This window comes from Streptomyces yerevanensis (genome assembly GCF_000716805.1).
Classification (GTDB): domain Bacteria; phylum Actinomycetota; class Actinomycetes; order Streptomycetales; family Streptomycetaceae; genus Streptomyces; species Streptomyces flaveus.
This window is the reverse complement of record NZ_JNWJ01000036.1, coordinates 55222-112892: the sequence shown is the minus strand read 5'-3', so window position 1 is coordinate 112892 and position 57671 is coordinate 55222. Positions and strand designations below refer to the sequence as shown.

The following is a 57671-nucleotide window of genomic DNA, read 5'->3' as shown; positions in this document are numbered from 1 at the left end:
GCGGTACTCGCCCAGGGGGCCTCCGATGGTGGCCTTCTTCAGGAAGAGCAGGCAGGCCGTGTCCGGTGGCTGACTCTGCCCGGCGGCCGGCGGCAGTACGTGCAGGACGGGGTCGGGCATGGTCTTGCGCAGCTTCTCCGTGCGCTCGGCGCACTGGGTCTGCTCGGACGAGGCACCGGACGCTGGCCCAGTGCCGGAAGCGACGGTCGTGATCACCTGGCCCTCGGGGTCGTCATCTTCGCAGTTGACAAGCTTCAGCTCGGGCTGCCCCTTGTACTCGCCCTCCTTCCAGTCGGCGTCCACGCACTGCCCGGGCATCAGCCCGTCCTTCAGGCCCACTTGGGTTCCGTACGGGAAGGGACTGCGGGTGGTGGTCGGCGTCGGGGTCGGGGACACACTCACCTTCGGCTGTTGCCTGGCCTCCGGGCGCTGTCGCTGTCCGTCGTCGCTGTACACCGCGGCACCCACGCCGAAGCCGCCGGCCGCCACGAGCACGCCGACGAGTGCCAGCAGAGCGGGTAGGCGCCATCCCCGGATACGGGGTGGCATCTCCGGTCCGGTGCGGGTGGGGGTGATGTCCCGGTCACCGTCCCCGGCCGCGTCTCCATCGTCGGACCGGAGAGCTTCCTCAGGAACGGCGGCTTCGGACGCGGCGGCCTCCTCGGGGGTGGCCGCCTTCTCCGGGGTGGCGGCAGGCACCGGCACGGACGTGCCGTCACCGGCCGCTGCGGCCTCCGTCAGAAGCTCCGCCGCCTCCGCTGCCTGGGTACGGTCCAGCGGGTTCTTCGCCAGCAGCCCCATGATCACCCGGCTGAGCCGCTCGCCCGCCCGCTGCGGCGGGGAGGGTTCGGTCTCCAGCAACGCCATCAGGGCGGCCTCGGGAGCGTCCCGGTCGAAGGGTCCCGCGCCCTCGACGGCGAAGTAGAGGGTGACTCCGAGGGAGAAGAGGTCGGAGGCAGGGGTCGCCTCGCCTCCGTGCACCCGCTCCGGCGCCATGTAGCCCGGGGTGCCGATCACCACACCGCTGCGGGTCAGCCGGGTCTCGCGCGGCCGGAGCGAGATGCCGTAGTCCGTGAGCAGGACACGGCGGTCGGCGAGGCCGGCGTGGTCGGGCGCGAGCAGGATGTTGGAGGGCTTCACATCCCGGTGGATGATGCCGAGGCGGTGCCCGGCGGCGAGTCCGTCGAGGGCCGCCGCCCCGATCCGGGCCACCTCGTCGGCGGGCAGCGGGCCGCGCTCCCGTACGACGGCACTCAGGTCCATGGTGCCCGGCAGGTACTCCATCACGATCCACGGCAGGCCCTCGTGCTCGACCACGTCGTACACCGTGATCACATTCGGGTGTTCGCGCAGCTGGGCCGCCTTCAGCGCCTCCTTGCGCCCGCGGGAGGCACGGTCGCCGGAGGCCTCGTCCGGCAGTACCGGGACCTCGATCTCCTTGACCGCCACCTGGGCCCGAAGCTCCTGGTCCTCGGCGCGCCAGACGCTCCCCATCCCTCCGGAACCCAGCCGTTGCCGCAGCCGGTAGCGCCCGGCTATGACCCGTTCCTGCTCCCCTGCCACGTACCGCTCCCCTCACAGCGCGTGTGATCAGCCGACGTCCACACGACGTGCTCAACCGACCGCCAGGGGGTCATGGTTACGCGAGACTTCCGGGACCCCTCCCGATCACGCCCGTCCCAGCCGTTCTCAGGCCAGGGCCTCGGCGCGCGGGGACTGACCCTGGTACGCCGCCCTCAGCACCTCCAGAGCCCCACCCATCGTGACTGTGCGCGGATTGGGGTACGCCTCGGCCGCGGTCTGTCCGGACGCCACCGTCAAATCGTCGTCGGTCAGGCCGAGTTCGGCAAGGGAGCGAGGTGCGCCCAGGCGTCCGGCCAGCTCCCACAGGGCGTGCGGGGCGTTGTCCGTGTCGAGGGCACGGTTGAGGGCGGTGATCGCCTCGGGGACGGCGGGTGCGTTGTAGGCGAGGGCGTGCGGGAGCACGACCGTGTGTGTCTCGGCGTGCGGCAGACCGAAAGCGCCGCCCAGCACATGGCACAGCTTGTGGTGCAGGCCCATGGTGGTCGCGCCGAGGCAGGAGCCGCAGAGCCAGGCCCCGTAGAGGGCGCGGCTCCGTGGCCCGATCGCTTCCGGATCGGCCGCCACCCGTGGGAGCGCGGACGTCATCGCGCGGACGCCCTCCTCGGCCATCAGCGTGACGAGGGGCGAGGTGTCGGGGGCGTACAGCGCCTCGGCCGCGTGGGCGACGGCGTTGAAGCCGCTGGTCACGGAGAGGGCCGGGGGCAGGCTCAGGGTGAGCTCGGGGTCGTAGACGACGCTGCGGGGCAGGACGGCCCGGTTGCGTCCGGTGCGCTTGACGCCGTGCTCGGTGACGCCCCAGACGGACGTCATCTCGGAGCCGGCGTAGGTGGTGGGCACGGCGATCAGCGGCAGGCCCATGCGCAGGGCAATCGCCTTGCCGAGGCCGATCGCGCTGCCGCCGCCGACCGCGACACAGCCGTCGGCGCCCGCCGCGTGCGCCACCTCGACGGTCCGGTCGGCGATCTCGACGGGGACGTGCATACGAGCCTCGGAGTGCAGCCCCGCGCACAGGGAGCCCAGCGAGTTCGCGACCGCACGTGCGGCGTGTGCGCCCTGCCTGCCGCACACCACCAGCAGCCGCCGCAGACCGAGCCGTCCGGCCTCGTCGGCCGGTGCGGTCGTCGCGGCGCCGGGCCGGAACACGACCCGTATCGGCCGGCTCTCGAAGGAGAAGTCCGGGACGTTCATGGCGTTCGTGCTGTTCATGGCGTTCATGGCGTTCATGGCTTCGTGGCGTTCATGAGGGGCGCTCCGGGGTGAGCGGCGTGTGTACGAGGAAGCTGCTCCTTTCTGCGAATACCGCGTGTGAGCGCGGATAATCGCTGTCGGCCGCGAAGATGTGCGAGGTGAGGGGCGGGTATCGGCTCTGCGCCCGTCCACTGGGGTGACAAGCGGTTACCCCACCGCTAGCCTCCGGTTTGGGAACCGGTTGCTACGAGTGTTGCCGCAGTTCCCGAGGGACTGAGCTGAGCGGTCGAAGGGGCGGGGATGACGAGAAAGAGCAACGGGGACATCGGGAACCGGAGCACGATCCGGGACGTGGCGGCCCGGGCGGGGGTGTCCGCCTCGACGGTGTCGCGCGTCCTGGCCGGCGACTACCCGGTGAGCACGGCGACGCGTACGCGCGTGATGCGGGCGGTCCGTGAGCTGGACTACGTCGCCGACGCCCGGGCCAAGGCGATCGCGGGCGTCGGCACACCGACCCTCGCCTTCGTGCTGGACGACATCACCGGCCCGTCGTTCGCGCACATGGCGCACGGCGTGGAGCGCGAGGCGACCCGGCTGGGTCACCTGTGTCTGGTGTGCAGCACGGACGGCGACACCGAGCAGGAGCTGGAGTTCATCGAGACGATGCGGGCCCAGCGTGCCGCCGCCGTGATCCTGGTCGGCGGCACCGCGGACACCGCCGAGTACCGCGGGCGCATGTCCCGTATCGCCGACTCCCTGGCGTCGGCGGGCTCACGGCTCGTCCTGTGCGGACGGCCGCCGCTGGATCCGGGCACCCCCGTGACGGTGATCGAGTACGACAACGAGAGCGGGGCGTACGCGCTGTGCGCCCACCTCCTCACCCAGGGGCACCGGCGTGTCCTGTTCCTCGGGGGCAAGCCGGAGAACACCACGGCCCAGGGCCGCGAGCGCGGCTATCTGGCCGCCCATCGCGCCCGCGGCATCGAACCGGACCCCGAGCTGCGCCTCGCCGGTGACTTCACCCGCGACTCGGGCCACCGCCGCATCCGCCAGGCTCTCGCCCAGGGACTGGAGTTCACGGCGGTGATGGCCTCCACCGACATGGTCGCGGCGGGCGCGCTCACCGCCCTGCACGAGGCGGGCCTGAGCGTCCCGGACGACGTGTCCCTCGTCGGCTACGACGACATCGCCTTCGCCCGCGACCTGCACCCCCCGCTGACCACGGTCCACGTCCCCTACGAGGAACTCGGCCGCCTCGCCGTCCGTACGGCTCTCGGCAGGACACCGGACGCCCCGAACGAGCACCTCCTGCTGGGAACGCACGTGGTGGTGCGGGATTCGGTGGCGGCGGTGCCTGGGCAATTAGTCCCGGACGCAAGCGCCAGGGTTTCCTCACAAGCTCCTACTGGAGGGTTGACGTGACAACGAACAACACCGGTCCGATCCGCTTCACCGACCGTACGCACACGACATTGCACCCGGCGACCGCGGCCCGGATCACCGGCGGTTTCTGGGCGGCCAGACGGGCGACCAACGCCGAAGTGAGCATCCCGCAGGGCCCGTCGAAGCTGGAGGAGGCGGGCAACCTCGCCAACCTGCGGGCGGCGGCCGACGGCAAGGGCACCTTCACCGGTGACTTCCAGTTCCAGGACTCGGATGTGCACAAGTGGCTGGAGGCGGCGTCCTGGCAGCTGGCCGACAGTCCGGATGACGCCCAACTGGCCTCGCACATAGGCGAGTTGACGGCCCTCCTGGCTGCCGCCCAGGACGCGGACGGCTATCTGCAGACGTACTACCAGGTCGCCCACCCCGAGCTGCGCTGGCAGGAGCTGGGCTGGGGCCACGAGTTGTACTGCGCGGGCCATCTCATCCAGGCGGCGGTGGCCCACCACCGGGCGACCGGCCGGCGTGAACTTCTCGATGTGGCCGAGCGGTTCGCGGCCCACATCGACGCGACGTTCGGCAAGGAGAAGGCGATCGACGGGGTGTGCGGGCACCCCGAGATCGAGACGGCGCTGGTCGAGCTGTACCGCGAGACCGGTGAGCACCGCTGGCTGGACCTCGCCGGCTACTTCGTGGACCGGCGCGGCTACGGCGTGCTGAACGCGGGCGCCGACCGCGGCGACGACCGCGACATGGGCCGGCCCTACTGGCAGGACCACGTTCCGGTACGCGAGGCGGACACGGTCGAGGGCCATGCCGTACGGCAGCTGTATCTCCTCGCGGGCGCCACCGACCTGGCGGCGGAGACCGGCGACACGGAGCTGCGGGCCGCGCTGGAGCGCCTGTGGGACGCCATGGTGGCGACGAAGACGTATGTGACCGGCGGGGTCGGCTCACGCTATGAGGGCGAGGCCTTCGGCGACCCCTTCGAGCTGCCGCCGGACCGGGCGTACGCCGAGACCTGTGCGGCGATCTCGTCCGTCCAGTGGTCGTGGCGGATGGCCCTGCTGACGGGCGAGGCGAAGTACTCCGACCTCGTCGAGCGCACGCTCTTCAACGGCTTCCTCTCCGGCGTCGGCCTCGACGGCGACAGCTGGCTGTACGTCAACCCGCTCCAGGTCCGCGAGGAGCACGCCGACCGCAGCGGCGACCAGACGGCCCGCCGCACCCCCTGGTTCCACTGCGCCTGCTGCCCGCCGAACGTGATGCGGCTGCTCGCCTCACTCCCCCACTACGTGGCGAGCGGCGACGCGGAGGGCATGCAGCTGCACCAGTACGCGACGGGGGTGTACGCCGCCGGGGAGGGCGTCGTCCGCGTGGAGACCGCATACCCCTGGGACGGCCGGATCACCGTGACCGTCGAGGAGGCTCCGGCGGACCGTGACTGGTCTCTGTCGCTGCGGATCCCCTCCTGGTGCACGGAGTTCAAGGCCTCGGCACCCGATGGGAGCGCTCCGACCGAGACGGGCGACGGCTGGCTGCGCACGCACCGCCGCTGGTCCGAGGGCGACACGCTCACCCTCGACCTCGATCTGACGGCGCGGCTGACCCGGCCCGACCCGCGCGTCGACGCGGTCCGCGGCTGCGTGGCCGTGGAGCGGGGCCCGCTGGTGCACTGTCTGGAGGGCGTCGACCAGCAGCCCGGAGTCCGGCTCGACGATGTGACACTGCCGTACGGCTCCGCGCTGGCGGTCGCTCAGGAACCGGAACTCCTTGGCGGGGTCGCCGTCGTCACGGCCGACGGGCGCCGCCGGAGCGACGGAGGCGGCGTACGGCTGACAGCGGTGCCGTACTACGCCTGGGCGAACCGGGAAGAGGGCGCAATGCGGGTGTGGATTCCCGAGGAGTGAGCTCTCTCGCCGACTCGGCGTCCCACAGGGCGAGTTCGCGGTCGCGCGGACCGTGCACCACCGGCGGCCCGTCCGCGCCGAAGACGCGCACCGGGTGCGAGGCGTCCCAGGCGAGCCAGCCCGGGTCGCCCTCGGCGGCGAACCGCACCCACGCGGAGTGCATCGCGTCGGCCAGGTCCTGCGGGGCTCCCTCGCCCGCGAGCTTGGCCGACTCCGGGACGTCCCCGGTGTCGAAGACGAAGCCGAGCTCCAGGGCGTGGCAGGCGCCGAGATCGGGGAGGTTCGAGGGCCAGGCGAACTCGTACACGTACGAGGAGCTGGGCCGGGCGTCGGCCAGCCGGTGCAGCGGGATGCGCAGCAGGTGGTCGGTGACCATCTGGCCGAGGAGCTCGGCGGGGCGGGCGTCCGGGTGCAGGGCGCGATAGCCGCGCGGGACCTCGGGGCCGCAGTGGCAGCGGGCCATGGCGCCGGCCAGGGCGACCGGGCCGAGCCGGTCGACACGCTCCATGAGACCGCCCGGCACCAGCCACAGCCGGTACTCGTCCTGGGTCCAGCCCATGAGCAGCTCGACGCCCGGCGCGGCACCGCCTTCGACCAGGGCTTCCATCGGATCCCGCGGGACGAGGTCGTCGTCGACGACGATGCCGAAGGAGGGCCCGCCGAGGACCGGAGTGCTCAGCCGCCCCACCTCGGCCTGGGTGCGCAGCAGCAGCTCGCGGTCGACGCCGGCGAAGGCCTCGGCCGTCGCCGGGATCTTCAGCCGGGCCGCCATCCGGCGCACCATCCGCCGTACCTTGTCGCGGTCGAAGGCCTCGGGCGGCGCGCTCTGCAGGACGGCCCGTCGGAAGAGGCCCTGCGTCTGCGGGGCGGCGAGCAGGGCTCCGGCGCTGATCGCCCCGGCCGACTGGCCGAAGACGGTCACCCGGTCCGGGTCACCGCCGAACTCGGCGATCGCCTCGCGCACCCACTCCAGGGCGGCCAGCTGATCGCGCAGGCCCGGGTTGGGCGGGGCGTCCGGGAAGAGGCCGTAGCCCTCCACGCCCAGCCGGTAGTTGATCGAGACCATGACGACGCCGTCGCGGGCGAAGGCGCGTCCGTCGTAGACGGGCACGGCCGAGGAGCCGCGGGTCAGGGCGCCGCCGTGGATCCACACCAGCACCGGCAGCCGGGCCCCTCGGCCCGGCTCCGGCGTCCACACATTGAGGTTGAGGCAGTCGTCGCCCGGCACGACCGGGTCGGACAGCAGCCGGGCGAAGGCCTCCGAGTACGGCGGCTTCGGCGGTGTCGGCCCGAACGCGCCCGCGTCACGCACGCCCTCCCAGGGCGTGGGCGGCACGGGCGGCCGGAACCGGCGGGCCCCGAAGGGCGGCGCGGCGTACGGGATACCCCGGAAGACGGCGATCCCGTCCTCGTACCTGCCGCGCACGGCCCCGTACGGGGTCCTCACCGTTGGCTGTGTCCGGTCTGCCGTCATCCGAGCACCAGCTCCTCGCACGCTCGTGAACCGTCGTTCACTTCAGAGCACCACACCTCCTCCGGATATTCCGGCGTGCGTCGCTGGTGGGCGGCTATTTGGCGTACATCAGGGTGCCGAAGCCGAGCTGGTCGTAGCCGCCGCTGTTGGAGCCGTAGTCACCGCCCCCGCCCTCGGGCCGCACGCTCTCGGCCATGCGCGTGATGTACGGAACGGACAGGCCCCGTCGCCGTGCGTAGTGGTAATGGAGGATGTCCCAGACGGGCCTGGCCTGGCCGCGGCTCGCGGAGGAGATCACGGTGTGGGACTGCTGGGCGCAGTTCTGGCCTGTGCCCCAGGTGTAGGTCGTGAAGGGGACGTTCTCGCCGAGGTTGTACTTCGCGACGTACTGGGCGGCCTTCATGAACCTGTTGTTGTCGTAGCCGTACAGGTCCTCGCCCTGGTTCCAGGCCATCTCGCAGAAGGCGCCCATCTGGCCCATGCCCATCATGGTGTGGCCCTGGTCGCGGCCCGACTCCTGCCACTGGGCGAGGTTGTCCGGGTGCAGGAACGGCACGGCGTTGCGGATGGAGCCGTTGCCTGCGCCGTTCTTGAAGTAGTTCACGGCCTGGTCGTACTTGGCGCCGTCGTCGCACAGGATCCCGATCGCGAGGATCGAGTTCATGTTGCACAGGTCCCAGTTCGCCCAGTAGTTGGTGATGCAGGCGTCGTTGTGGTTGTTCAGGAACTGGTTGTTGAGCGGGTAGAAGACGTCGAGCATCATCGTCTTGAACCGCTCGAGGTCGAACCCGCTGTAGCCGCGCATGAGTTCGGCGGCGTTCGCGAACTGGTAGCCGTAGATCCCGGCGGCCAGGAAGCGGTCCGCGTTGCCCGTGACGGTGGTGAGGGTGGACGACCAGGCGTTGAGGATCCTGACGGCCGCGTCGGCGTTCGCCCTGGTCCCGCCGACGTGCCAGCGCAGGGCGTTCTGGTAGGCGGCGTGGATGTCGTTGTACAGGATCCCGTAGTTCTGGCCGTCGCCGCCACGGATGATCGTGGCCTGCGGGTTGGGCTGCCAGGTGCTCGCGGAGTGGCCGTTGCCGGTCAGGCGCTGCCAGCCGGACAGCCACGGCTGGGCGCCGTCGTTCACCCGTACTTTGGCGCGGTTGAGTTCACCGTAGGCGTGCAGCATGCCCGGGTGGGTGAAGGTCGCCGGCGCCGCCTCGGCCGTGCCCGTGAGGGCGGTGGCCGAGGCGGCGACGGCGAGGGCGGCGGTGAGACCGCCGGCGGTCTTCAGAAGACCGCGGCGGCTCAACTCCGGCTGGTGGGGGTGCTGGTGGGGGGAAGTGCGGCTCATGTGGTGCATCTCCAATCCCGTGGGGGATCTACATGGGGGTGATGCTCACCTCGCTGAATCGCGCGGTGCTGTGGGCCAGGGGGTTGCGGGAGCAGACCACGAGGCCCACGTAGTAGGGGGCGTCACCGAAGCCGGGGATCTCGCCTGTGGCGAGAGTCGTCCAGGTGGCGCCGTCATCGGTGGAGACGGCCGCGGTGAAGGCGGTCCCAGCGCGCTTCAGCCGCAGCAGACAAGGGGCGGTGACCGTGCCGTTGCCCGTGAACGCCGACCGTCCGGCCACGGTCGTACGGAGCATCAGCTGGGCGGCGGTCCCGCCCGTGACGATCGCTCCGGCCGCCTGGTCGAACGGTGACAGCGACTTGGCCATCAGCAGCCCGACCCGGTTGCCGCTCGCGCCTTCGTGGGAGACGAGCCGGGCGGTGATCTCGCTGTCGCCGGTGATCGAGCGACGTACGAACTGCCCTGTCATTCCTTGGTTGTTGACGGTCAGGTCGGTCCCGGCACCGCGGACGACGAGGGTCCCGTCCTCGTACGCCGTGCTGCCGGGGGTTCGCACAGCCACCACGCCGAACGTCCCGAACTCCCGGTCGTCGAGGACCACGTCACCGAGGTCGCCGTACGTCCAGGGGGCGGGCGGCGGCGTGCCGACCGTGAGCTTGATCGAGCCGGTTGCGTCACCTGCGGCGTTGCCCGCGGTGGTGGTGACGGTGAACTCGCCGGTCTCGGTGGGTGTTCCGGAGACCCAGCCCGTGCGCTTGTCCAGGCGCAGTCCGTCGGGCAGGCCGGCCGCGGTGAACCGTACGGGCTCGTGCGAGGCCCGCAGCAGGTGCCGGAAGGCGACGCCCTTGTTCGCGAACACGGTGGTCGCGGAGGTGAGTTGCGGCGCCGTGGGGTTCGGCATCTTGGCGGTGGCGGGTTCGGACAGCGGGCCGCGTCCGCCGCGGTTGGTCTTGGCGACGGCGTAGTGGTACGTCGTGCCGGGCCGCCCGGTGGCGTCCGCGTACCGGATGCGGGTGCCGAACCCGACCGGGCCGACGTCGGTCCCGACGGTCACATAGGGGCCGTCCGCGTCGGTCGCCCGCAGCACCTTGTACCGGGCGGAGAGGTCGGGATCGGTCCAGGCCAGCTCGACCGCGTCGGCGCCCGCGGTCGCCCGCAGGTCGCCGGCGGTGCGGGCGGGGCGCGGCACGGTCCAGACCTCACCGTACGTGGAGGTCACGCTGACGTTGTCGAAGGCGCCGGTGCCGGTCTCGGCGTACTCCTCGTCGACGCCGAGGCAGGAGGTGAGGACGAGGCCCGCGTACGCCGTCTGCCCCAACTCGACGTCGGTGGAGCCGACTTCGGTCCAGCTTTTGCCGTCCGGGGAGATGGCCCCGGTGCAGCGGCGGCCCTTGCGGGTGACGCGCACCCAGTACGGCATGCGCATCCGGTAGCCGTCGCCCGCGCCCTCCACGTACGGAGCTTCGATGGGTGTCGCCGACTCCGGAAGCTTCCCGAGGTCGGAGATCGGGAACGACGCCTTGCTGGTGATCGCCTGCTGCTGGGTGGGCGGCACGGGAGTGCTGCCGGTCGCGGAGACGGACGCCCCGGCCTTCGGGCGTACGGTCCACACGCCGCTCCAGGTGTGCAGCGGAAGCCCCTGGATGAGCATCGAGGCGTGCGGGGCGTCACCCTCCGAGGGAGAGCTGCGCAGGGTGACGCCGATCTTGGAGTACTGCGAGCTGAGCGGCCACACGATCCGCGCGGTGATGGTGCCGTCGCCGCGCAGCGGCAGGTGTGCGAACCGGTACGTGTCGGCGGTGCCGCTCGCCTCCAGGACGAACCGCTCGCCGTCGAAGACCGCGGAGCCGGCGCGCTTCACATTTCCGATGTCCTGAGTCGACCAGGGCTCGGGAAGGCCGACGGTGGCCGATGCCCAGCCGGAACTGCCGCTCTCTCCTTGGGAGTTGACGGCGGTGATCTTGTAGTAGTACGTCCGTCCCGCGCGGGCGTCGCTGTCGGTGTACGCCGGCTTGTCGAGTCCGGAGGCAATCTGCTCGTACGGGCCCTCGGGGCGGGTGGTCCGCTGGACCGTGTACTCGCTCGCCCAGGCGGACGGCAGCCAGCCGACGGTGACGGCCTTGTCCTCCCCCACCGCCGTGACGCCGGCCGGAGCCGTGGGCGCGGTCGGTGCGGGTGCCTTGGCGCCGGCGTAGGCGAAGGTGCCGAAGCTCGGCAGGTCGTCGTTGCTGCCCTCGACGACGCGGGCGCCGCCCGTGCCGCGGAAGACGGCGGCCTTGGTGTACGGGGTGTCGAGACCGCGGACGCCGGCGTAGTGGGCGTAGTACATCTCGTAGATCGGGGGGATGTTGCCGCGGACGCGGTCCGAGACGGTCGTCTTGATGTACTTGCCGGTGCGGTCGAGGTCGGGGGTGAAGGGGACGTCGTTGCCCAGGTTGTAGCGGGCGGCGTACTCGGCGTTGGCGAGGATGCGGTTCTCGTCGAAGCCCCACAGGTCGACGCCCTGGTTCCAGGCGACCTGCGCGGCATCGCCCATCAGGCCGACGGCGAGCTGCTCGTGGCCCTGGTCGCGGCCGGACTCCTGGCCCTGGCCACCGGCGTTGACGATGCGGCCCCGGACGCTGCCGTTGCCCGCGCCCGCCACGGCGAAGCGGAGCGCGTCCTCGAAGAGGGTGGGCTCCTCGCAGAACACGCCGATGGCGAGGATGGTCTGAATGGACGTCAGGTCCCAGTTGCCGTTGGCGTAGAGCATGTATCCGGACACCGCCGGATACCAGACGTCTCGGAAGGACTGCTCGCAGCGGGCGATGTCCTCCTCCGCCCATCCGTCGTAGCCGCTGTGCCGCAGCAGCTCGGCCGCGTTGACGAACTTGAACGCCTGGAGTCCGGCGCCGAGCGGGCCGTCGGCGCCCGTGACCATGGTGAGCGAGGCCGACCAGGCGTTGAGGATGTCGCGGGCCTTGTCGGCGTGGGCGCGGTTGCCGGTGATGCACCACATCAGGGCGTTCTGGTAGGCGGCGGCCGAGTCGGCGACGGCCTGGTTCTGGAAGTTGGTGGGGCCGCGGCCCCAGGAGGTGATCTGGCCGGTGTTCTGGATCGGGTACGTCGCCTGCGAGCGGGCGTGGGCGGCGAGGGCGAGGTAGCCGTCGTATACCGGGGATTCCTTGGCGGCGACGGCGGCCTTCATACGCGCTATGTCGTCGGCTGTATGCAGTAGGCCGGGATGGGTGAACTGTGTGCGACCCGTCTGGTGGCCGGCCGCCCGGGCGGTGCCGGGCGCGAGCAGTCCGCTCGCGCCCGCCACCAGCAGCAGGGCCGCCGTGCCGCCGAGGAAGTTCCGACGGCTCGGAGCAGATGTGATCATGACGCGGCGGCCGCCTCGGCCTCGGCGGTGGTGAGGAACTTGAGGTTCGTCACGTGCTCGTTGACGAACATGGGCACGCCGTCCGCGGCCAGATACCACCTCGGCTTGCCCGTGCTGTCGGCGATCACCCTGCCGTTGACGCGGAGGTTCTCGAAGGTGACGTCCTTGATCGCGTGCTCCGCGTCGAGGCCGGCGATGATCGAGAGGTCGGCGTTCTTGCCGTTGTAGCTGAGGTCCTTGATGTAGACGGACTCGATGCCGCTGCCTGCCGAGGTGTTGTACTTCGGGTTGTACTCGACCCGCATGTGGATGAGCTGGCCCCAGCGGAAGTCCTCCACGCGGATGTCGTCGAACCTGACGTCCCGGACGATGTTGCTGTCGCCGACCATGAAGGCGATGGCGCCCTGGTAGGTCACCTGCGGCTCGCGGTGGTCGAGGATGTCGATGTTCTTGTAGCGCAGGTTCTCCAGCACCTCGGGGGTGTCGGAGTTGCCGTGCACGCCGATGTTGATCGGGTGGGCGACGTCGGCCCAGAGGGAGCAGTTCTTGACGGTGATGTTGCGGGTGTCGCCGTAGAAGTCCCAGCGGTGGGTGTAGAGGGCGACGCAGTCGTCGGAGGTGCGCAGGAAGCAGCCGTCGATCGTGACGTTCTCGGAGCAGTAGAGCTGGATGCCGTCACCCCAGCCCTGGTGGCTGAAGGCGCGCAGGTTCTTGATGGTGAGGTTGTTGGACTCGGCGACCCTGATGTTCTCGTACCGGGGGTTGAGGATCGTGACGCCGTCGATCGTGACGTTCTCGCACTTGCGGACGAAGACCGCGCCGCCGGGCGTGTCGTAGATCACGCCGCGGCCGATCAGTCGGGCGTTCTCCACGTTCTCGAAGATCACGGCCGAGGTGAGGACGGCGCCGGCGGCCAGGTAGACGGTCGTGCCGTCGGGCACCTTCAGCGTCCGGTCGGGGTGGGTGTGCAGACCGGGCCCGAAGTACATGACCTTCTTGTCGCCCTCGGTGGGCACGTCCTGCTCGATCGGGTTCGCGAACAGGTGCAGGCAGTCGAAGATCTTGTCGTCGATCTGGACGACGAGGTTGCGGGGCCGGTCCAGGGTGAAGCGCGCGGTGCTGCCGAGCACCTCGGGCTTGATGCCGTACGAGTCCGGGCGGATGCGGACCTTCTCGCCGCCGCCCGGGTTGTACGTGACCTCGACCTCGACGGTGCCGGAGAAGTCGAAGGCGGCCCAGGAGGAACTCTGGGCTCTGTTGCTGCCGGTGTTCGCGTCGATCAGTGCGAGCTTGGCAAGGTAGACGCCGAGCTTCTGCCAGGTGCCGCCCAGCGGCCGGACCTTGACGGTGAAGGAGTTGTTGACAGGCACCTTCGGCAGCGCGGGGTGGATGACCACGCTGTCGCCGGTGGTGCCGGGCTCCTCCGCCGCGGCGGCCTGTGCGGTTCCCGCGATGCTGCCGGCCAGGCCGGCGGCAGCGATGACACCGGCGGCTTGGAGGGTGGTCCGGCGTGACAGGGGCGCGTTCATGCGTAACTCCTTGCAAAAGGTTCGGTAAGAGGGACTACTTCAGTCCGGTCGTGGACATCCCGGCGACGAAACCGCGCTGGGCGACGAGGAAGATCAGCAGGATGGGGACGACGTACATCACGGAGCCCGCGGCAAGGAGGTTGTTGACGGGCAGCCCGCCGTCCGTGACATAGGAGGTCATGATGGCGACGGAGAGCGTGGTCTTGTCGCTGGACAGGAGCAGCATCGGGGCGATGAAGTCGCCCCAGGTCCAGGTGAAGGCGATCACGAAGCTCGCGGACAGGACCGGCCAGGACTGCGGCAGGAAGATCCGCCAGAAGATTCCGGCGTAGCCGACGCCGTCGATGATCGCGGCCTCCTCCAGCTCCCGCGGCATCCCGGCGAAGAACTGCCGGAAGAGGAAGACCAGATACGGGGCGGCCGACAGCCCCCACAGCACCCACGGCCAGTAGGTGTCGACCATGCCGACCTTCGCGAAGATGAGGTACGTCGGGAAGAGCGTGATCATCTGCGGCAGCATCATCGAACCGAGCAGCACACCGAACAGGACCTTCTTGCCGGGGGCGCTCAGGCGGGCGAAGCCGAAGCCGACCCAGGCGGAGCTCAGGGTGACCAGGGTGGCGTAGATCAGGGAGATGATGAGGGAGTTGCGGGAGTACCCGAGGAAGTCGATGGCGGTGAAGGCATCGGCGAAGTTGTGCCACTGGAAGTTCTCGGGCAGCCAGCGCACCGGGGAGGCCGCCAGTTCGGGCGTCGTCTTCAGACCGGTGAGGATCAGCCAGCCGAAGGGGCCGAGCATCAGGCCGGTGATCACGACGAGCACGGTGTAGAGGACGAGGCGGGACTTGCGTACTCGCACCCGGCCCCCGGAATCGGGGGTCTTGGGTTCCATGGAGGTCCGCGGGGCCTTGGGGGGCACGGTGGTGGCGGTCACTTCTTCGCCTCCGGGTCGACGTTGTAGAACACCACACCGGACGTGAACTTGAAGATCAGGCCGGTCGCGATGAGGATCAGGACGAAGAGCACCCACAGGAGCGCGGAGGCGTAGCCGTAGCGGCCGAGCGCGAAGTACTGCGCGAACACGTGCATCATGTACATGTAGTTGGACTGCGGGATCGAAGTGACTCCCGCCGGGGTGGCGTTGGCGGCGAGCAGCATCGGCATGATGGTCTGCACCGAGGCGATCATCCCGGTCACGGCCTGGAAGAGCAGGACCGGCGAGAGCAGCGGCACAGTGACGCTGCGGAAGGTCCGCCAGGCGCTCGCGCCGTCGATCCGGGCCGCCTCGTGGAGTTCGCGGGGTACGTCCTGGAGCCCGGCCAGCGAGATGATCATGATGTTTCCGGCCGCCCACAGCACCGTCATCAGGATCACGTAGCGGGCGTACGGGTCGTCGAGCCAGGCGATGGCGTCGATGCCGAAGATGTTGAGGACACCGTTGGTGGCGCCGGAGTCCCGGTTGAAGAGCTGCTTGAAGATGAGGCCCGCACCCACCGGCGGCACCACGGCAGGCAGGTAGAGCAGGGTGCGCCACAGGCCGCGCGCCTTGAGCGGCCGGTTGACCAGGACCGCGAGCATCATGCCCGCGATGATCGACAGGGGTACCGAGGTGATCGCGAACAGACCGGCACGCCCCAGGGCGTCCCAGGTCACCGGGTCCGAGAGCAGCTCCTGGTAGTTGCCGAGTCCGACGTAGCGCCAGTTGGGCGAGATGCCGTCGAAGGTGGTGAAGCTCAGCCACAGCGCGTACGCCATCGGGCCGATGGTCAGCAGCAGGAAGCCGATGATCCAGGGCGAGGTGAACATGTAGAACGCCCGGTGCCGGCGAGCGGTCATGGAGGTCCGGGACCCGCCGCCGGAGCGTACGGCGCCGGTGCCTGCGACGGCCCGTGGCCGCTCGGCGACCTCGGAGATCTGGCCGACTGTCATCCCACCTGCTCCTTACCGCGCTTCAGCTGCTCGTTGAGGGCCGAGTTGAGGCGTCCCGCGAGGGTGTCGACGGAGATCTGGCCGTTCATCGCGGCCGGCATGACCTGGTTGATGAGGGCTTCCATGCCGTCCCACTTGGCGTAAGGGGTGAAGGGGGTCACCGAGAAGTGCTTCAACTCGGCCTCCTGCACCTTGAAGACCCGCTTCTGGTAGTCCTCCTTCTGCGGCATCAGCGGGCGCAGCGACTTGAGCGTCGGTATCCCCCAGCCGCCCTCCGCGCGCCCCTTGGCCGGCGCCTCACCGAAGAACCACTCGAAGACCCGCCAGGCCGCATCCTTGTTCCGTGCCTTCTTCGGCATCCACATGCCGGTGCCGGCCTGGCAGGAGCTGAGCCGTGGGCCGCCCTCGAAGACGGGTGCGGGGGCGAGGCGGGAGATCTTCGCGATCTTCGGGTCTGCGTTGATCATGCCGCCGAGCCAGTAGCCGTTGCCGGACATGGCCATGCGGTTCGCGACGTAGGTGGGACCGTCCCAGGTGTCGGGGTTGGGCTGGATGAGGCTCGGCCCGGTCTTGGTCTTGGCGTACTCGACGTACCAGGTCAGGGCCTTGCGGGCCTCGGGGCTGGTGAAGTCGACCCGGCTGAAGTCATCGGAGAACAGGCTGCCTCCGGCGGCGGCCGTCAGGTTCGTCAGGAGGATGGTGAGGTTCACACCGTTGTAGCTGCCTCCGTACACGGTGGTCTGGCCGTTCTTGCGCTGGACCAGCCGCTTGGCGTTCTCCAGCCACTCCTCGTAGGTGATCGACTCGGTGTCGGATGGGTAGTCGACGCCCGCCTTGTCGAAGAGCGCGGTGTTGTACCAGAACATCGCGTCCTGGGAGAAGTCCTTCGCCATGCCGTAGCGGGGGCCCTTGCCCTGGGTCGTGCCGTCGAAGCGCCACACGTCGTTGGCCGGGTCCAGGTCGTCCGTCTTGAGGATGGTCGACTTGGCGAAGTACGGGTCCAGGTCCTCGGCCACACCCCGGGCGGCGAAGTACGGCGCGTCCATGGCGCCGAGGCCGCGGACCAGGTCCGGCGGGTTGCCGTTGGTGAGCATCGCGATCAGCCGGGTGATGTCGTCCTGCACCACGGTGATCCTGATGCCGAGTTCCTTCTGGGCCTGCTGGATCAGCTCCGGGGAGATGTCGTCGAGTTTGACCATCATCGTGATGCTCTCGCCGCTCCCGCCGCCGCTCGCGGCGCCCGCGGTCGACAGCGCGCAGCCGCTGAGGGCCGCCGCTCCGGCCGCGGCACCACCCGCCGAAAGTGCGAGGAACCGACGGCGGCTGGGAGGAGCACCGGGGTGTGCGTGCATGTACGCCTCACCTTCTTGCTGGGGAACTGGACAAGCCGACGGGAGCCGACAGAGAGCCGACCGGGTTTCGACAACCGGTTGCTATGAGTGGGTGGGCAGAGCTTCTTCCTCTCTGCAATCTGCGTCAAGAGCCTTGACGAACTTTCGAAAAGACTGGGTAACCTCGGCGACATGAGTCAGACGGCCGGAGGGTCGCTCCGGAGTCTGCGGCGAACCAACCAGGAGCAGCTCCTGGCCTTGCTGCTCGATCAGGGCCCCCTGCGTCGTGCGGCGTCGACACGGCCGGCGGGAGCGTCCCGTACGACGGTCTCGGCCATCGTCAACGAGCTGCTGGCGTGCGGTCTGGTCGCCAAAGCCAAGGGGAAACCGATTGCTGATCTCGACGGACGCGCCGGTGATCAGCTGTCGGTCAATCCGCGTGCGGCGGTCGTGGCCGGGATGAACCACACCTTCGACGGCGTGTGAGTGTGAATCTTGGCGACCTCGCCGCGCGGGAGGTCGCGAGCGCCGACACGGCTCTGGCACCCAACAGCGGGCCGGCCGAGCGGAGCACCCTCCACTGGCCGAAACATTCCGTAACCGATTACGACGACATGTAGGGTCGCGTCACCATCGACAGCGACCGGCGAACCGCCCCCTCTGGCACGGCAGAACCACCGAACCCGCTGCTCCGCCGCCTGCCGCTGCGTTGCCTCAGGTGCCCGAGAACAGCCGAGCACCTCGCGAAACGCCATACTCGGCGGTCATCAAGCACATTGACCACCCCTCACGTCAGACTTACGGTAGAAGACGCTTTCAGAAAACGTTTCCCAGCACCTCAGGAGAGTCATGACCAGCGCCCAGCCGCCGAGGGCCGTGTTCGCCATGGATCCGGTGCACCTCCCCCTGCTCTTCCCTCCGCCGCTGATGGCACGGCTCCAGCAGGTCGCCGAGATCGACACCACGCTCGTCGTACAGGACTTCACCGCACCCGACGCCGCCCCGGCGCTGGCCCGGGCCGAGGTGCTCATCACCGGCTGGGGCTGCCCCCACCTCGATGCGGACGTCCTCGCCGCGGCACCAAACCTGCGCACCGTCCTGCACGCCGCGGGCTCGGTCCGCTCGCTGGTCGGCGAGGCTCTGTGGAAAAGCGGGATCAGCGTCTCCAGCGCGGTGACCGGCAACGCGCTGCCGGTCGCGGAGTACACGCTCGGCATGATCCTGCTCGCCGGGAAGGACACCTTCGCGTACCGCGAGCGCTTCCGGGACACCCACGCCTACCCGTCCACCGCCGAGACCGCGGCCACGGGCAATCTCGGCCGCCGGGTGGGGATCATCGGCGCCTCACGCGTGGGCCGCCGGCTGCTGGAACTGCTGCGGCCCTTCGACCTCTCCGTCGCGTTGTACGACCCCTACGCGGACGCCGAGGAAGCAGCGGCGCTGGGCGCCGAACTGCTGTCGCTCGAGGACCTGCTCAGACGCAGCGACATCGTCAGCCTGCACGCCCCCGACATCCCCGAGACCCACCGCATGCTCGACCGCGACAAGCTCGCCCTCATCAGGGACGGCGGAGTGGTGATCAACACCTCCCGCGGAGCCCTGGTCGACCCCGACGCGCTGTCCGACGAGTTGGTCAGCGGCCGGCTCAGCGCCGTACTGGACGTCACCGAGCCCGAACCGCTGCCCGCCGGATCTCCGCTGTACAAGCTCCCCAACGTCTTCCTCACGCCGCACATCGCAGGCTCCCTCGGCAACGAGCTGGCCCGCCTCGGTGGCATCGTCGTCGATGAGCTGGAACGCGTTTCCGCAGGACTGCCGCCGGTCCACGAGGTACGTCATGCAGACCTGGCCCATGTCGCCTGAACTCCGCCCCGCGCACCCGCGACCACCCCGGAGAAACAATGGGATACGGTTCCCGCACCGGCCCGGGGCAGGGTCCCGGCTCATCCGGTGGGCAGTCGCTACGGTGAAGGAGCCGCAACGGTGAGTGAGCGCACGGCGTCGGGTGACTCCGGACGGGCCACCATCCGGGACGTGGCGGCACAGGCGGGCGTCTCGGTCGCCAGCGTCTCCCGCGTCCTGTCCGGCAACTATCCGGTGTCGGAGGAACTGCGCCGCCGGGTGATGAAGGTGGTTCAGGACCTGGACTACGTCACCAACGCCCACGCCCGCTCACTCGCGGGTGGCGGCACGCCGACGGTGGCCATCCTCATCAACAACATCACCGGTGCCGCCTTCACCCACGTGGCCAAGGGGGTCGAGGGCGCCGCCTCGTTGCGCGGCTGGCTCTCGCTGGTCGGCACGACCGGAGACGACCCGGAACGCGAACTGGCGCTGGTCAACCTCATGCGCCAGCAGGGCGTCGCCGCGGTGATACTGCTCGGCGGCGCGTACGACTACGACGAGTACCAGCTGAGGATGGCCCGGTTCGCCCGTTCCCTGGACGCGGCCGGCTCGCACCTCGTGCTGGTGGGAAGGCCCCCGCTGGAGGGCGACGTACCGGCGACGACCGTCGACTACGACAACGAGGGCGGCGCCTACGCCATGGCCAGCCACCTCCTGTCCGCCGGTCACCGCCGCGTCCTGGTGCTGCCGGGCCACGCCGAACTCACCACCGCCCAGGGCCGGTTGAACGGCGCCCGGCGGGCCTTCGAAGCGTACGGCGTGCCCTTCGATCCGAAGCTGGTGCTGCACGGCCCGTACGACTACGAGCACGGGTACGACGCCGTCGAGGAAAGCCTGCGCCTCGGCCTTGACTTCACGGCGGTGCTCGCGGGGACCGACGTGGTCGCCGCGGGCGCCATGCAGGCCCTGCGCGCGGGAGGGCTCAGGGTGCCCGAGGACGTGTCGATCGTCGGCTACGACGACATCCCGCTGGCCTCTCAGCTCACTCCCCAACTGACCACCGTTCACGTGCCGTACGAGGAGATGGGCCGCGTCGCGCTGCGCGCGGTGGCCAACCGGCGCGAGACCGGTGCCGGCCGCCGCAAGGGCGGCGACGGAGACCATGTGGTGCTGGGCACGCACGTCGTCGTACGGCACTCCGTCCAGTCTCCCCCGGTGTCTTAAGAGCCTGGGAAGTGCCCCCAGCCCGGCAGTCGTAAGCGCCGGGATGATTGCTGTTACGTAAACGTCTTCGAGGATGCTCGAAGACGCCCTGCAGCGCTCCAAGAGTGCCGCAGGAATCGACTCCCACCCCGCTGACCTGTGCTTTCGCTTCAGTGCGCGGGTGGGACACGACAGCGATGGCACGCAATGCCACCGACAACCAAACTTAACAATTTGCCGTCGGACTCTTGCGTGAATCAGAGCGGGCGACCTACGTTTCACAGCAACCGTTTTCTACAGCTTCCGCAGAGGGTTTCCGAGACACGAGCCGACGTCTTCCCCGCTCGCCGTCGCCCCACCGAGCCACCCCTCTTCCGCGATCGTCTACGCCTCGAAGGATGACCGTACGATGAACTTCACCACCCCCCGGAGAAGGTTCGCTCGCGCCGCTGTCGCGGGCCTCGCCCTGACAGGTCTGCTCGCTGCCTGCGGCGGCTCCGGAGACGACGAGCCCGCCGAGTCCTCCGGCCCGGTCACCCTCGACTTCTGGGGCTGGGCCAACGGCCAGGAGGCCGTCGTCAAGGCGTTCAACGCCAGCCACAAGGACGTCCAGCTCAAGTACACCAAGGTCACCGACCAGCTGACCATGCAGAAGCAGCTGACCAACGCCGTCAAGGCCGGCAACGCTCCCTGCATGATGCAGAACACCGGCGAGTACGTGACGAGCTGGGTCTCCCAGGGCGCGCTCGCCGACATCACCGAGTACGTCGAGGCCGACAAGGACAAGTTCAACCCCGGCTCGTGGGCCACCGGCCAGGTACAGGGCAAGGTCTACGGCGTCCCCACCGCTTCGGCGCCCGCCTTCACCATCTACCGCACCGACCTCTTCGAGAAGTACGGCCTCAAGGCCCCCGCGACCTGGGACGACTTCATCGCCGCGGGCAAGGAGCTGAAGAAGCACAAGATCAAGATCACCAACTACGCCGGTGAGGACCCGAGCACCCTGGAGGTGCTCGCCATGCAGGCCGGAGCCCAGTGGTACTCCGTCGAGGGCGACTCCTGGGTGGTGAACTTCCAGGACGAGGGCACCCTGAAGGCCGCCGACGTGATCCAGCAGATCATCGACAACGACCTGAACTCCAAGCTCTCCTTCGCCGACTACGCGGCCGTGCAGCGCAACTACGACAACGGCGGCACCGCGACCCGGCAGATCTCCACCTGGCAGATGTCCGGCATGGTGCAGAACTTCACCAAGTCCTTCGGCGACTGGGCGCTGTCCCCCTGGCCGACCTTCAAGGGCGAGGCGCCCAAGACGCCTGCGGGCACCAACCAGAGCGGCAACCTGACGCTGGTGTCCGAGCAGTGCAAGAACAAGGAGCAGGCCGCCGAGGCGGCGCTGTGGATGTCCACCGACCCCGGCGCGGTCAAGACCATGGCGAGCCCGGAGACCGGCAGCGGTGTGATGCCGGCACTGGCCGACAGCGAGGCGTACGTCTCCGAGGCGATCTCCGAGAAGCTGCTCGGCAAGAACTACGAGCCGGCCAAGAAGATCGTCACGGACAGCCTGGGCACCGTCAACACCGACTGGACCTTCGGCCCGAACTGGACCGCGATGTTCACGGAGATGCAGGACGAGTGGGCCGCGGTCGTCAGCAAGAAGCAGAAGGTCACCGACCTGCTCGCGCACATGCAGGAGTGGACGGTCAACGACCTGAAGCAGCGCGGCATCAGCGTCAAGGGCTGAGGCACACTCCATGATTCGCTCACTGCGCTGGAAGGGTGCCGCCTTCACGGTGCCCTTCCAGCTCGGCTTCGTCTTCCTCTATCTGCTTCCGATCGGCTACGCGGTCTACCAGTCGCTGTATCTGCAGAAGCAGTCCGGACTCGGTCTCGGCGGCGCGACCAGGGAGTTCGTCGGCCTGGAGAACTACCAGCAGGGCCTGACCGACTCGGCGTTCATGACGTCCATCCTCAGGGTGGTGCTGTTCGCCTGCGTCCAGATCCCGTTCATGCTGCTGGTCAGCCTGTTCCTGGCGCTCTTGCTGGACGCGGTCACCTCGAAGGTGGCCGGCCGGTTCCGGATCCTGCTGCTGGTTCCGTACATGATCCCCGGCGTCGTCGCGGCCATCGTGTGGGTCAACCTGTACAGCCCCGCGGTGGGCCCGCTGACACCGCTCGGCGAGCTGTTCGGCTTCGACTGGAACTTCTTCGCGCCCTCGATGGTGTGGCCGGCCATCGGCAACCTGCTGACCTGGCACGGTATCGGCTACAACATGGTGATCATCTACTCGGCGCTCCAGTCCGTCCCCCGCGAGCTGTTCGAAGCCGCACGCCTTGACGGCGCCTCCGAGCTGCGGATCGCGCGGAGCATCAAGATCCCGTTCGTGCGCGGCGCGCTCGTCCTGACCGCTCTGCTGTCGATCATCCAGATGCTGCAGATCTTCAACGAGCCCGCGCTGTTCAGGAACGTGACCCCGCAGACGGTCAGCGACGACTTCGCCCCGATCATGATCATCTACAACCAGGCGTTCAACGCCGGCAACTACAACTACGCCGCGGCCCTGTCGGTGCTGCTCGCCCTGTTCCTCGGCGTCGCGTCCTTCCTCTTCTACCGGCTGACCTCGAGGGAGGCGGACTGATGGCACTGACGAAAGACCGTAAGGAAAACGACACGGGAAACGGTGCGGAGACCGCCGCCGTGCCGCCCCGCGGAGGCAGCGGCGTCCGCCGGCGCACCCGCCCGGATCCCGCTGCCCGGTCACGGGGCGGGCAGCGGTTCATCCTCGTCGGTCTGGTCCTGGCCAGCGCCTACAGCCTGTTCCCGGTGTACTGGCTGATCATCGCCGCGACCAAAGACCGCGTGGGGCTGTACCAGAGCAACGGGTTGTGGTTCTCCGGCTTCCACCTGTGGGAGAACCTGCAGCAGGTCTTCACGTACGAGGACGGCATCTTCCTGCGCTGGACCGCCAACTCGTTCCTGTACGCGGGAGTCGGCTCCCTCGGCGGCACCCTCATCGCCCTCCTCACGGGCTACGGCCTTGCCCGCTTCGACTTCCCCGGGCGGGGCGTGGTGTTCGCGACCGTGGTGGGCTCCTTCCTCATCCCGATCGCGCTGCTCACCCTGCCGCTGTACCTGATGTTCTCGGAGATCGGCCTGGTCGACACCCCCTGGGCGATGCTGATCCCCTGCCTGATCAACCCGTTCAGCGTGTACCTGGCCAAGGTCTACACGGAGGCCACGATCCCGTTCGAGCTGCTTGAGGCGGCCCGGATCGACGGCGCCGGTGAGCTGCGGATCTTCTTCAGCATCGTGCTGCGGATGATGACCACGGGCGGCGCGACGGTGTTCCTGCTCGCCTTCGTCAACACCTGGAACGCCTTCTTCCTCCCGCTGACCGTGCTGCGCGGCGAGGAGAACTGGACGCTCAACCTGGGTCTGTACAACTGGTCCGGCAAGCGCCTGGAATCGGGCATCGACGTGACCAGCCTCGTCCTGACCGGCGCGCTGCTGTCCATCATCCCGATGGCGATCATGATGGTCGCGATGCGCCGCTACTGGCGGAGCGGCGTCACCCTGGGCGCACTCAAGTAACCAAGCCCTTGGAACGCAACTCGGCGGTCAGCGACGTGACTTCGTCGCTGACCGCCGAGGCGTTCGCCGGGCACTGCCGGCGAAGAACCCCTACTCCTGCCCGCCGTCCCCGCCGTCGAGATCCCGCACCTCGAACCAGTCGAAGTCGGCCGGAGCGCGCGTTCCGCCCAGATCCTGCGCGCAGATCCCGACAAACGCACCGGTGAACCGCAACCGGTTCCCGTAGTCGTCGGAGAGCTTGCTCGCGTCCAGGACCGGGCCCACGGCCTGCCAGTCCGTCCCGTCAGGGGAGGCGAAGAAGCGCAGTTCCGGGCCGTCGAAGCGGGCCCTCAGGTACGTCAACGGCCAGTCGTCGACGTCGAGTTCGGACTCCGGGAGTTCCCGGTACGCCCCGTCGTCGGTGAGGATCACGCCCAGGACCCGTCCCCTGCCCTCGGTATGGGTGAGGCGCAGGTAGTAGTGCGTCGACGTGTCGTACCAGCAGATGAGGCCCGCGAGCTGGCTGAAGTGGGAGGGACGGAAGTCGACGACCGTCGTCACCTCGCACCGCACCGAGGTGAGCCGCCGCGCGAGCAGGCTCTGGTCGTAGAGCGAGTGCGGACTCTGCCGGCCGCGCAGCCGCAGATGTCCTGGGCGTTCGCCGAGCGTCAGCCACTCGGAGGTCGCGGGCGCCCGCAGCGTACTCCAATGCCCGCCGAGGGAAGGCGAGTCGAAGTCGTCGCGTGCGGGGGGTCCGGCGACCGGGCCCGGCGGTCCCGGCTCCACCCCCGTGGGTGCCAGAACCTCCAGACTCGGCCGTCGGCCCCCATCGGCCAGCCGCAGCCAGCCGTCGTCCGTCCAGGTCACGCGCTGCAGGCAGGTTTCCCGGCCGAGAACGCAGCGCGGCCCGTCGGGCGTCTTTACGGGCCGGGAGGCCAGGTGGACGAGGTACCACTCCCCCGCCGGCGTCTCGACCAGCTCGCCGTGACCGGCCTTCTGCAGCGGCCAGTCCGGGGCGTCCCGGGTGGTCAACAGCGAGCCGAGCGGGTCGAGTTCGTACGGTCCTGTCAACTCGCGTGAGCGGGCCATCAGGATGCCGTGGTTCCAGCCGGTGCCGCCCTCGGCGAGCATCAGGTGGTACCAGCCGTCCCGGAAGTAGACGTTGGGGCCCTCGATCAGCTCGTCGTGCGTGAGGATCGTGCGGGGCTCGCCGATCAGGGCCTGCTTGTCGGCGTCGTACTCCTGGAGCAGGATCCCGGCGAAGGACGGGTGCCCTTCGCGCGGGTCCCACTGCATGTTCAGCAGCCAGCTGCGGCCGTCCTCGTCGTGGAAGAAGGACGGGTCGAAGCCGGAGGAGTTCAGGAACACCGGCTCCGACCACGGGCCCTCGATCGACGGGGCCGTGATCAGGTAGTTGTCGACGTCCTTGTAAGGGCTCCCGATGGTGCGGACGATCGTGTGGACGAGCCAGAACTGCCCTTCGTGGTACGACAGTGAGGGCGCCCAGACACCGGCCGAGTCGGCGACTCCGCGCAGGTCGAGGAGCTCTGGCCGGTCCAGGATGTGACCGGCCGGCTCCCAGTGGACGAGATCCGTCGAGCGGTGCAGGGGCACACCCGGGTACCACTCGAAGGTCGACGTGGCGATGTAGTAGTCCGCACCGACGCGCAGGATGCTCGGGTCCGGGTGGAAGCCGGGCAGCACGGGGTTGCGGAGGTGGCCCGAGGTCATGCCGGTCCTTTCAGCAGATGACTCAGGTGTCTCAGAGGCGGCTGGACCAGGGGCGGCATGGACGCCACCGCGCGGCGGGGACCTCGGGAGCCCCCGCCGCGCGGGGCAGTTCGGTGACGCTCAAAAGATCGCGGTAGCCGTGATCGACGTGAGCGATGACGGTCCCGCCGTCCACCGCTTACGCCGAGTTGAGACGCACCTAATCTAGGAACCGGTTGCTATCGGGGTCAACGCTTCTTTCGCGTGAGCTGCGCTACTCGAAACTTTCGCTGGTGTCCGGGCCGCCGCGGCACGGACATGCGAAGCCCAGGGCTCGATCGCAGGGCAGAGCCCCGCACGTCACCGGGGTACGGGCCCGGGCCAGATCGCCGAGGCGTCGTCGCGGTTGGGGTCGGGCAGCCGGATCGGGCGGACGGGGACGGTGCGTTCGCGTCCTTCGGTGACGGCCGTCCACGGGGTGGGGTGCCCGGTGTAGCACAGGGTGGTCAGGGCGAAGACTCCGTCGGCGTAGACCTCGACGTACTCGCCGATGGTGAGGATGCGCAGCGAGGCCGCGGGTTCGCTCAGGATGGTCTCGCCGAGCCGGGTGCCGTCGGGGCCGGTGATCCAGAGGTTCTTGCCGTCGCAGCCCACGGCGAGAGCGGCTCGGCCATCGTCCGCGGCGTCGGTGCGCAGGGTGATCTCGACGGGCCCGGTGATGCCGATGTCGCCGACCGCGTGCAGGGTGGGCCGGTCGGTCTCCTCGCCGAGCCAGGCGTTCAGGCCGGGCCACCATTCCAGACGAGGCGCTGAATCGCCTTGCACTACAAGGGACTTGGGCTGGGCGAGCATGCCGCGGCAGTGCTCCCCGGCATCGCTGAGGCCGACCTGGCGCGGTGTGGTGTGCAGGACGACGCGGGAGCCGTCCGGCGCGGCGATGACGCGAGGGGCGTACGAGCCGGTCGGGCCGAGCGGGCCGCGGCGGGTCCAGGGTCCCCGCAGGGCCGGGGCGGTCCACGCCTCGAAGCCCCGGGTGGAGCCGATGGAGCCGAGCAGCAGCCAGCTGCCGTCGTCGAGGCGTTCCAGGACCGGGCACTCCAACTCGTTGACGTCGCCGGGTGAGACGAGCGGCGGGTGGACGGTCCAGTGCTCCAGGTCGTCGGAGGTGGCCAGGGCCACGCAGCCGCTGACCTCCACCGGGAGGGAGGCGTCGCTCGCGCAGACGGCCATGACCCAGCCGTCGCCCTCGTCGTCGCGTACGACGAAGGGGTCGCGCCAGCCCATCTGCTCGCCGGTGCGGTACCAGCGCGGGTCCGCCTCGACGACCGGTCCGGTTCCGTGGCGCCGCCAACCGGTGCCGTCAGTGCGGTCGGAGTATGCGAGACCGACCGCCTGGAGCGGCCAGCCGGCCGAAGTCAGCCCGCTCACCCCGGTGTAGAACATCGCCATTCCGTCGCCGTACCGGAACGGATGCATCGTCCACACCGCCTGCGCGTCGAAGCGGCCGGGCAGCCCGTTGCCGAAGGCGGGTCCCTGCGGCTGCCAGTGGACCAGGTCGGTGGAAGTCGCCCGGCCGTACGAGGTCTCCATCCGCAGGTGATCGAATTCGGCCGTCCAGGGCCCCTGAAGGTGCAACACCGAGTAGGTGCCGTCCTCGTCCCGGAGCAGGGCGAAGTCGTTCACGCAGAGGCCTGGTGGGGCGTATCGCATGCGCAGTTCCTGTCGGCTCACAGCGCCCAAACGCGTGCGCTGACCATCAAGTTAAAAGGGACTCAGTTTGGAATCGGCCCAAGTAAATCTGAACGCAAACGCTTGCGCAACAAGGAGGCCGGGTTTACGGTCTCGTCACCCCCACATCACACCGACGTGAAATCAACGGGAGGAACTGCGCCGTGACGGCCAGCATCAACGACGTCGCCCGCGCCGCCGGCGTCTCAGCGTCCACCGTGTCCCGCGCCCTGCGCGGCCGGCCGGGCGTCTCCGACGAGGTGCGGGACAAGATCACGGCCGTCGCCGCCCAGCTCGGCTACACCGCGTCCCGCTCCGCCGCCAGCCTGGCCAGCGGTCGTACGTACACCATCGGTGTCCTGGTTCCGTACGTGGGCCGCTGGTTCTTCGGCACCGTGCTGGACGCCGCCGAGCGCGTGTTCAGCGCCGCCGGGTACGACGTGCTGCTGTACAACCTGGGCTCGCCGGAGATACGCAAGCGTTTCTTCACCAGGCTGCCGGTGCGCAAGCGGGTGGACGCGGTGCTCTCGCTGCTCATCCCGGACGAGGAGGAGTCGGCCGCACTGCGCTCGCTGGGGGTGCCGCTGGCCACCACGGTCGGCGGCGCCCGGCCCGGCTTCACCGTCGTCGGCATCGACGACCGGGCCGGCACCGAGAGCGCCGTACGGCATCTGGTGAACCTCGGTCACCGCCGCATCGGCATGATCAGCGGAGCCAGCGGGCCGCTGCACTGGACCACCCCCATCGAGCGGCGCAACGCCTACCTGGACGTCCTGGCCGACGCCGGAATCGAGCACGATCCGGCGTTGGAGGCGGACGGCGACTACACCGTCGAGGGCGGTGAGCGGGCCATGACCGAACTGCTGGCCGCCTCCCGCCCGCCGACCGCCGTGTACGCGCAGTCCGACGAGATGGCGATGGGCGCCCTGCGCGCCCTGCGCCGCCATCGGCTCAGGGTCCCGGAGGACGTGTCGGTCGTCGGCTTCGACGACCACGAACTCGCCGACGTGGTCGGCCTGACCACCGTCGCCCAGCCGGTCGCCGACCAGGGCGCCGAGGCGGCCAGGCTGCTGCTGCGTCAGCTGGATGAACCCGGCGCCGAACCACCCACGGAGCAGGTGCAGATGCCCATCCGTCTCGTCCTGCGCGAGACGACCGCCCCTCCCCGACCGCGCGGACCGCAGTAACCCGCCCCTCGAGCCCCACTCCCCACGCCCAGACAGCACGTCAGCACGGCAAACCCTCGCCACAGCACGGAAGGCACAGCCCATGAGTTCGACCAGCAGAAAAGTCCGCCGCACAGCCAGTACGGGCCTGGCTCTCGTCCTGCCCCTGGCGGCGCTGGCCGCCTGTGGCGGGGGTGGCAGCACCGACACCTCCGCGGAGGCGGGCAGCGGCAAGGGCACCATCAGCGTCTGGGCCCACCAGGGTCAGAAGAGCGAGGACACCGCGATACAGAACGCGGTGAAGTCCTTCAACTCCTCGCAGAAGGACATCAAGGTCGACCTGAAGCTGATCCCCGGCAACGACTACACCAAGACCATCACGACGACGGACGCCTCGGAGCTGCCGGACGTGATGGAGTTCGACGGCCCGACGATGGCGAACTTCGTCTTCAACCAGAAGCTCGCCCCGATCGACGACTACGTCTCCGCCAAGACCCTCAGCAACGCCACCGACGCCATCAAGGCGCAGGGCGAGATCGACGGCAAGCACTACGGTCTGGGCCAGTATGACTCGGGCCTGGGCATCTACGGCAACAAGAAGCTGCTGGACGCGGCCGGCGTGAAGTACCCGACGAGCGTGGACGACGCCTGGACGGCGGACGAGTTCACCGCCGCGCTCAAGGCCCTGAAGGCCAAGGACTCCGACGGCAAGGTCCTCGACATCCAGGAGAACAACGGGCTCACCACCGAGTGGGGCACCTACGGCTTCTCCCCCATCGTCTGGTCGGCCGGCGGTTCCCTCCTCAAGGACGGCAAGGCGGAAGGCGTACTCGACTCGCCGGAAACCGTGTCGGCACTGAAGACCTTCCAGTCCTGGAAGTCCGACGTCGACCCCAACACCGACGGCAACGCCTTCGCCAAGAGCCGCGTCCCGCTCAGCTGGGTCGGCCACTGGATGTACCCCGCGTACAGCGAGGCCCTCGGTGACGACCTCGTCGTCCTGCCGCTGCCCGACTTCGGCAACGGCCCCAAGACCGGGCAGGGCTCCTGGGCCTGGGGCATCGGCGCCGACTCCAAGAACGCCAAGGCCGCCGGCACGTTCCTGGACACTCTCCTGAACGACGAGAACGTCGCCGCGATGACGACGGCCAACGGCGCCCCGCCCGCCACCAAGTCCGCGCTCGCCGCGAGCGACCTCTACAAGCAGGGCGGCCCGCTCCAGCTGTTCTCCGACCAGCTCGCCAAGCCCTGCGGCGACACCGACATCGCCAAGTCCTGCGTCGCCGTGACCCGCCCGCTGACCGCCGGATACCCCACGGTCACCGCGAAGTTCGCCGAGGCCCTCAACTCGGTCTACAGCGGCGCCGACCCGAAGGACGCCCTGTCCAAGGCCGCCAAGGCCATCGACCAGGACTTCTCCGACAACGCCGGCTACGAGATCCCGTAGGACCCATCGGCCGGGGCGGGCCGCGCACACCGCGCCCGCCCCGCCAGGAACAGGACCCACCGTGAAATCCGTCGAACCCGCGCACGCCGCGCCCCATGCCCGGGAGCAGGCCCCACCCGTGACCTCCGTCGAACCCGCGCGACCGGCGCGTTCTGTGCGCAAGAACCGCGACTGGTTGCACGGACTGCTCATGTCCACACCCGCCGTCGTCGGACTCATCGCCTTCGTCGGTATCCCGTTCGGCTACGCCGTCGTCCTCTCCTTCTACAACGTCCGCCTCGGCTCCCCGCTGGAACCGACCTGGTTCGGGATCGAGCACTACCGGCGGCTGTTCACCGACCCCGACCAGTCCGGCCCGTTCCTGCGAGCCCTGCTCAACAACCTGACCTTCGCCGCGGTCGTCGTACCCGTGCAGACCGGTCTGGCGCTTGGCCTGGCGATCCTCCTCAACCGCAAGCTCAAGGCGATCGGTCTGTTCCGGTCCCTGTTCTTCATGCCGGTCGTCTTCCCGATGGCGCTGGTCGCCGTGATCTGGCGGCTCATCCTCGCCCGCAGCGATCAGGGCATGCTCAACTGCCCGCACCGTGATGTACCAGGCCGTCACCACCGCCTTCGACCAGAACAACATCGGCCAGGCGTCCGCGATCACCGTCGTCTTCTTCCTGATCGTCGTCCTCCTGTCCCTCATCCAGCGCCGCGTCGTCCGGCCCGACAACGAGGACTGAGCATCCATGAGCATGAACCCGGGCCTCACCCGCACGCCCCTGCGCCGCTTCCTCGACTACGCAGTCCTGTCCGTCCTGGCGTTCGTCTTCGCGCTGCCCGCCATCTACCTGCTGATCGGCAGCCTCAAGCCGTCCGGCGAAGTCCTGAACGGTCTGTCGGGCTTCCTGCCCACCAACCTGTCGTTCGACAACTACACGGCCGTCCTCGACAGCCTCAACTCCGAGAGCACCGGCTACTTCTGGCGCTTCATGGGCATCTCGCTGCTGGTGGCGTTCGTGGTGGTGACGGGCGGTCTCTTCGTCAACTCGATGGCTGCGTACGGGCTTTCACGGTTGAAGTGGCGCGGTCAGAACGCCGTCTTCACCCTCATCCTGCTGCTGATGCTGATCCCGTTCGAGTCGGTGGCGGTCCCGCTCTTCTACATGTTCAACGACCAGCGCAACACGCTGCCCATCCTGGCGCTCCCGTTCATCGCCAACGCCTTCTCGGTCTACCAGTTCCACACGTTCTTCCGCACGATCCCGCCGAGCATCGAGGAAGCCGCCCGCATCGACGGCGCGGGCCCCTGGCGCACTTTCTTCGCCATCATCGTCCCGATGTCGAAGCCGGCTTTCGCCTCCGTAGCGATCCTGACGTTCCTGATCCAGTGGGGCTCGTTCCTCTGGCCGGTCCTGATGGTCTCCGATCCGGAGGTGCGCCCACTGCCGCTGGAGATGAGCGTCTTCCAGGCCCAACTGCCCCCGGACTGGGGCCAGATCCTCGCCTTCGGTGTGCTCCTGGTCCTGCCCGTGCTGGTCGTCTTCGTGTTCTTCCAGCGGTGGTTCGTCCAGGGCGTCGCCAGCTCGGCCGTCAAGGGCTGAGTCAGTCCTTCGACCGGTCCCATACGCAGCGGAAGCCCAAGTTGCCCACCGAACTGTCCGGGGTGTTGCTGGTGCGCGCGGCGACGCGGTAGCGGTTGCAGTAGGAGTCGTGGCACAGGTAGGAGCCGCCGCGCATCACGCGGGCCGTGCCCTGCTCCGGTCCCGTGGGGTCGGTGTGGGGCCCGGTGCCGTGGTCGGTGGACCACCAGTCGGCGCACCACTCCCAGACGTTGCCGGAGGTGTTGAACAGGCCGAACCCGTTGGGCGGGAAGGCGTCGACGGGAGCGGTGCCGAGGTAGCCGTCCTCTGCGGTGTTGCGGAACGGGAAGCGGCCCTGCCAGATGTTGCAGCGGTGCTCGCCGCCGGGCGTGAGCTCGTCTCCCCAGGGGAAGCGCTTCTGGTCGAGGCCGCCGCGGGCCGCGTACTCCCATTCGGCCTCGGTGGGCAGCCGGGAGCCCTCCCACCGGCAGAAGGCGAGCGCGTCGCCCCAGGAGACATGGACGACCGGATGGTCCCCGCGGTCGTCGAGGTCGCTGCCGGGTCCTTCCGGCGCCGCCCAGTACGCGCCCTCCACCCCGCACCACCACGGCGTGCCCTCCGGCCGCGGTGACACCTTGCGCAACTCCCCCGGCACGAACTTGGCGAAGACGTACGACCAGCCGAACCGTTCGGCGTCGGTGCGGTAGCCGGTCGCGTCCACGAACGCGGCGAAGCGTTCGTTGGTGACGCAGCGGGTGTCGATCTCGAACGGCCCGACGGTGACCTCGCGGACCGGGCCCTCACCGTCACCGGGGTTGGCGTCCGCGTCCTCGCCGCCCATACGGAAGGTGCCGCCGGGCAGCGCCACCTTGGTGCCGGAAAGCGCCGTGCCGCTGCCGGGAACGGGCGGCGGCTCGGACGCGGCAGGCGCCGCTTCCGAGGACCGGCCGGGTGCACAGCAATGCGAATTCACGCGGCCCAGTACAGCACGCCCCCGGTTCGCCGAGGCGAGCGAGTCAGCCCGGCGGCAGCGGCTGCTGCGCCCAGATCGTCTTGCCGTTGACGGTCTGCCGGCTGCCCCAGCGCTGGGTGAGCTGGGCGACGAGCAGCAGACCGCGACCACCCTCGTCGTAGACCTGCGCCCGGCGCAGATGCGGTGAGGTGGAGCTGCCGTCGGAGACCTCGCAGATCAGCGCGCGGTCACGGATCAGCCGCAGCCGGATGGGCGGTTCGCCGTACCGGATCGCGTTGGTGACCAGTTCGCTGACGACCAGTTCGGTGACGAAGGCGGTCTCGTCCAGGCCCCAGGCGGTGAGCTGCTCGGTGGCGTACCGCCGGGTGGCGGCCACGATCTCGGTGTCCGGCGGGATGTCCCAGGTGGCCACCTGGTCGGCGCCCAGGGCACGGGTGCGGGCCAGCAGCAGGGCCACGTCGTCGACGGGCTGCGGCGGGAGTACGGACTTCAGCACCGCGTCGCACAGGGCGTCCAGCGAATCGGCGGGCACGGTCAGCGCACGGCACAGGTCGGCGATGCCGCGGTCGAGGTCGCGATCACGCCCCTCGATCAGCCCGTCCGTGTAGAGGGCGATCAACGAGCCCTCGGGCAGCTCCAGTTCGGTCGCCTCGAAGGGCAGGCCGCCCACGCCGAGCGGCGGCCCGGCGGACATCTCGACTAGCTGTGTGGTGCCGTCGGGCAGGAGGACGGCCGGTGGCGGATGCCCGGCACCGGCCACGGTCAGCCGGCGGGAGACGGGGTCGTAGACCGTGTACAGACAGGTCGCCCCCAGTTCCGCGACGTCGTCGGTGGTGCTCTCGTCCGTCGCCAGGTGCGTCACCAAGTCGTCGAGGTGGGTGAGGAGTTCGTCCGGCGGCAGATCCACGTCGGCGAGGGTCCGTACGGCCGTACGCAGGCGCCCCATGGTCGCGGACGACTGGATGCCGTGCCCGACCACGTCACCGACGACCAGGGCGACCCGGCTGCCGGACAGCGGGATCACATCGAACCAGTCGCCGCCGATACCGGCCGCCGCCCCGCTCGGCAGGTAGCGGTGGGCCACCTCCACGGCCGCCTGCCCGGGCAGCCCCCGTGGCAGCAGGCTGTGCTGGAGGGCCAGCGCGGTCGACCGCTCAAGGGCGAACCGGCGAGCGTTGTCCACACAGACGGCGGCCCGGCTCGCCAGCTCCTCGGACAGAACGACATCGTCACCGGCGTACGCGTCCGGATTGGCGGCCCGCACGAAGACCGCGACGCCCAGTGTCGTGCCACGGGCCCGCAACGGCACCGCGAGCAGCGAGTGGACCCGCACGCCGTACTCACGGTCCTTGGCGTCACGCACCTCATGGCCGCTCAGCCACCGGTCGAAGTCCGCCTCCCCGGCCCCGCTGAGCACCGTCTGTCCGTCCAGCAGCGCTCGCGCGGGCGGGGAGAACGACGGATAGGTGTCCGCCTCGCCCAGCTCGACGGCCGCCTCCGGCGTGCCCGTGGTGACGGACCGGTGTGCGACCCGACGCAGCACCACATCGGTGCGCTGTGGGGCCGGCAGTTCATCCGCTCCGAGGACCCAGTCGAGCAGGTCCACGCTGGCGAAGTCGGCGAAGCGCGGCACCACGAGCTCCACCAGTTCCTCGGCGGTGCGCACCACGTCCAGGGTGGTGCCGATGGAGGCGGCGGCCTCGTTCAGCAGGGCCAGCCGCTGCCGGGCCCAGTGCTGCTCGCTGCTGTCGAACGCCGCCAGGGCGGTCCCGACCAGCTCGCCCGAGGGGTCCCGTACCGGCCACATCTCGAGGTTCCAGGCGTGGTACCGGGTGCCGGAGGGTGAGCGGGTGAAGCTCTCGTAGTGGACGGGTTCGCCGGTGTCGGCGACCTGGCGCAGATGCTGCAGAAAGCCCCGGCTGTGCTCGGCGTCCTCCACTGTGTCCGGGAAGTACCGGCCGACCAGGGTGTCCTCCGGGACACCCATCACCTGGCAGGCCACATCGTTGAGCCGCAGGTAGTGCTGCCGGGTGTCGAAGACCGACATCGACATGGACGCCTGCTCGAAGGCCTGCGCCGCCAGACTGGGCCCTTCCCCGTCGGACCGCTCGGCGGTGACCGCGAATCCGGCCGCTTCACCGTCCGCGCCCAGCAGTGGGCTCGCCCTCAGGGCCAGCGCGAGGTGGGATCCGTCCCGGTGCCGCAGCACGACGGTGCCTGTCAGCGCGGTGACGATCCCGGACGGCACGTCCTCGGCGAGCAGCTCCCCCGCCGCCCGGCCCACGGCCTCTCCGGACGCGTATCCCGTCAGCCTCCGGGCACCCTCGCTCCACCCCGTCACCGTGCCCTGTGCATCAAGGATCGCCGAAGCGGCGACATGCTCCATACGCCCCAGAATGAGGGCATCATGGCTTCCCATCAACCCGGCTGTCGTCGGCATCTCCACCGACTGTCGCCGGCACTCAACTGGCTGTCATTGACAGGGGCGCGACAGCGGCCGCAGAATCGCGGCATGACCAGGCACTGCTTCGTCGCGTCGGGGCCTCTGCGCGTCCCGGACCGGACCGGCTGCGAGCGCTCCGGCCGATAGCTGTGCTGCCGCCGGAGGCGCTGCCCGGCCCTTCTCCCGCTCCATTGAGCCACCGCCGTTCCCCGCCGAATCCCTCCCGCGCACGGCGCGACCACACCTCTCAGCCGGCCGTTCCCGCCGCCGGTTCACCCCTGCCTGCTCACACGAGGAGTGCCTTCATGACGGTCATCGACACCAAGCCCTCCACCCTGCGCGAGGCGCAGACGCCACCGGACGGAATGTACGAAGGGCCGCGTACGCTGCGGCGCCTCCCCGAGGGGTGGCAGGAGCGCCCGTACGAACGCTTCGAGCTCGTGCCCCTGGGGCGGACGATCGGGGCCGAGGTGCGGGGAGTCGATCTCTCACGACCGGTGGAGCCCGCCCTGCGCGAGGAGTTGAACCGTGCCCTGCTGGAGTGGAAGGTGCTCTTCTTCCGCGGTGCGCACCTCACCTCCGTACAGCAGCGCGACTTCGCCAGGAACTGGGGCGAGTTGGAGACCAACCCCCTGCTCGCCACCGGCTCCACCGAGGACGTGGTGCGCTTCGACAAGGGCAGCGGCTCCACGCCGACCTTCGAGAACATCTGGCACGCCGATGTCACCTTCCGGGAGCGTCCCGCGCTCGGCGCCGTGCTCCAGCTCCGGGAGGTGCCGCCGGTCGGCGGGGACACCATGTGGGCGGACATGGGCGCCGCGTACGACAATCTGCCGCAGGAGGTGAAGGACCGCATCGACGGTGCCACCGCCGTGCACGACTTCATCCCCGGTTTCGCCCGCTTCTACGTGCCCGAGCGGCTCGCCCCGTTCCAGGACGCCTTCCCGCCCGTGGAGCACCCGGTCGTCCGCACCCACCCGGAGACCGGGCGCCGGCTGCTCTTCGTCAACGCCTCCTTCACGACCCGGATCACCGGGATGGAGCGCGGCGAGAGCGACCGGCTGCTGAGCTACCTGTGCCGACAGGCGCATGTGCCGGAGTACCAGGTGCGTTTCCACTGGCAGCCCGGCGATGTCGCGTTCTGGGACAACCGGGCGACCCAGCACTACGCCGTCAACGACTACGCTCCGCACCGCCGCGTGGCGGAACGCGTCGCCATCGAGGGCGACCGGCCGTACTGATCCGCTCGCCGGCCGTACCGATCCGGTCGCCCGTACGGCAGCAGCCGGGTCAGGCCTTGCCTGCCGCCGGGCCTGTCTTCTCTCCGGCGCCGAGTTCCGGGGAGTAGGAGAGGAAGTCGTCGACCATGCGGTGGAAGAGCGCGGCGAGCTGCTGGAGTTCCTGGGGTGACCAGTCGGACAGGGCCATCTGCATACCGCGGGCGCTCATCTCGCGGATGCGGTCGACGGCTTCCTGGCCGGCCGGGGTGATCTGGATGCGCTGGGCGCGGCGGTCGTCGGGGTCGGGTACGCGGGTGACGTAGCCGCCCTTCTCCAGCTGCTGCACCTGCCGGGTCACGTGGGAGGCCTCCACGGCCAGCCGGTTCGCCAGCTCGCCGGGGCGCATCGGCTCGGAGTCGCCGATCTGCCGCAGGAGTGCCACGGCGGCACGATCCAGCGGCACTCCGGCCAGCGCCATGAGCCGGTCGTGCTGACGCGTTCGGCCCATGAGATAGGCGACACGCGTGAGCGCCCGCTCGATCTCGATCACTTCCGTGGAGGCGGGGGTGGTTGCCGCAGATGGTGTGGACATACCCATCACTTTACCATCTTATTGCGTAACTCAAGTAAGTTCCGCCGCGCGTTTGCCTGGACGCCGGTACTCCATCCGGACCGAACGATTCGCGATGGCCTGCCGCCACGGCCGGATCGCCTTCGGCGTCATACCCACGGCGAGAGCACCCACCAGCCCGTCCCCCACCGCCAGGCCGCTGCCCGCGAGCCACTCGGTGTTCGGCAGGGAGCCGATGGCGACCAACACCTCGTCCGCCTCGACGAGTTCGCCGTCCCCGAATCAGGGCGGCCGTTCGGGACCCGTCCCGCGGCACCCTCAATAGACTCGGCCGCCCGGTCTCCGGACGAGCCGCGAAAGGGATGGAACCATGACGAGGCTGACCACGGCAGGACGTACGGGACGGCTGGCGGGCGGTGCTCTGCTGGCGATGCTCGCCATGCTGACCGTGGCCGGCTGCGGCGGTTCCGGCGAGGACTCCGGGGATTCCGCCGCGGGCGCGGGCGCGGCGGACACCGAGGCCCCGGACTCCAGTACCGACAACACCCCGAAGAGCCCGTCCCCCGCCACCTCCAGCCCGTCCCCGACAGTGACGGCGGCGGACGGAACCGACCCCGGTGCCTGCACCGACGGCAACTGCGAGATCGCGGTGTCCAAGCCGGTGACGATCAACTTCAAGATCCCGGACGGTCCCGCCGAGCTGTCCGTGACCAAGGTCGGCAAGAACGAGGTCGACTACAAGGTGACCCAGGGCACCAGCACCAACGGCAGCTCGGCCGGCGGCACGGCGAGCGGCGAGGGCAGCGGCTGCACCACCTTCTTCTACAGCAACGGCAGCGGCACCCAGTGCGGAGCGGCCGGTAAGCCGCCCGCCAAGGAGGCCGGCACGGTCGCGCTGCAGCTGGTGCCGGGTCCCGACGGCACCGCGATCCTCCGCCTCGTCTCGGGCTGATCCGTTCGCCGCCGCGGCAGCCCACTTAGTAATGGGATCCATTTTCATGTAGCGTCGGGGTCGCCCGCCCACCAAGGAGGACCCCATGGCCGTTCCCAAGCGGAAGATGTCCCGCAGCAACACCCGTCACCGTCGCGCCCAGTGGAAGGCCAGCACTCCGCAGCTCGTGCCGGTCACGATCGACGGGACCGTCCACCAGGTGCCGCAGCGGCTGGTGAAGGCGTACGAGCGCGGTCTGCTGCACCCCGAGGGCTGAGCGGCATGGCGGACGACCGGCTGCCCGTGACCGTGCTGTCCGGGTTTCTCGGCGCGGGCAAGACCACCCTGCTCAACCATGTCCTCGGCAACCGTGAGGGACTGCGCGTCGCGGTCATCGTGAACGACATGAGCGAGATCAACATCGACGCCGCCCTCGTGCGCGGCGGCGAGGCCGCCCTCTCGCGCACCGAGGAACGCCTGGTCGAGATGACCAACGGCTGCATCTGCTGCACGCTGCGCGACGATCTGCTGGAGGAGGTCGACCGGCTGGCCCGCGAGGGCCGCTTCGACTATCTCCTCATCGAGTCCAGCGGCATCTCCGAGCCGATGCCGGTCGCCGCCACCTTCGCCTTCGCCCGCGACGACGGGGCCGTACTCGGTGATCTGGCCCGGCTCGACACCATGGTCACGGTCGTCGACGCCGCGAACTTCCTGCCGGAGCTGACGGACGGCGACGAGCTCGCCGAGCGGGGCCTCGACCAGTACGAGGACGACGAGCGCACCGTCAGTGATCTGCTGATGGACCAGATCGAGTTTGCCGACGTCATCGTGCTGAACAAGCTCGACCTGGTCGACGACGAGAACGCGGCCCGCCTGCGGGCGACCCTCACCCGCCTCAACCCGGTGGCGAGGATCGTTCCCGTCGCCCATGGCCGGGTGAACGTCGGCGAGGTGCTCGGCACCGGTCTTTTCGACCTCGATCGTGCCCAGCAGGCGCCGGGCTGGGTCATGGAACTGAACGGCGACCACGTCCCGGAGACCGAGGAGTACGGCATCTCCTCCACGGTCTTCCGCTCCCAAGTACCCTTCCATCCGGGGCGGTTGTGGACGTTCGTCACCGAGAAGCTCGACAGCGGGGCCTTCGGGCAGGTCCTGCGGTCCAAGGGCTTCTTCTGGCTGGCGAGCCGCCCGCAGGTGACGGGGCTGTGGTCGCAGGCCGGTTCCGTCGCCCGCTTCGAGCCCTCCGGCGCCCGTGGCGCGGAGGGCCCCTCCGGCCAGGAGCTGGTGTTCATCGGCACCGGGCTGCGCGCCGAGGCACTGCGGGCGGCGCTGGCCGACTGCCTGATGAGGGACGGCGAGAGCAGGCCGCTCAGCGATCCGTTCCCCGTCTGGGACACGTACGGCATCGACGATGCCTGCGAGCACGAGCATTCCGAACTCGTGCCAGGAGGCTGAAGACTCCGGGTCGGGCGGTGGCCGGCCACGGCGCTGCCGATCGCTTCTCCGCGTGCAACCTTCTTGCAACGGGGCAGTTGGTTGGCTGAGTCACCGTCCAGCACCGGCAAGCGCCGAGGAGTGATGCACGGTGACCTCATCCGCCCCGCGCGTGGAGCTGACGTCCGCCGCTTCCGAGCTGCTGCGCCGTCTTCGTGCCGTTCACGGACCGCTGATGTTCCATCAGTCCGGTGGCTGTTGCGACGGTAGTGCGCCCATGTGTTATCCGGAGGGCGAGTTCCGGACCGGTGACTCCGATGTGCTGCTGGCCTCGCTCACCGTCGAGGGCATGGACGAGCCGGTGTCGTTCTGGATGTCGAAGAGCCAGTTCGAGGTGTGGAGTCATACCCGGCTGATCATCGACGTGGTGGAGGGGCGGGGCAGCGGCTTCTCGCTGGAGGCACCCGAAGGGGTGCGTTTCCTGATCCGTTCGCGTCTTGTCGGCACATAGCATCGTCACGGCTACCACCATGCGGCAGATCGTGAGACCCCGCTGGGGGCTCAGGGGTTCAGGCCGCTGATCATCTCCGCTGTCGCCGAGATGCCGTCGTGGATGGTCGGCGCCAGGTCTGTGCTCGCGAGATAGAAGCCGAGCAGGATGCATACCAAGGCATGCGGGATCTTCAGCGCCTTGTTGCGGATGAAGATCACCACCAGCACCACGAGCAGCAGCACCACAGAGATGGAAATGGCCATCGTCAACCTCCTCCGCCACGCCCACATCGCGGCTTTCGGCCGTAAGTGTGGCGTAGCGGAGGGTTCGTCCGGGCGGCTGACGTGTCCGCCGAACGTGTGTTGACTGCTTGTGCAAGCGCTGGGTCAGGTCCTGTCGTTGGCGTCCAGGAACTTCTCGAGCCCCGCGAGATCATCAGTGTTGAGGTAGTCGACGTCGGCGGCGAGGAGTTCGCCCCAGAGCGCGTCACGGGCCGGGCCCGCCAGGTCGGGCGTGGCCCAGAAGCGGACCTTCTGGCGACGCGAGTGAGCCGCCGAGATGATGCCCCGCAGCTTCTGGCGCTCGGCTTCGGGGAACGGGCCGATGCCCTGCCAGGTGAAGTTGAGCGTCCAGTTGTCGCTGATCAGCGGGATGAAGGAGGCGGGCGCCGGGCTGCCGAGGTCGGCGAGTCGGCCGTCGTAGAAGGCGCGCCGCACGGTCTGGGCCTCCATCGGCGTACGGGCCGCCCGGTCGCCGGAGATCACGGCGGTGACCGGGCCGGGGAAGACACGCCCGTGCGCATACGTCGTGAACAGGTGCTTGTAGCGGCGCAGATGGCGGTCGAGTTCGAGGTACGTCGAGGAGCCCTCGGTCTTGAGGTCGATGAGCAGTTGGATCGGCTTGCGGTAACCCCGGTACACCGAACCGTGGTTGGCCTTCACACGGCGGGCGAGCGGGTCGAGGTAGAGGGATTCGAGGGTGCGGGCCGGGTCGAGGTCGACCGCGTCGTGGGCCACCAGGAGCTGGTCGCCGACGAGGAAGATGTCGGCCTCGAGGCTGCCGAATCGGTGGTCCAGGGCGTCGAAGAGGGGCTTGGGGTGCAGGTAGTCGTTGTGCGCGTGGGCGCGCCACAGCGGGCGCGGGCCGTGCTTCCGTTCGCTCGCCTGGGCGTACGCGGGCACGGCGACGGTGCCCGCCAGGGCGGTGGCGAAGGTGGTGAGCGCTCTGCGACGGGTGGTGAGGGCCATGCTCTGCCTCCCTGAGGGTGTGCCATATGTGGAACCTCAGCGAGTATGGGGTCCCAGTGGGACCAAAGAGCAGTGGCGTGCGGGGAGTTGGCCGGACTGCCGCTGTTCGTTCACTTCGGCGAAGCATCGGACGCGGCAACGCCCATCCCCACAAACGGAAAGGCCCGCCTCCATAGGCGCTTCCCAGGGGTCGGCGCAGGCCACCATCACTGGCGGTACGGCCCCCTGGGGCGGGGTCTGGAACGCCTCGCGTCTCCGGCCCGGACCGGGCAGTTGTCCGGTCCGGGCCGGAGACGCGAGCAGGAGCGGCTTACTTCAGCGCTCCTGCCATGACACCGCTGACGAACTGCCGCTGGAAGGCGAAGAAGACCACCAGCGGGATGATCATGGAGAGGAAGGCACCGGAGGACAGGACGTCGATATTGGTGCCGAACTGGCGGGTCTGCTGTTGCAGGGCCACGGTGAGTGGGGCCGAATCCGCGTCGGCGAAGATGAGCGCGACGAGCATGTCGTTCCAGACCCACAGGAACTGGAAGATGCCGAGCGAGGCTATCGCCGGCCCGCCGAGCGGAACCACCACCCGGACGAAGAGCCACAACTCGCCCGCCCCGTCGAGACGGGCGGCCTCCAGCAGTTCGCGCGGGATGCCCGCGAAGAAGTTCCGGAGCAGGAAGATCGCGAACGGCAGGCCGAAAGCGACATGGAAGAGGACGACGCCGACGATGCTGCCGAAGATCCCGAGATCCCCGAACAGGCTGGTGATGGGCACCAGCGCAACCTGCAGGGGCACCACGAGCAGGCCGACGATGAGCAGAAACACCCAGTCCCGGCCTGGGAATTCGACCCAGGCGAAGACGTACCCGGCGAGTGAGCCGACAACCACCACCAGCAGGGTGGCGGGGACAGTGATCAGCAGACTGTTCAGGAACGAATGCGTGATCGTCGGGTCGTCCAGCAGGCTGGTGTAGTTGTGCAGGGTCAGTTGCGCGGGCTTGGTGAGCACGGTCCACCAGCCGGACGACCCGATGTCCAGTGGCCCGCGCAGCGAGGAGAGCAGCAGGCCGACGGTGGGCAGCAGCCAGAACATGGCCACCACCAGCAGGACCAGACGTGTGGATCCGCCGACGAGCCGACGCGCCGCGCGGGCTGCAGCGCCCGGACCCGGGCGGCCGGAGGCAGTGGGGACGGTGGCGTCGGTCTGGCCGGCCTGGGCGGTCTGAAGGGTTGTCATCGTGACCTCTCCTTTCGGAACCGCTTGATGTTGAGGAACATGGCCGGCGCCACCAGGGCGAGCAGGAGCACGGCGAGCGCGCTGCCGGTGCCCTGGTCGTTGCCGCCGCCGAAGGAGGACAGATAGAGCTGCAGGGCCAGTACGTTGGCGTCCTGCTGGCTGGCGCCGGGCGCGATGACGTACACCAGGTCGAAGATCTTCAGCACATTGATCACCAGCGTGACCAGGACGACGCCCAGCACCGGCGCCAGGAGCGGCACCGTGATACGGCGGAAGACCTGCCACTCCCTCGCGCCGTCGACACGTGCGGCCTCCAGCAACTCCCGGGGAATCCCGGCCAGCCCGGCGGCGATGAGGACCATCGCGAAGCCCGTCCACATCCAGACGTAGGCACCGATGATCGACCAGGTGACCAGGGTCGGGCCGAGCCAGTTGACACCCGCGTACTGCTCGGTGAAGTTCGTGGCGGGCAGGCGCAGTTGAACCGGTGAGGCGCCGAGCCGGTTCGTGGGCAGGGCGAAGGTGCCGTCCTCGGCGGCGGTCGCCGTGGCGATGACGTCCCCGTCACGCACAGCCTCGACCCGGACGCCGGACAGTGCCTTCTCCCCCTGGTCGATCTTCCCGGGGGTGCTGCCGCCCGGCTGGAAGTCCAGCCAGACCGTGCCGCACAACGCGCCCTGTGGGCAGGAACTCGGCGAAGCGGCCTGCGTCGCGTCGGTCAGCGTGCTGGGCTGCACACCGACCAGTGGCAGTGTGGCCGGACCGCCATCGGCGCTGACGGGCCCGCTGGTGTAGGGGCCGCCGACCGGCCCGGTCAGGGTGCCGCTGCCGGGGCCCGCCACCCGGGGGTGGGCCCCGGGATACGCCGATGCCTTGAAGAAGGTGTCGTGGACGCCGGTCACCACCGCGTTGGCCACGCCCTTGCCGGGGTCCTGGTCGTAGACCAGCCGGAAGATGATGCCGGCGGCCAGCATGGAGATGGCCATCGGCATGAAGACGACCAGTTTGAATGCCGTGCCCCAGCGGATCCGATCGGTGAGCACGGCGAAGATCAGGCCCAGCCCGGTGGCCGCGACGGGTGCGACCACGACCCAGATCGCATTGTTCTTGATGGCGATGAGGGTCTGGTGGTCGGTGAAGACGTCGGTGTAGTTGGAGAGCCCGACGAAGTGCGTGAATCCGTCGGGGCCGAAGAGACTGCGTATCACCGACCACACGATCGGATACACCACGAGTGCGCCGAGCAGGACCAGCGCGGGCAGCAGGAAGAAGACCGCGATCCAGCTACGGCCTCGGAGCGTCCTCCTCCTGCGGCGGGCGGGTGCCCCCGCCGCCGCGGGGGCGGCGGGGGACGGAGGGGAAAGGGTCTGTGACATGGCGGCTGCCTCAGCCAGCCTTGGCGAACGCCTTCGCGGCGTCCGCTTCGAGCTGTTTCTGCGCGCCCGCTACGTCGGATGGCTTGGCGAGGAAGTCCTGCAGGTCCTTCCACTCCCCCTGCCCCTTGGTTCCGCCGAACGCGGCCGGCGCCTGATCGGACATGTCGAACCGGATGTTGTCGCCGGCCTTGATCAGGTTCTTCGCGATGCCCCGTACGGTGTCGTCGCGGTAGTTGGAGAAGGCGACCGCCTTGTTCGGAGACAGGAAACCGCCCTGCTGTACGGCGATTTCCGCCGCCTCCGGGGAAACCAGGAAGCGCATCAGTGCCTGCGCGCCTTCGCCGTCCTTGAGCGCGACCGCGACGTCGCCGCTGCTCACCACTGGCGCCTTGCCGCCGTCCACGGACGGGAAGGGGAAGACCTTGGCGTCGGTGCCGACCTTGGCCGTGGTCTCCTGGGTGATGTTGGTCGCGATGAACTCGCCCTCGTAGACCAGCGCGGCCTTGGGCGGGTCGGAGAAGACCTGGCCGACCGAGGTGGGGAAGTCGGTCTGCAGCGTGCCGCGCGTGCCTCCGGCCATCAGATCGGGCCTGCCGAAGATCTGGCCCAGCGTGGTCAGCGCCTTGGTCACCGATGGATCTGTCCACTTGATCTGATGCTTCGTCAACTTGTCGTACATGGCCGGGCCGGCCTGGCTGAGGTAGATGTTCTCGAACCAGTCGGTCACGAGCCAGCCCTCGGCGCCGCCTATGGAGAACGGCGGGGTGCCGGAGTCGGAGAGTGTCTGACCGTCCTTGAGCAGTTGCTCCCAGGTGGTGGGGGTGGTGCTCAGTCCAGCCTGCTCCCAGATCGCCGTGTTGTACCAGAACAAGGACTTGTTGGTGACCTTGAAGAACACGCCGTACTGCTTGTTCTCGTACGTACTCAGGTCGCGCCAGGCCTTGCTGTAGTTCTGGTCCAGCTCCTTGGTCACGGCGGGCTGGAGCGGCTTGAGCCAGCCCTCCTTGGCGAACTGCTGCAGCACGCCGGGCTGGGGCAGCAGGGCCACGTCCGGCGGAGAGCCGCCCTGGATCTTGCTGCCGACGAAGGTCGACACGTTGTCGCCGGTGGGCACGAAGGTGGTGCTTGCCCCCGTCAACTCGTCGAAGCGGGCCAGTACCTTGAGGAAGTTCTTCTGCTCGGCGCCTGTCCAGACGCCGGCCACCTGCAGCTTCTGCCCGTCGAGCTTGGGCAGGTCCAACGTGGAGGCGCCGCCCGCACCGGTGGTCGCGGGGGCGCTGGAGGCGTCCTTGTCCGAGGAACCGCACCCGGCGGCCCCGATCATCAGGACGGCGACGGCCGTCAGTACTGCCGCTCTGCCATTCATTGGGTCACTCCTTTGTGAAAGACGTACGGAACGTGTTGCGACGGACAACGGGTCAGTCGGTGAGGCCGTCGGCCACCCACCAGGCGGCAGTGCTGCCAGGGAGGGTGCCGGGCGGGCAGGGACCGCTCGCGAGCAGCGGTGTGCCGTGGACCGGGGCGGGACAGGAGACGTCGCCGAAGTTGACGGCGCACACCAGCCCGTCACCGCGGACGAAGGCCAGGACCTGCGGCGGGGAATCCAGCCAGCGCAGTGTCCCGTTGCCGAGCGACGGCAGGCTCTGGCGCAACCGCAGCGCGTCGCGGTACAGATGCCAGAAGGAATCGGGATCGGCCATGCCCCGCTCGGTGGTGTGCTCCGCGAACCATTCGGGCTGGGGCAGCCAAGGCTTGGCGACGCCTTCGCCCGAGGTGAAACCGAACGGGGACATGTGCCCCGACCACGGCAGCGGTACTCGGCAGCCGTCCCGGATGCCCACGCGGCTGCCGCTGCGATGGAAGATCGGGTCGGTGAGCACCTCGTCGGGCAGGTCGACGACCTCCGGCAGGCCCAGCTCCTCGCCTTGGTAGATGTAGGCGGCGCCGGGCAGGGAGAGCATCAGCAGCGCGGCGGCGCGGGCGCGCGCGGAGGCCGCGTACCGGGTGACGGTGCGGACCTGATCGTGATTGTTGAGCACCCAGGTGATGGTCGACCCGGTGTCGGCTATGTCCCGCAGCGCGTCCTGGATGACCCGGCGGAAGGTGGCGGCGTCCCAGGGGGCCGTCAGCATGTGGAAGAAGAACGCCTGATGGAGCTCGTCCGGGCGGACATAGGCGGCCTGCTCGGCCGGAGTGCGCACGGACACCTCTCCGACGAGCAGCCGGTCGATGCCGTCCCGTGCGGTGTATTCCTCGCAGATGGCGCGCCAGGTGCGCCAGACACCGTGGGTCTCGGGCTGGTTCCACGCCAGGGGGTTGACCGTGTCCCGGGCGCGCGCGTCGGCTGCCGGGTCCGGGGAGTCCGGCAGTGCGGGATGCTTGAAGAGGCCGGTGGCCACGTCGATGCGGAACCCGTCGACGCCACGGTCCAGCCAGAACCGCAGTACTTGCTCGAAGTAGTCGCCGACCTCGGGGTTACGCCAGTTCAAGTCGGGCTGCTCCGGCCCGAACAGGTGCAGGTACCACTGGCCCGGCGTGCCGTCCGGCTCGGTCACCCGGGTCCAGGCGGGTCCGCCGAACATGGAGTGCCAGTTGTTGGGCGGCAGTTCGCCGCCCGCACCACGACCCTCGGCGAAGTGGAAGCGGGATCTGCCCGGACCGCCGTCCGGGCCTTCGGCCAGGGCCTGCAGGAACCACGGGTGGCGGCTGGAGCAGTGGTTGGGGACGATGTCGATGAGCACCTTGAACCCGAGTCGGTGCGCGTCGTCCACCAGGCCGCCGAACTCGTCCAGGTCTCCGTAGACCGGGTCCACGTCGCAGTAGTCGGCGACGTCGTAGCCGTGGTCGTACTGCGGCGAGGGGTAGAACGGGTTGAGCCATATGCCGTCGACACCGAGTCGCTTGAGGTACGGCAGGCCCGCGCGGACACCGGCGAGGTCGCCGATGCCGTCCCCGGTGCTGTCGAGGAAGCTGCGGACGTACACCTCGTAGATGACGGCGGTGCGCCACCACTGCTGTCGTGCGGTGTGCTCTGGCCGCTCGGAGGGGCGCGGTTCGTTCTGTACCGAGCCGTCGTCGACGAATGCGTCGATCATCGGGAAACCGTCCTGGGCTGGGCGTGATGGAGACCGGCCGCCGAGCGGGGAGGGCGACGGCCGGCCGACTGGGCGCCGGATCCCGCACCGCGGAAGGCGCGTTGGGAGGGGAGGGGATGCAGATGAGATGCGGATGGGGAGGCCGGTTGGCAGGCGGCACTGACGGCTGACGGCTGACGGCTGACGGCTGACGGCTGACGGCTGACGGCTGACGGCTGACGGCTGACGGCTGACGGGCAAGGATTCGTTCGCCGGGCCAAGCAGGGTCGCCGGTTGTGAGGCCACCGATGAGGACGGAAGCCCATTCGCCGGCGCGATGCCCGCCGGTGAGGCCGGAACGCCGTTCGCCGGCGCGACACCCGCCGATGCGGAGGAAGGGCGGTCCGCCGATCGCGCCGCTCGCCGAAGGGTGCTGAGGGACCGTCAGATCACGGATAACCGAGGCAGTGCCGAAGCGACGGCGAGGGGCTGTGCCGTGGCGTTCAGCGCCGCCCCCATCGCGCCGGCGTACGGGCCGAGTGCGGCGGCCAGGAACGTCACCGGTCCGATCAGTCGCCGACGGTCGCGCAGTGCCAGTTCGACGGCCGGTCGCATCACGCCGAAGGCCGGCGCCACGCCACCGCCGACGACGACCGTCGAGAGACCGAGCTGGGTCAGCACGCTGCCCAGGACCGTACCTACTGCCGTGGCGGCGGTATCGAGGATCTCCCGGGCCATGGTGTCGCCCGACTGGGCGGCCTGGACCAGGTCTTCGGGTGTCGCGGTCCGGTCCTGGTCCGCGGTCCCGCGCGAGGCGAGGACCCGGGACCAGGCGACTGCCAGGGCCCGGCCGCCCGACACCGTCTCCAGGCAGCCGCGGGCTCCGCACGCACAGCGGCTTCCGCCAGGCGCGGCAGTCATGTGCCCGATTTCGCCGATCCTGTCGCCGGGGCCGCGCAGGACGCTGCCGCCCAGGGCGATCGCACCGCCTATCCCGGTGCCCATGGTCATGAACACCACGTCGGTGTGACCGCGCGCGGAGCCCAGAGCGAGTTCCGCCGAGGCGAACGCGCGTGCGTCGTTCATCAGCAGGACGGGCTTCGCGGTCGCGCTTTCGAGCGTGTCCGCAAGCGGGTAGCCCTGCCACTCGCCGTCGATGTTCGGAATGGTGGTGGTGGAGCGCAGGTCCGGGCTCAGATGGCCGGGCAGCGCTACGCCGATGGCCTCGACGGTGCGTGCCTCGGCGAGTTCGGCGATGGTGGCGGCGACCTGCGCGGGACCGGCGGCCGGTGTGGGCAGCATGCCCCGTGCGACGACGACCGCGCCGGCGCGGTGCACCCACTTGATGTTCGTGCCCCCGATGTCCACCCCAAGGGCGGACCCTTCGGGACGAGGACCGCCTCTGGTCGCGACCATACGATCTCCTGATGGATCAGTATTGCCTGTATAGACTTAACGGAAAGTTAGGGCGCGTAAATCATCCAGTCAATCAGTTGAGACGTAAAGAATCAGAAACGTCGAGCCAGCGGCAGACGGTCGCAAACCTGTCTAGCCTTTTACGCCGGGACGGTCAGTCGGGTGCGATCAGGGCGCCGTCGGCTGCGAGTTGCTCACGCAGTTCGACGATGTTCGCGTCGCGGGGCCGGCATCCGGCGGAGACCGCCAAGGCCGCCGCGGCCCCGGCGGCCTGCCCCATCGCCATGCACTGTCCGATGGAGCGGACGGAGGCATGGGCGTCGTGGGTGGCCGACAGGCACCGGCCCGCGACGAGCAGACCGTCAACGCCACGGGGAAGCAGGCATCGGTAGGGCACACCGTAAGTGCGGCCGGTGGGCGTCTGGTCACCGGAGCCGACGTACTGCCAGATCGTCCGCTGCCCGGCGGCATGGTCCTCGATAGGAGCCCCACAGCGCGCGATGGCGTCATCGAACTGACGCGCACTCAGGACGTCCTCCTTGCCCAGGACGTACTCGCCGATCAGACGGCGGCTCTCCCGCACGCCGATCCGCGGCGCGGACGCGATGAGGAAAGCCCGTTCGTACCCCGGCACCTGCTCGACGAGGAACCGGGTGTACTCGACGACCTGGCGACGCCCCTCCTGTTCGGCTCCGGAAAGCTGCCACGGGTCGGTCGGGTCGACGCCGCTGACGCGGGTCACGTTGGTGTGGACGACCCCGGGTTCGGTGGTCCGGTGGACAGAACCTTCGCGCCGGGGCAGCTCGTACGCTCCCGAGTCGGCGTGCAGAGCCATCAGGCGGTGCAGCTCCGCCGTCGAGGTCGCCTCGGCGTCGACACCGGCGAGCCGGAAGGTCTGGGTGAGCGGTTGCACGACGCGGTCCTCGGCGGGTCGCTCCAGCGCAGCCCCCGCGCGCCAGGCGATGTCGGCATCACCGCTGGCGTCGACGACGACCTGGGCCCGTACGAATCCGGGGCCGGCGACCGTCTCGACGACCACGCCGAGAACGTCCTGACCCTCCATCACCACCCGTGACGCACGCGCGTGGAACAGGACCCGCACACCGGCCCTGCCGGTGAGTTCGTCCCAGACCAGCTTGAGTGTCTCGGGGTCGTAGGTGATGCCGGTGCCCGCGCCGTAGGTGTTGGGGCGTTCGAAGGCCGCCTTGCGATCGGTGAGCTCCTGGCACACCTCCCAGCCCACGCCGCCGACGACGCGCTCCCCCGTGCCGGGCGCGTAGAAGCCGTAGAACGTGTCCAGGACGCTCGCCCCGGTGCCGCCCAGGTGAGCGGCGCTTTCCACGAGCAGGGTGGAGGAGCCCCGTCGGGCGGCCGCGACGGCTGCCGCGGAGCCCGCCGAGCCTCCGCCGACGACCACCACATCACCGTCCCACAGCAGCGGATGGCGCTCGGCCTCCGCCTGGTTGACGCGTGTGCCGTTCACCTCAGGTGCCACCCTCCGTCTACGGGGACGACCGCGCCGGTCGTGCGGCAGGAAGAGTCCGACAGCAGCCACATGACGGTGTCGGCGATCTCTTCGGGGCTGCAGGCCCGCGCGCCGAGCGGCATCAGCCGCGGCATCCGGTCCTGGATCGCGGGATCGGTCATGGCACGGGCGGCCATCGGGGTGTCCACCAGGCCGGCCGCGACGATGTTGACGCGCACCCCCTTGGGGGCGCCGGTGAACGCGGCCGAGCGCACCAGGGGAACCAGGGCGCCCTTCGCGCTGGCGTAGGCCGCGGTGAGGAAGTCCTCATCGAGTGTGCTCGCCAGGGCGGAGCCGATCACGACGATCGACCCGCCCGAGCCGGACAGCCGCCGCATGCCGGCACGCAACAGGTAGAACACCGAGTCGAGATCGACCCGGTGCACTTCACGCCAGGCCTCGTCGCCGCACTCGTCCACCGGCCCGTCGCCGAGACGCCGGCCGGACATGCCCACCGCGTGCACGATGCCGTCCAGACCGTCCAGGGCCTCGGCAGCTCGCGCCACGGCCGCATCGGCACCCGCGGACACGGTGATGTCGTACGTATCGCGGTCGGCCTCGAAGACTTCGGCACCGGCGGCGCGCGCCGCGTTGACGCACGCGGCGCCGATCCCGCCCCGAGCACCGGCCACCAGCAGCCGCTTCACGGTGCACCGTCCGCGGTGCGCAGAGCGGCGGCGGAGCGGCGGGCGAACTCGAGATAGGCGCCCTCGAACAGCTCGTTGCTGCGGTCCGCGCCGACCAGGCGGGAGCTGGTGATGACCGGCGGCATGGCGCCCCACTCGGCCAGCAGTTCGGCGACCCGGACCTTGATCTCGTTGACCACGGCGATCGCGGTGAAGGTACTCACCGGGCCGACGGGAACGTCCAGGCCGTCGACGTGGCAGATGGCGTCGCCGACCGGCGATCCCAGATCGATCACCACATCGGCGTGGTCGGCGAGCCGGGAGCCGCTCGGATGCCGCGGTTCGGCGGCGTTCGTCTCCTGCAGCGACGTGGCCGCGATGACCGGCAGCCCTGCCTTCTTCGCGCCCATCGCCATCTCGATGGGGACGGCGTTGAGCCCGCTGACACTGAAGATGAACATGCTGTCCGAAGGGCGCAGCCGGAAGTTGGCCAGGATCTGGTCGGCCAGCCCCTCGACGCGCTCGATGAACATCGCCTGCCGCTGCCCGTTGGCCCCCACCACCTGGGTGTGGAACGTCATCGAGAGCTCCACCAGCGGCTGGAAGCCGGGATAGGAGCCGTAGCGGGGAAATATCTCCTCCACCGGCATGCGCGAATGACCGGTGCCGAAGGTGTAGACGACGCCGTCGTCGGCGATCGACCTGGCGGCGATCTGGGCCGCGGCCTCGACGGCGCCGGCCTGGGACTCGGCAATCTGCTCGACGATCCCGACTGCGGTACGGATCCACGATGGCACGTGCAGATACCTCTCGGTACAAGGGCGGAGACAGGACGTGGGCGGAGACAGGACAGAGACTGCGCTCCTGCGGAGCAGCGCCCAGCGAAGTAAGTCTAGACAGGTAGTACGCCCAGGACGCTAAGGCGGCAACCAACACAACGTCAAGCATCTGTGCCGATTGATCACCGGCTTACAGTCCAGCGGACCGGTGTGGACGCACGCCAAGGTGACGGCCTATGCTGCGGAGACCTACCGGTATAGACAGCGGGGCTACCGGTACAGACAAAGGGAGGAAAGCCGTGGCTCGGCGGCCCATGCCGCGACATGAAGCAGTCGAACGGCACATCCGCAGCCGGATCGCGGGGCTGAAGCCCGGGGATCAGATCGAGTCCGACGCGGAACTGTGCGACTTGTTCCAAGTCAGCCGGATGACTGTCCGGCAGGCGACCCAGCGTCTGGTCGCCGAGGGTGTGATCTACCGGATCTCCGGGGTCGGCACATTCGTGGGGGAACCGCAGGTCCACCGCCAGATGGGCAAACTGCGCTCCTTCACCGAGGAGATGGCCCTGCGCGGCATGACCGTGTCATCGACCGTCCTGGCCAGTGAACTGCGCGTGGGCAGCCAGGAGGAGACGACCGCGCTCAGGCTCGCTCCTCGGTCCAACGTCGTTCATGTACGGCGGCTGCGGCTGGCCGACGAGCAGCCGATGGCGATCGAGAACGTCGTGCTGCCACCGTCCTGTGCCTGGCTGTTGCGCGAGGACCTGGCCCATGGCTCGCTGCACCAGGCCCTCACCGAGCAGGGTTTCGCCCCCTCCCGGGCAACCGGAACGCAGATAGCGGCCATCGCCACCGAGGACGATGCCGCCCTTCTCGAACTGCCCGTCGGGGCGGCCATCTTCGTCGAGCGCCGACTGATCACGACCGGCGACGGCACACCCGTCGAACTCACCGAATCCCGCTATGCGGGTTCCCGTTTCGTGTTCCACATCGAACTGGCCTAGGGGGCTTCTGAACTGGCCTGGCCGGTCGGTCTCCGGCCACCGGTCATGACCGCCGGTACCAGTACCACGGCTCGAACTGTCGGTCGTCGCGCCCGGCTCCCCCGGCCCGAGCCGGGGTGGGTCCCCGACACCGGTCGGAGGGTCGGCATCGTGAAGGAGAACAGCATGCCTGTCGTCGAGACAGTCCTGGGCCCTGTCGCCGCTGACGAACTCGGCGCGGTGGATGCCCACGAGCACGTCTTCCTGCGTACGCCGGTCAACCCGGGTGACGAGTTCCTCGACACCGGCAAGGCGGCGGCCGAACTCCTGCGGGTGGCGGCGAGCGGCATCCGTACCGTCGTCGACCTGACCCCGGTCGGCCTCGGACGCCGCCCCGTCCAGCTCGCCGAGGTCTCCCGCACAAGCGCCGTCCATGTCGTGGCCGCGACCGGCTTCCACCGCAGCGCGCACTACCCGGCCGCTCACTGGGCCCGCCACGCCGACGACGCCACGCTTCTCGACGTCCTCCTGGACGACCTGCGGATCGGCATGGACAGCCACGACTGGGACTTCCCGCGCCCCATTCCCAGCTCTCACAAGGCCGGCGTCATCAAGCTCGGGGCTTCGTACCACCGGATCGACCGCCACGAGGAACGCTGGTTCGCCGCGGGAGCGACGGCGGCCCGGCAGACAGGCGTGGCCGTGGCGGTCCACACCGAGGTCGGGACCGCCGCACACGCCGCCCTGGACCTCCTGGACAAGCACGGCCTGCCGGCCGGGCGGGTCCTGCTCGCCCACACCGACCGCAACCCCGATCCGGAACTCCACCTCGACCTGATCGCCCGCGGCGCCCACCTCGTCTACGACACGATCGGGCGGATCAAGTACCGGCCGGACTCCGTCGTCCTCGACCTGGTCGAGCGCATGGCCGAGGCCGGCAAACTGGGTCACGTCTGCCTGGGGACCGACGTCGGACGCAAGTCCTCGCTCACCGCGTACGGCGGCGGGCCGGGAATGGACGTACTCGGCCGGGAGTTCGTCCCGCGGCTGCGCCGGCGTCTGGGCGACGAGGCGGTCGAGACCGTTTTGCGTTACGCCCCCCAGGCACTCCTGGGCAAAGAGACCCCTGCCGTGTGAGGGCAGCGCCGAGCCGCGGCCGCGCCGTCGGCCCCACCCCAGGTGGGGCGGGCTTCTCACGGGTGTGAGCAGGTGTACGTCAGGGTGCTGGGAGGTCGACCAGTTCGGCCAGCGCCTCCCGGTGGCGGCCCGCTGTTCCGTACGCGATCGAGTCGGCCTTGGCCCGCTTCAGGTACAGGTGCACGGGGTGCTCCCACGTCATGCCGATGCCGGCGTGCAACTGCACTGCCTCCTCGGCGGCATGGACCGCGACGGGTGCCGCGTACGCCTGGGCGAGCGCGACCGCCACATCCGCGTCCGTACTCCCGGTGGCCAGCGCGTCGGCGGCGCCTCGGGCCGCGGCGCGCGTGTTGACGACTTCCAGCCACAGCTGGGCGAGCCGGTGCTTGAGGGCCTGGAAGCCGCCGACGGGCCGGTTGAACTGCTTGCGCTCCTTCAGGTAGCGGACCGTCTCGGTCAAACACCAGTCGGCGAGGCCGAGTTGCTCGGAGGCGAGCAGTCCGGCTCCGGCCCGCAGGCCGCGTCGTACGGCGGGTTCGGCATCCCCCAGCAGGCGGCCGGCCGCGCCCTCGAGCACCACCGTCGCCACCGGCCGGGTCAGGTCCAGGGACACCTGCGGGCTGACGGTCACGGCGTCGGCCTCCACCGCGTACAGACCGCCGTCGTCCGCGGGCACGAGCAGTACGTCGGCGACGGCCGCGTCCGCGATGCCGGTCAACTCCCCGTGCAGGGCGCCGTTCTCATGTCGTACGAGCTGGTAGGCGGCGCCGGGAGCGACGTTCAGCGCGACGGCGAGGGCGCCGATCCGCCGCCCGGACGCGAGCTCGCCGAGGAGGTCGTCGGCCCCGTAGGCGAGCAGGGCCTCGGTGGCGACGACCGCGCTCGTCAGATAGGGGACGGGAGCGACCGCGCGGCCCAACTCCTCCAGCACCACGGCGACTTCGCGGTGTGTGGCGCCCTGGCCGCCCGACGACTCGGGGACGAGGAGCCCCGCAAGACCCATGCCGTCGGCGAGGGCCTTCCACAGCTCGGGGTCGTACGGCGTACCGGACTCCACGCGGGCGATGACGTCCGCCGCGTCGCAGTGGTCGGTGAGAAGGTCGCGTACGGCCGCGCGCAGCGCCTCTTCCTCCTCCGAGTACAGCAGGTCGGGCTGTGGGCGCTGCGCTGTCATCGGGCGAGGTCCTTCCAGGCGACGTCCTTGTCGGTGCGCGGCTCGGCGGGCAGGCCAAGGACGCGCTCGGCGACGATGTTCAGCAGGACCTCGTTGGTCCCGCCCTCGATGCTGTTGCCCTTGGAGCGGAGGTAGCGGTAGCCGGCATCGCGCCCGGTGAAGTCGACGAGTTCGGGGCGTCGCATCGTCCAGTCCTCGTACAACAGGCCTTCCTCGCCGAGGAGTTCGACCTCAAGGCCGCTGATCTCCTGGTTGAGGCGGGCGAACGCGAGCTTCAGTCCCGAGCCCTCGGGGCCGGGCTGGCCCGCGACGAGCTGCTGACGCAGCCGTTCGCCGGTGAGGCGGGCGACCTCGGCCTCGACCCACAGGGTGAGGAGCCGCTGGTGGAGGTCGTGGGTGCGCAGTTCGGGGCGCTCGCGCCAGGTCTTCGAGACCGGGCCGATCATGCCGCCCTCGCGCGGGATACGCATACCGCCGATGGACACGCGCTCGTTCATCAGCGTCGTCTGCGCGACCCGCCAGCCGTCGCCGACCTCCCCGAGACGGTGGGAGTCGGGAATGCGGACGTCGGTGAGGAACACCTCGTTGAACTCGGCCTCGCCGGTGATCTGGCGCAGCGGTCGCACCTCGACGCCGGGGTCGGTCATGTCGCAGATGAAGTACGTGATGCCGCGGTGCTTGGGCACGTCCGGGTCGGTACGGGCGATGAGGATGGCCCAGCGGGCGACATGGGCGCTGGACGTCCACACCTTCTGTCCGTTGACGACCCAGTCTCCCCCACTCTCGGCTTCGCTCGAGCGGGAGGGACTCCCATCGTCACGCACCGCACGGGTGCCCAGTGCGGCCAGGTCGGAGCCGGCGCCCGGCTCGCTGAACAGCTGGCACCAGACCTCCTCACCCACCCAAAGAGGCCTGAGGAAGCGGCGCTTCTGCTCCTCCGTACCGAAGCCGAGGATCGTCGGCGCCGCCATGCCGAGGCCGATGCCGATACGCCGTGGGTCGTTGTCGGGGGCGCCCGCGGCCTCCAACTCGGCGTCCACGACGGCCTGGAGAGAGCGCGGCGCGCCGAGTCCGCCGAGGCCCTGCGGGTAGTGCACCCAGGCGAGTCCGGCGTCGAAGCGGGCCTTGAGGAAGTCGAGGCGGTCAGTGGTGGCGGGAGGGTGGGCAGCCAGCAACTCCTGCGTACGACCCCGCAGTTCGGCGGCGTCGGTCATGCCGCTCCTCCTTCAGTGAGACCAGGGATGACGGCGACGCGCCCGATGGTGACGCCGTCGGCGACACGCTGCACGGCGGCAGCCGCACCGCCCAGCGGTACGCGCTCGCTGACCAGCGGCTTGATCGCGCCGCGGGCGGCCAGTTCGGTGAGCTGCTCGTGGCAGCGCAGGACCAGCTTCGGGTTCTTGGTGTTGTAGAGGCCCCAGTGCAGGCCCATGATCGAGTAGTTCTTCACCAGGGCGTGGTTCAGGGCCGGACTGGGAATCGACCCGCTCGCGAAGCCCACGACCACGATCCGCCCCTCGAAGGCGACGACCTTGGCGGATTGCGCGTACGCCGCACCGCCGACCGGGTCGTAGATCACGTCCGCGCCCCGGCCGCCGGTCGCCTCCTTCACGGCGCCGATGACGTCCTCGGCACGCCGGTCGATGACGACGTCGCACCCCAACTCCCGTGCCACGTCCGCCTTGTCGGACCCGCCCACGACCCCGATGACCGTGGCGCCCGCGGCCTTGCCGAGCTGTACGGCCGCGCTGCCGACCCCTCCTGCGGCAGCGTGGACGAGCAGCGTCTCGCCGGCCTCAAGACCTGCCCGGCGGTGCAGACCGAACCATCCCGTCTGGTAGCCGATGTGCAGAGCCGCGGCCTCGGCGTCGTCGAGCGCCTCGGGAGCGGGCAGTACGGCCGCGGCGTCCGCGATCGCGTACTCGGCGAAGCCGCCGTACGGCAGCGCGGGGTTGGCGATGACCCTCCGCCCGTCCTCGGTCTCACCGCAGATCTCCACGCCGGGCGTGAACGGCAGCGGCGGCCTGATCTGGTACTGCCCGCGGCACAGCAGGGCGTCCGGGAAGTTGATGTTCGCGGCGCGCACCTTGAGCAGGACCTGGCCCTCGCCGGGCACCGGCCGCTCCACGTCCTCGAGCCGCATCATCTCGCTCGGCTCGCCGTTCTGGTGCACTTGCCATGCCTGCATGCGGGGCCTCCACGGGACACGAGACTGCGTCGTCTGACCGGGGTCGGTTGCATACTAAGCAGTCGCTTGCCGATCAGGCTACCGCCACGCACATCACGACCGCTTGGGCCGTGCCCGTACGTGCATCCGCTCCCCCTGCGGCCCGAACAGGCTGAGGAACTCCGCCGGCCCCTCCCCCGTCGACCCGAACCAGTGCGGCACGCGTGTGTCGAACTCGGCGGCCTCCCCAGCCGTGAGCACCACGTCGTGCTCGCCCAGCACGAACCGCAGCCGCCCAGAGAGGACGTAGAGCCATTCATACCCCTCGTGGACACGGGGTTCTGGCTCCTCCTGCCCCTGCGGTACGAGCACCTTGAACGCCTGGAGTCCGCCTGGCTGGCGGGTGAGCGGCCAGTAGGTGCGCCCGTGCCGCTCGATCGGCTGGGACCGGACCCGCGGATCCCGCACCGGCGGAGCCCCCACCAGCTCGTCCAGAGCCACCTCGTGGGCCCGGGCGATCGGCAGCAGCAGCTCCAGGCTGGGCTTGCGCAGGCCTGACTCCAGCCGGGAGAGGGTGCTCACGGAGATACCGGTGGCCTCGGACAGACCCGCCAAGGTCGCACCTCGCTCCTTCCTGATCCGTCGCAGCCGGGGGCCGACTCCCGCCAGAACCTCGTCGGTGTCCCGCTCGTTCAGGTCCGTCCCGTGCTCACTCTCACGCTCGCTCATGCGTCTATTGCAGTTTCGGCAAAGATGTTTGTCAATACGGCAGCGTTCGGGCGACCTTGTGTGTGGAGGTGGTCACCATGACCGATCGTTACGAAGTGGTCGTCGTCGGAGGCGGCGCGGCCGGACTGTCCGCCGCGCTCGTACTGGGACGCGCGCGGCGCCAGGTGCTCGTCGTCGACGCGGGCGAGCCGCGCAACGCGCCCGCCGCGCACATGCAGGGCTATCTGTCGCGGGACGGGATGTCGCCCGCCGAGTTCCTCGCCGAGGGGCGGCGGGAGATTCAGCGATACGGGGTCGAGCTGGTACGGGACCGTGCGGCGGACGTCGCGCGGGACGACGCCGGGGAGTTCGACGTGACGCTGGAATCCGGGCGGACGGTGCATGCGCGTCGACTGGTCGTCGCGACCGGGCTTGCGGACGAGTTGCCGACGGTGCCCGGGGTCGCGGAGCGCTTCGGGCGGGATGTGCTGCACTGTCCGTACTGCCACGGCTGGGAGGTTCGCGACCAGGCGTTCGGGGTGCTTGCGACGTCCGTCATGAGCGTGCACCAGGCGCTGATGGTCACGCAGTGGTCCAAGGACGTTTCCTTCTTCCTGCACACGGTCGCCGAGTCCGAACTCTCGGACGAGGACCTGCGCCACCTTGCTGCGGCCGGGGTGAACGTGGTTCCCGGCGAGGTGGCGGCGCTCGTCGTCTCGGACGATCGGCTCACCGGGGTGCGTCTTGCGGACGGGTCCGAGCACGAGCGCTCCGTGGTGTTCGTGGCGCCGCGGGCCGTTCCGCGTACGGGGCTGCTGGAGCAGCTCGGTGCCGACCTGGAGGAGACGCCGTTCGGCGTGTACGCGGCCGTGGACGAAGCGGGTCGCACCAGCGTGCCGG

48 protein-coding genes (2 of these 48 only partly in view) are annotated in these 57671 nt (G+C 69.6%); 20 read left to right on the top strand and 28 right to left on the bottom strand.

The genetic code is table 11. The annotated features are described in order from the left end of the window. Together OP79_RS31625 and OP79_RS31620 are read right to left on the bottom strand one after the other, a co-directional pair. Positions 1-1563 carry the 5' portion of a serine/threonine-protein kinase gene (locus OP79_RS31625; protein ID WP_033325061.1) on the bottom strand. The gene continues 351 nt to the left of window position 1, outside the view, so only the first 1563 of its 1914 coding nucleotides appear in the window; it begins with the start codon at positions 1561-1563; its stop codon lies beyond the left edge, outside the window. Between the two features lie 126 nt (positions 1564-1689). Next, positions 1690-2790, bottom strand: a complete 1101-nt coding sequence (locus tag OP79_RS31620) for a maleylacetate reductase (protein ID WP_245685515.1) — start codon at positions 2788-2790, stop codon at positions 1690-1692. Positions 2791-3072: 282 nt separating this feature from the next. Here OP79_RS31620 and OP79_RS31615 point away from each other — a divergent pair, with 282 nt between their 5' ends. Further along, complete coding sequence (locus OP79_RS31615; RefSeq protein ID WP_033325060.1) at positions 3073-4194, top strand: LacI family DNA-binding transcriptional regulator; 1122 nt, start codon at positions 3073-3075, stop codon at positions 4192-4194. Further along, positions 4191-6065 carry a glycoside hydrolase family 127 protein gene (locus OP79_RS31610; protein WP_033325059.1) on the top strand — a complete coding sequence of 625 codons (1875 nt, stop codon included), beginning with the start codon at positions 4191-4193 and terminating at the stop codon, positions 6063-6065. The genes OP79_RS31615 and OP79_RS31610 overlap by 4 nt, the downstream gene beginning before the upstream one ends. On the opposite strand, the gene OP79_RS52335 is transcribed toward OP79_RS31610, so the two are convergent. From OP79_RS52335 to OP79_RS31580, 7 genes are all read right to left on the bottom strand, one after another. Next, on the bottom strand, positions 5947-7539 hold the full coding sequence (locus OP79_RS52335) for a carboxylesterase/lipase family protein (RefSeq protein ID WP_078492128.1): 1593 nt from the start codon (positions 7537-7539) through the stop codon (positions 5947-5949). The genes OP79_RS31610 and OP79_RS52335 overlap by 119 nt on opposite strands. A 94-nt stretch (positions 7540-7633) precedes the next feature. After that, on the bottom strand, positions 7634-8875 hold the full coding sequence (locus tag OP79_RS31605) for an alginate lyase family protein (RefSeq protein ID WP_033325058.1): 1242 nt from the start codon (positions 8873-8875) through the stop codon (positions 7634-7636). Between the two features lie 28 nt (positions 8876-8903). Beyond that, positions 8904-12239 carry an alginate lyase family protein gene (locus OP79_RS31600; RefSeq protein WP_033325057.1) on the bottom strand — a complete coding sequence of 1112 codons (3336 nt, stop codon included), beginning with the start codon at positions 12237-12239 and terminating at the stop codon, positions 8904-8906. Then, entirely contained in the window at positions 12236-13768 is a 1533-nt protein-coding gene (locus tag OP79_RS31595) for a glycosyl hydrolase family 28 protein (RefSeq protein ID WP_033325056.1), read from the bottom strand. The genes OP79_RS31600 and OP79_RS31595 overlap by 4 nt, the downstream gene beginning before the upstream one ends. A gap of 34 nt (positions 13769-13802) precedes the next feature. Then, on the bottom strand, positions 13803-14702 hold the full coding sequence (locus OP79_RS31590; protein ID WP_033325055.1) for a carbohydrate ABC transporter permease: 900 nt from the start codon (positions 14700-14702) through the stop codon (positions 13803-13805). Next, complete coding sequence (locus tag OP79_RS31585) at positions 14699-15697, bottom strand: carbohydrate ABC transporter permease (protein WP_033325054.1); 999 nt, start codon at positions 15695-15697, stop codon at positions 14699-14701. Before OP79_RS31585 ends, OP79_RS31590 begins: the two co-directional genes overlap by 4 nt. Beyond that, on the bottom strand, positions 15694-17049 hold the full coding sequence (locus OP79_RS31580) for an extracellular solute-binding protein (RefSeq protein ID WP_033325053.1): 1356 nt from the start codon (positions 17047-17049) through the stop codon (positions 15694-15696). Before OP79_RS31580 ends, OP79_RS31585 begins: the two co-directional genes overlap by 4 nt. Positions 17050-17220: 171 nt before the next feature. On the opposite strand from OP79_RS31580, the gene OP79_RS31575 reads away from it, so the two are divergent. The 6 genes from OP79_RS31575 (at position 17221) to OP79_RS31550 (ending at position 23668) form a co-directional block, all read left to right on the top strand. Then, the gene (locus OP79_RS31575; RefSeq protein WP_033325052.1) at positions 17221-17514 is read left to right on the top strand and encodes a hypothetical protein; all 294 of its coding nucleotides are present in this window, start codon (positions 17221-17223) and stop codon (positions 17512-17514) included. 363 nt (positions 17515-17877) lie between these two features. After that, entirely contained in the window at positions 17878-18891 is a 1014-nt protein-coding gene (locus OP79_RS31570) for a hydroxyacid dehydrogenase (RefSeq protein WP_211270898.1), read from the top strand. Between the two features lie 120 nt (positions 18892-19011). Further along, complete coding sequence (locus tag OP79_RS31565; protein ID WP_033325051.1) at positions 19012-20097, top strand: LacI family DNA-binding transcriptional regulator; 1086 nt, start codon at positions 19012-19014, stop codon at positions 20095-20097. 388 nt (positions 20098-20485) lie between these two features. Next, positions 20486-21820, top strand: a complete 1335-nt coding sequence (locus tag OP79_RS31560) for an ABC transporter substrate-binding protein (RefSeq protein ID WP_033325050.1) — start codon at positions 20486-20488, stop codon at positions 21818-21820. A gap of 10 nt (positions 21821-21830) precedes the next feature. Beyond that, positions 21831-22715, top strand: a complete 885-nt coding sequence (locus OP79_RS31555; protein WP_033325049.1) for a carbohydrate ABC transporter permease — start codon at positions 21831-21833, stop codon at positions 22713-22715. Further along, positions 22715-23668, top strand: a complete 954-nt coding sequence (locus OP79_RS31550) for a carbohydrate ABC transporter permease (RefSeq protein WP_245685514.1) — start codon at positions 22715-22717, stop codon at positions 23666-23668. The genes OP79_RS31555 and OP79_RS31550 overlap by 1 nt, the downstream gene beginning before the upstream one ends. Positions 23669-23758: 90 nt before the next feature. On the opposite strand, the gene OP79_RS31545 is transcribed toward OP79_RS31550, so the two are convergent. Together OP79_RS31545 and OP79_RS31540 are read right to left on the bottom strand one after the other, a co-directional pair. Beyond that, the gene (locus tag OP79_RS31545) at positions 23759-25378 is read right to left on the bottom strand and encodes a glycoside hydrolase family 43 protein (RefSeq protein ID WP_033325048.1); all 1620 of its coding nucleotides are present in this window, start codon (positions 25376-25378) and stop codon (positions 23759-23761) included. Positions 25379-25717: 339 nt separating this feature from the next. Then, the gene (locus OP79_RS31540; RefSeq protein ID WP_033325047.1) at positions 25718-27067 is read right to left on the bottom strand and encodes a glycoside hydrolase family protein; all 1350 of its coding nucleotides are present in this window, start codon (positions 27065-27067) and stop codon (positions 25718-25720) included. A gap of 182 nt (positions 27068-27249) precedes the next feature. Between OP79_RS31540 and OP79_RS31535 the strand changes: the two genes are divergently transcribed. The 4 genes from OP79_RS31535 to OP79_RS31520 all read left to right on the top strand — a co-directional run bounded on the left by OP79_RS31535 (position 27250) and on the right by OP79_RS31520 (position 31284). Further along, positions 27250-28272, top strand: coding sequence for a LacI family DNA-binding transcriptional regulator (locus OP79_RS31535; RefSeq protein WP_033325046.1), 1023 nt, complete (start codon positions 27250-27252; stop codon positions 28270-28272). Positions 28273-28354: 82 nt separating this feature from the next. Next, positions 28355-29698, top strand: coding sequence for an ABC transporter substrate-binding protein (locus OP79_RS31530; RefSeq protein ID WP_033325045.1), 1344 nt, complete (start codon positions 28355-28357; stop codon positions 29696-29698). Positions 29699-30282: 584 nt separating this feature from the next. Further along, positions 30283-30423 (top strand): hypothetical protein, encoded by a 141-nt coding sequence (locus OP79_RS57280; RefSeq protein ID WP_245685513.1) that lies wholly within the window; start codon positions 30283-30285, stop codon positions 30421-30423. A gap of 6 nt (positions 30424-30429) precedes the next feature. Further along, positions 30430-31284 carry a carbohydrate ABC transporter permease gene (locus OP79_RS31520; protein WP_033325044.1) on the top strand — a complete coding sequence of 285 codons (855 nt, stop codon included), beginning with the start codon at positions 30430-30432 and terminating at the stop codon, positions 31282-31284. 1 nt (position 31285) lies between these two features. On the opposite strand, the gene OP79_RS31515 is transcribed toward OP79_RS31520, so the two are convergent. Beyond that, a complete protein-coding gene (locus OP79_RS31515) occupies positions 31286-32236 on the bottom strand; it encodes a formylglycine-generating enzyme family protein (protein ID WP_078492127.1) in 951 nt (316 codons plus the stop codon). 43 nt (positions 32237-32279) lie between these two features. Then, on the bottom strand, positions 32280-34622 hold the full coding sequence (locus OP79_RS31510; RefSeq protein WP_033325043.1) for a SpoIIE family protein phosphatase: 2343 nt from the start codon (positions 34620-34622) through the stop codon (positions 32280-32282). Between the two features lie 362 nt (positions 34623-34984). On the opposite strand from OP79_RS31510, the gene OP79_RS31505 reads away from it, so the two are divergent. Next, a complete protein-coding gene (locus tag OP79_RS31505) occupies positions 34985-35920 on the top strand; it encodes a TauD/TfdA dioxygenase family protein (RefSeq protein ID WP_211270897.1) in 936 nt (311 codons plus the stop codon). A gap of 49 nt (positions 35921-35969) precedes the next feature. Here OP79_RS31505 and OP79_RS31500 read toward each other — a convergent pair whose 3' ends face one another. Continuing rightward, complete coding sequence (locus OP79_RS31500; protein ID WP_078492131.1) at positions 35970-36491, bottom strand: MarR family winged helix-turn-helix transcriptional regulator; 522 nt, start codon at positions 36489-36491, stop codon at positions 35970-35972. 349 nt (positions 36492-36840) lie between these two features. Between OP79_RS31500 and OP79_RS31490 the strand changes: the two genes are divergently transcribed. The 4 genes from OP79_RS31490 to OP79_RS31475 all read left to right on the top strand — a co-directional run bounded on the left by OP79_RS31490 (position 36841) and on the right by OP79_RS31475 (position 39346). Then, on the top strand, positions 36841-37422 hold the full coding sequence (locus OP79_RS31490; protein ID WP_033325040.1) for a hypothetical protein: 582 nt from the start codon (positions 36841-36843) through the stop codon (positions 37420-37422). Positions 37423-37507: 85 nt separating this feature from the next. After that, a complete protein-coding gene (gene rpmF, locus OP79_RS31485; protein WP_033325039.1) occupies positions 37508-37678 on the top strand; it encodes a 50S ribosomal protein L32 in 171 nt (56 codons plus the stop codon). Between the two features lie 5 nt (positions 37679-37683). Further along, a complete protein-coding gene (locus tag OP79_RS31480; RefSeq protein ID WP_033325038.1) occupies positions 37684-38856 on the top strand; it encodes a GTP-binding protein in 1173 nt (390 codons plus the stop codon). Between the two features lie 130 nt (positions 38857-38986). Beyond that, complete coding sequence (locus OP79_RS31475) at positions 38987-39346, top strand: DUF779 domain-containing protein (protein WP_033325037.1); 360 nt, start codon at positions 38987-38989, stop codon at positions 39344-39346. A 50-nt stretch (positions 39347-39396) separates the two neighbouring features. Here the strand turns inward: OP79_RS31475 and OP79_RS31470 are convergent, their stop codons facing one another. The 10 genes from OP79_RS31470 to OP79_RS31425 all read right to left on the bottom strand — a co-directional run bounded on the left by OP79_RS31470 (position 39397) and on the right by OP79_RS31425 (position 50620). Continuing rightward, on the bottom strand, positions 39397-39591 hold the full coding sequence (locus OP79_RS31470; protein ID WP_033325036.1) for a hypothetical protein: 195 nt from the start codon (positions 39589-39591) through the stop codon (positions 39397-39399). A 123-nt stretch (positions 39592-39714) separates the two neighbouring features. After that, a complete protein-coding gene (locus OP79_RS31465) occupies positions 39715-40575 on the bottom strand; it encodes a phosphatidylinositol-specific phospholipase C/glycerophosphodiester phosphodiesterase family protein (RefSeq protein ID WP_033325035.1) in 861 nt (286 codons plus the stop codon). A gap of 310 nt (positions 40576-40885) precedes the next feature. After that, positions 40886-41806, bottom strand: coding sequence for a carbohydrate ABC transporter permease (locus OP79_RS31460; protein ID WP_033325034.1), 921 nt, complete (start codon positions 41804-41806; stop codon positions 40886-40888). Then, complete coding sequence (locus OP79_RS31455; protein ID WP_033325033.1) at positions 41803-43182, bottom strand: carbohydrate ABC transporter permease; 1380 nt, start codon at positions 43180-43182, stop codon at positions 41803-41805. The genes OP79_RS31460 and OP79_RS31455 overlap by 4 nt, the downstream gene beginning before the upstream one ends. Before the next feature lie 10 nt (positions 43183-43192). Further along, positions 43193-44548 (bottom strand): ABC transporter substrate-binding protein, encoded by a 1356-nt coding sequence (locus OP79_RS31450; RefSeq protein ID WP_033325032.1) that lies wholly within the window; start codon positions 44546-44548, stop codon positions 43193-43195. A gap of 52 nt (positions 44549-44600) precedes the next feature. Continuing rightward, a complete protein-coding gene (locus tag OP79_RS31445; RefSeq protein ID WP_033325031.1) occupies positions 44601-46277 on the bottom strand; it encodes a glycoside hydrolase family 13 protein in 1677 nt (558 codons plus the stop codon). Between the two features lie 423 nt (positions 46278-46700). Beyond that, on the bottom strand, positions 46701-47672 hold the full coding sequence (locus OP79_RS31440; protein WP_078492126.1) for an ROK family protein: 972 nt from the start codon (positions 47670-47672) through the stop codon (positions 46701-46703). Between the two features lie 154 nt (positions 47673-47826). Continuing rightward, a complete protein-coding gene (locus tag OP79_RS31435) occupies positions 47827-49155 on the bottom strand; it encodes an FAD-dependent oxidoreductase (RefSeq protein ID WP_078492125.1) in 1329 nt (442 codons plus the stop codon). Next, a complete protein-coding gene (locus tag OP79_RS31430; RefSeq protein WP_051745060.1) occupies positions 49152-49844 on the bottom strand; it encodes an SDR family NAD(P)-dependent oxidoreductase in 693 nt (230 codons plus the stop codon). The genes OP79_RS31435 and OP79_RS31430 overlap by 4 nt, the downstream gene beginning before the upstream one ends. Next, entirely contained in the window at positions 49841-50620 is a 780-nt protein-coding gene (locus tag OP79_RS31425) for a sugar isomerase domain-containing protein (RefSeq protein ID WP_211270896.1), read from the bottom strand. Before OP79_RS31425 ends, OP79_RS31430 begins: the two co-directional genes overlap by 4 nt. 281 nt (positions 50621-50901) lie before the next feature. On the opposite strand from OP79_RS31425, the gene OP79_RS31420 reads away from it, so the two are divergent. Together OP79_RS31420 and OP79_RS31415 are read left to right on the top strand one after the other, a co-directional pair. Continuing rightward, positions 50902-51606 (top strand): GntR family transcriptional regulator, encoded by a 705-nt coding sequence (locus OP79_RS31420; protein ID WP_169786228.1) that lies wholly within the window; start codon positions 50902-50904, stop codon positions 51604-51606. A gap of 165 nt (positions 51607-51771) precedes the next feature. Further along, on the top strand, positions 51772-52722 hold the full coding sequence (locus OP79_RS31415; RefSeq protein ID WP_033325029.1) for a phosphotriesterase family protein: 951 nt from the start codon (positions 51772-51774) through the stop codon (positions 52720-52722). A 79-nt stretch (positions 52723-52801) separates the two neighbouring features. Here the strand turns inward: OP79_RS31415 and OP79_RS31410 are convergent, their stop codons facing one another. The 4 genes from OP79_RS31410 to OP79_RS31395 all read right to left on the bottom strand — a co-directional run bounded on the left by OP79_RS31410 (position 52802) and on the right by OP79_RS31395 (position 56792). Then, the gene (locus OP79_RS31410; RefSeq protein ID WP_033325028.1) at positions 52802-53896 is read right to left on the bottom strand and encodes an acyl-CoA dehydrogenase family protein; all 1095 of its coding nucleotides are present in this window, start codon (positions 53894-53896) and stop codon (positions 52802-52804) included. Next, the gene (locus OP79_RS31405) at positions 53893-55110 is read right to left on the bottom strand and encodes an acyl-CoA dehydrogenase family protein (RefSeq protein ID WP_033325027.1); all 1218 of its coding nucleotides are present in this window, start codon (positions 55108-55110) and stop codon (positions 53893-53895) included. The genes OP79_RS31410 and OP79_RS31405 overlap by 4 nt, the downstream gene beginning before the upstream one ends. Continuing rightward, complete coding sequence (locus OP79_RS31400) at positions 55107-56084, bottom strand: NADPH:quinone oxidoreductase family protein (protein WP_033325026.1); 978 nt, start codon at positions 56082-56084, stop codon at positions 55107-55109. Before OP79_RS31400 ends, OP79_RS31405 begins: the two co-directional genes overlap by 4 nt. Before the next feature lie 93 nt (positions 56085-56177). Beyond that, entirely contained in the window at positions 56178-56792 is a 615-nt protein-coding gene (locus tag OP79_RS31395; protein WP_051745057.1) for a helix-turn-helix domain-containing protein, read from the bottom strand. 77 nt (positions 56793-56869) lie between these two features. Between OP79_RS31395 and OP79_RS31390 the strand changes: the two genes are divergently transcribed. Beyond that, on the top strand, positions 56870-57671 hold the 5' portion of the coding sequence (locus tag OP79_RS31390) for an NAD(P)/FAD-dependent oxidoreductase (protein ID WP_033325025.1). 128 nt of this gene lie beyond the right edge of the window; only the first 802 of its 930 coding nucleotides appear in the window; the start codon lies at positions 56870-56872; its stop codon lies off the right edge, out of view.

Bases quoted from the DNA above. Each gene is read 5' to 3' on its own strand.
- OP79_RS31620 (WP_245685515.1), bottom strand. From the start codon at position 2,790: ATGAACAGCACGAACGCCATGAACGTCCCGGACTTCTCCTTCGAGAGC.
- OP79_RS31615 (WP_033325060.1), top strand. From the start codon at position 3,073: ATGACGAGAAAGAGCAACGGGGACATCGGGAACCGGAGCACGATCCGG.
- OP79_RS52335 (WP_078492128.1), bottom strand. From the start codon at position 7,539: ATGACGGCAGACCGGACACAGCCAACGGTGAGGACCCCGTACGGGGCC.
- OP79_RS31605 (WP_033325058.1), bottom strand. From the start codon at position 8,875: ATGAGCCGCACTTCCCCCCACCAGCACCCCCACCAGCCGGAGTTGAGC.
- OP79_RS31600 (WP_033325057.1), bottom strand. From the start codon at position 12,239: ATGATCACATCTGCTCCGAGCCGTCGGAACTTCCTCGGCGGCACGGCG.
- OP79_RS31595 (WP_033325056.1), bottom strand. From the start codon at position 13,768: ATGAACGCGCCCCTGTCACGCCGGACCACCCTCCAAGCCGCCGGTGTC.
- OP79_RS31585 (WP_033325054.1), bottom strand. From the start codon at position 15,697: ATGACAGTCGGCCAGATCTCCGAGGTCGCCGAGCGGCCACGGGCCGTC.
- OP79_RS31580 (WP_033325053.1), bottom strand. From the start codon at position 17,049: ATGCACGCACACCCCGGTGCTCCTCCCAGCCGCCGTCGGTTCCTCGCA.
- OP79_RS31575 (WP_033325052.1), top strand. From the start codon at position 17,221: ATGAGTCAGACGGCCGGAGGGTCGCTCCGGAGTCTGCGGCGAACCAAC.
- OP79_RS31570 (WP_211270898.1), top strand. From the start codon at position 17,878: ATGACCAGCGCCCAGCCGCCGAGGGCCGTGTTCGCCATGGATCCGGTG.
- OP79_RS31560 (WP_033325050.1), top strand. From the start codon at position 20,486: ATGAACTTCACCACCCCCCGGAGAAGGTTCGCTCGCGCCGCTGTCGCG.
- OP79_RS31555 (WP_033325049.1), top strand. From the start codon at position 21,831: ATGATTCGCTCACTGCGCTGGAAGGGTGCCGCCTTCACGGTGCCCTTC.
- OP79_RS31550 (WP_245685514.1), top strand. From the start codon at position 22,715: ATGGCACTGACGAAAGACCGTAAGGAAAACGACACGGGAAACGGTGCG.
- OP79_RS31545 (WP_033325048.1), bottom strand. From the start codon at position 25,378: ATGACCTCGGGCCACCTCCGCAACCCCGTGCTGCCCGGCTTCCACCCG.
- OP79_RS31540 (WP_033325047.1), bottom strand. From the start codon at position 27,067: ATGCGATACGCCCCACCAGGCCTCTGCGTGAACGACTTCGCCCTGCTC.
- OP79_RS31530 (WP_033325045.1), top strand. From the start codon at position 28,355: ATGAGTTCGACCAGCAGAAAAGTCCGCCGCACAGCCAGTACGGGCCTG.
- OP79_RS31520 (WP_033325044.1), top strand. From the start codon at position 30,430: ATGAGCATGAACCCGGGCCTCACCCGCACGCCCCTGCGCCGCTTCCTC.
- OP79_RS31510 (WP_033325043.1), bottom strand. From the start codon at position 34,622: ATGGAGCATGTCGCCGCTTCGGCGATCCTTGATGCACAGGGCACGGTG.
- OP79_RS31505 (WP_211270897.1), top strand. From the start codon at position 34,985: ATGACGGTCATCGACACCAAGCCCTCCACCCTGCGCGAGGCGCAGACG.
- OP79_RS31500 (WP_078492131.1), bottom strand. From the start codon at position 36,491: ATGTCCACACCATCTGCGGCAACCACCCCCGCCTCCACGGAAGTGATC.
- OP79_RS31490 (WP_033325040.1), top strand. From the start codon at position 36,841: ATGACGAGGCTGACCACGGCAGGACGTACGGGACGGCTGGCGGGCGGT.
- rpmF (WP_033325039.1), top strand. From the start codon at position 37,508: ATGGCCGTTCCCAAGCGGAAGATGTCCCGCAGCAACACCCGTCACCGT.
- OP79_RS31480 (WP_033325038.1), top strand. From the start codon at position 37,684: ATGGCGGACGACCGGCTGCCCGTGACCGTGCTGTCCGGGTTTCTCGGC.
- OP79_RS31470 (WP_033325036.1), bottom strand. From the start codon at position 39,591: ATGGCCATTTCCATCTCTGTGGTGCTGCTGCTCGTGGTGCTGGTGGTG.
- OP79_RS31465 (WP_033325035.1), bottom strand. From the start codon at position 40,575: ATGGCCCTCACCACCCGTCGCAGAGCGCTCACCACCTTCGCCACCGCC.
- OP79_RS31460 (WP_033325034.1), bottom strand. From the start codon at position 41,806: ATGACAACCCTTCAGACCGCCCAGGCCGGCCAGACCGACGCCACCGTC.
- OP79_RS31455 (WP_033325033.1), bottom strand. From the start codon at position 43,182: ATGTCACAGACCCTTTCCCCTCCGTCCCCCGCCGCCCCCGCGGCGGCG.
- OP79_RS31450 (WP_033325032.1), bottom strand. From the start codon at position 44,548: ATGAATGGCAGAGCGGCAGTACTGACGGCCGTCGCCGTCCTGATGATC.
- OP79_RS31445 (WP_033325031.1), bottom strand. From the start codon at position 46,277: ATGATCGACGCATTCGTCGACGACGGCTCGGTACAGAACGAACCGCGC.
- OP79_RS31440 (WP_078492126.1), bottom strand. From the start codon at position 47,672: ATGGTCGCGACCAGAGGCGGTCCTCGTCCCGAAGGGTCCGCCCTTGGG.
- OP79_RS31415 (WP_033325029.1), top strand. From the start codon at position 51,772: ATGCCTGTCGTCGAGACAGTCCTGGGCCCTGTCGCCGCTGACGAACTC.
- OP79_RS31410 (WP_033325028.1), bottom strand. From the start codon at position 53,896: ATGACAGCGCAGCGCCCACAGCCCGACCTGCTGTACTCGGAGGAGGAA.
- OP79_RS31405 (WP_033325027.1), bottom strand. From the start codon at position 55,110: ATGACCGACGCCGCCGAACTGCGGGGTCGTACGCAGGAGTTGCTGGCT.
- OP79_RS31400 (WP_033325026.1), bottom strand. From the start codon at position 56,084: ATGCAGGCATGGCAAGTGCACCAGAACGGCGAGCCGAGCGAGATGATG.
- OP79_RS31395 (WP_051745057.1), bottom strand. From the start codon at position 56,792: ATGAGCGAGCGTGAGAGTGAGCACGGGACGGACCTGAACGAGCGGGAC.